The organism is Streptomyces sp. ADI96-02 (assembly GCF_003846185.1).
Taxonomy (GTDB): domain Bacteria; phylum Actinomycetota; class Actinomycetes; order Streptomycetales; family Streptomycetaceae; genus Streptomyces.
The window spans coordinates 203,170-260,840 of the sequence record NZ_ML123034.1 but is presented as its reverse complement, the minus strand read 5'-3'; the positions used below and the strand labels follow the sequence as shown (position 1 = coordinate 260,840).

Below are 57,671 nucleotides of genomic sequence, written 5' to 3'. Positions count from 1 at the left end.
TGCTTACCGTCCTGACCCACGACAACGCGCCCCGGCTCGCCGAAGCCGACGACCCGATCCTCGCCGTGCTCCAGGACGACCGCGTCCCGCACCACGGCTGGCCGGTCGCCCTGGTCGTCGCCGACACCGCCGAGGCCGCGCGCGAGGGCGCCGGGAACGTCTTCGTGGAGTACGAACGCGATCCGCACGACGTGACGCTGACCGAGGACCATCCGGGCCTCTACACCCCCGAACAGGCCAACGGCGGCCACCCGGCCGTGCGCGAGCGCGGCGACTTCGCCCGCGCGTTCTCCGCCGCCCCGGTGCAGATCGACGCGACCTACCGCCTCGGGCCGCTGCACAACCACCCCATGGAGCCGCACGCCGCCACCGCCCGGTGGACGGACGGCCACCTCACCGTCCACGACTCCAGCCAGGGCTCGACCGCGGTGCGCGACTCCCTCGCCCGCGCCTTCGCGCTCGACCCCGCGCACATCACCGTCGTCTCCGAACACGTCGGAGGCGGCTTCGGCTCCAAGGGCACCACCCGGCCCCAGGCCGTGCTCGCCGCCATGGCGGCGCGGCGCACCGGCCGCCCGGTGAAGATGGTCTTCCCCCGAGGCCAGTTGGCCGAGGTCGTCGGCCACCGCGCGCCCACGGTGCAGCGGGTGCGGCTCGGGTCCGATCTCGACGGCGTCCTGGCGGCCGTCTCCCACGAGGTCGTCACGCACACCTCCACCGTGAAGGAGTTCGTCGAGCAGGCGGCCGTGCCCGCCCGTGTGATGTACGGCTCCGCGCACAGCAGCACCGTGCACCGGGTGGCCGCCCTGGACGTCCCCAGTCCTTCCTGGATGCGTGCCCCGGGCGAGGCCCCCGGCATGTACGCGCTGGAGTCCGCCATGGACGAACTCGCCTCCGCCCTGGGCCTCGACCCGGTCGAACTGCGGCTGCGCAACGACCCGGCGACCGAACCGGACAGCGGACGGCCCTTCAGCAGCCGCGGCCTCGCCGCCTGCCTGCGCGAGGGCGCCCGGCGCTTCGGCTGGGCCGGGCGGGACCCGCGCCCGGCCGCCCGCCAGGAGGGCCGCCTGCTGCTCGGTACGGGCGTCGCCTCGGCGACCTACCCCGTGCTCGTCTCGCCGTGCCGCGCCACCGCCCACGCGGCGGCGGACGGGTCCTTCCGGATCGAGGTGAACGCCACCGACATCGGCACCGGAGCCCGCACCGTCCTCGCCCGGATCGCCGCCGCGGCGCTCGACACCGCGGCGGAGAGGGTCGAGGCCGTGATCGGCAGCAGCGACCTGCCCGCCGCCCCGATCGCCGGGGGCTCCTCCGGCACCGCCTCCTGGGGCTGGGCGGTGCACAAGGCCGCGACCGAGCTGGCCCGCCGCGTCGCCGCACACCGCGGCCCGCTGCCCGCCGAAGGGCTCACCGTCACCGCCGACACCGAGGAGGAGTCGCCCGGCGACTCCCCGTACGCGCGGCACGCCTTCGGCGCGCACTTCGCCGAGACGGCCGTCGACGCCGTCACCGGGGAGGTCCGGGTGCGCCGGCTCCTGGGCGTGTACGCCGCCGGACGCATCCTCAACGCCCGCACCGCACGCTCCCAGTTCACCGGCGGCATGGTCATGGGCATCGGCATGGCGCTGACCGAGGGCAGCGCCCTCGATCGGGTCTTCGGCGACTTCACGGCCAAGGACCTCGCCGCCTACCACGTGCCGGCCTGCGCCGACGTGCCCGACATCCAGGCGCACTGGATCGACGAGGACGACCGCCACCTGAACCCGATGGGCAGCAAGGGCATCGGCGAGATCGGCATCGTCGGCACCGCCGCCGCCATCGGCAACGCGGTCCGCCACGCCACCGGAGCCCGGCTGCGCGAGCTCCCCCTCACCCCCGACCGCATCCTTCCCTATCTGCTGTGACCACCTGCTGTGACCACCTGCTGTGACCGCCGCGCCCGAGCCCCCGGACGCGGCCGACCAGCGCCGATACCTCATCTGTTGCGGATCCACCGCATGGGGGTCACCCTGATGAGTGACCCAGAAGTGACAGACGCTCACGCTTCGTGCTCGGGGGTCGTTGGTACGACGGGGTGAAGTCCGTGGGCCTCGCGATGGAGGAGCCTCGACGATGACCGTTCCACTCGACCGGCACCGCCTGGTCGAACTGCAGGTGTCGGCAGAGCGCGCGTCCCAGCTGCGGCGCGTCGTCGCCGCACAACTGCTCCGCTGGAGCCTCGAACTCCATACCCGGCCGGTGTGCCGGGCCCTGGACGAACTCCTGACCAATGTCCACCGCCACGCCGGCGGCGACGACAGATGCGTCGTCGAACTCCGCTGGACCGGACGGCGGGTCACCGTCTCCGTCGCCGACCACAGCGCCCGGATGCCGCGGCTGCTGCCCGCCGGCGGCGGCCTGAGCCGGGTGATGGCCCTCAGCGACAGCTGGGGCACCTGCCGGACCGCGAGCGGCAAGGTGGTCTGGTTCACCCGCTACGCGCAGGCCCCGCGCACCGCGGGGCTGCGGCCGGACGTCCCGCTTCCCGGCGCCCGCGCCTACCGCCGCACGCCGCTCGCTGCCTCCGTGTAGACCGCCCCTCCGACCGGCCGACCCGGAACCGTGCCGCTCCGGCACGCATGATCCGCGTCGGCCGGGTACGTGCGGGAGGGAGCCGCACCCCGCGCCGCGACGCGCGCGGCACCGTCGACGTACCGATGCAAGGAGGCCACGCCCATGCCCATCGCGACGGTCAACCCCGCGACCGGCGAACTCGTCACGTCCTACGACCCCTTCGGCCAGGACCGGATCGAGCGCCTGCTCGCCGAGGCCGACACAGCCTTCCGCACGTACCGCACCACCCCGTTCTCCCGGCGCGCGGAATGGCTGCTGCGCGCCGCCGACCTCCTCGACGAGGACCGCGACACCATCGCCCGCACCATGACCGTCGAGATGGGCAAGCCGGTCACGGCCGCCCGCGCCGAGGCGGCCAAGTGCGCCAAGGCGATGCGCTGGTACGCCCGGAACGCCGAACGGCTGCTGGCCGACGAGCACCCGGACCCCGACGACGTACACGACTCCGGCGCGTCCCGCGCCCTGGTGCGCTACCGGCCGCTGGGCGTCGTCCTCGCCGTGATGCCGTGGAACTTCCCGCTCTGGCAGGTGGTGCGCTTCGCCGCACCCGCCCTGATGGCCGGCAACGTCGGACTCCTCAAGCACGCCTCGAACGTGCCGCAGACGGCGCTCTACCTGGAGGACCTGTTCCTGCGGGCCGGATTCCCCGAGGGCTGCTTCCGCACGCTGCTGATCGGCTCCGGAGCCGTCGAGGCGGTCCTGCGCGATCCGCGCGTCGCGGCGGCCACCCTGACCGGCAGCGAACCGGCCGGCCGCTCCGTCGCCTCCATCGCGGGCGACGAGGTGAAGAAGACCGTGCTGGAGCTGGGCGGCAGCGATCCCTACCTGGTCCTGCCCTCCGCCGACGTGGCGAAGGCCGCCGCCACCGCCGTCACCGCACGCGTCCAGAACAACGGCCAGTCCTGCATCGCCGCCAAGCGGTTCATCGTCCACGCCGACGTGTACGACGCGTTCGCCGAGCGGTTCACCGCCGGCATGCGCGAGCTGAACGTGGGCGACCCGCTCCAGGAGGCGACCGACGTCGGGCCGCTCTCCAGCGAACAGGGCCGCGCCGACCTGGAGGAGCTGGTGGACGACGCCGTCCGGCGCGGCGCCGCCGTCCTCTGCGGCGGCGGCCGGCCCGGCTCGCTCGGCGGCGGCCTGGAGAACGGCTGGTTCTACGACCCCACCGTCCTGGCCGGGATCACCCCGGACATGCGCGTCCACCGTGAGGAGACCTTCGGCCCCGTCGCCACGCTCTACCGGGTCGCCGACCTGGACGAGGCGATCCGCGTCGCGAACGACACCCCGTTCGGCCTCAGCTCCAACGCCTGGACCCGGGACCCCGCCGAGAAGGAGCGCTGCGCACGGGACCTGGAGGCCGGCGGCGTCTTCTTCAACGGCATGACCGCCTCGCACCCCGCCCTCCCGTTCGGCGGCGTCAAGCGCTCCGGCTACGGCCGCGAGCTCGCCGGCCACGGCATCCGCGAGTTCTGCAACGCCACCACCCTCTGGTACGGCCCCGAGGAGTGACGGGGTACCCCGGCCCGCCTCCGCGTCCGACCCCTTCGAGGAGACCTCTTCCGTGAGCAACGCCGCAGCACCGACCGCAGCACCGACCGCCCCCGGGGCGACGACCTGTTCCGACGAGGAGCTGGCCGCGCTCGACGCGCACTGGCGCGCCGCCAACTACCTCGCCGTGGGCCAGATCTACCTCATGGACAACCCGCTGCTGAACAGGCCGCTCGTCCCCGAGGACATCAAACCGAGGCTGCTGGGCCACTGGGGCACCTCGCCGGGCCTCAACCTCGTCCACACCCACCTCAACCGCGTCGTCAAGGCCCGCGACCTGCGGGCGCTGTGCGTCTGGGGACCCGGCCACGGCGGTCCGGCCGTCCTCGCCAACGCCTGGCTGGAGGGCAGCTACACGGCGGTCTACCCGAACGTGACCCGGGACGCCGAAGGCATGGGGCGGCTCTTCAAGCAGTTCTCCTTCCCCGGCGGCGTGCCCAGCCACGTGGCCCCGGAGACGCCCGGATCCATCCACGAGGGCGGCGAGCTCGGCTACGCGCTGGCCCACGCCTACGGGGCCGCATTCGACCACCCGGACCTCCTCGTCGCCTGTGTGATCGGCGACGGCGAGGCGGAGACCGGGCCGCTCGCCGCGTCCTGGCACTCCGACAAGTTCCTCGACCCGGTCCACGACGGGGCCGTGCTGCCGATCCTCCACCTCAACGGCTACAAGATCGCCAACCCGGCGGTCCTGGCCCGGCTGCCCGAGGACGAACTGGACGACCTGCTGCGCGGTTACGGGCACGACCCGCTCCACGTCGGCGGCGACGACCCCGCCGCCGTCCACCGCGAGCTCGCCGCCGCGATGGACACCGCCCTGGACCGCATCCGCGCCCACCAGCGGGCCGCCCGCGAGGACGGCGCCACCGGCCGCCCCCGCTGGCCCGTGATCGTGCTGCGCACGCCCAAGGGCTGGACCGGTCCCCGTGAGGTCGACGGTCTGCCCGTCGAGAACACCTGGCGCGCCCACCAGGTCCCGCTGCCCGGCGTCCGGGAGAACGAGGACCACCTGCGGCAATTGGAGGCGTGGCTGCGCTCCTACCGCCCCGAAGAGCTCTTCGACTCCGCCGGGCGGCCCACCGAGCAGGTGCTCGCCTGCGTGCCCGAGGGCGACGCCCGCCTGGGCTCGACCCCGTACGCCAACGGCGGCCTGCTCCTGCGCGATCTGCCGCTGCCCGCCCTGGAGGAGCACGCCGTCCGCGTCGACCGGCCCGGCTCCGGCCTCCACTCCCCGACGCAGGTGCTCGGCGGGCTGCTGGAGAGCGTGATGGCCGCGACGAGCGAGCGCCGCGACTTCCGGGTGGTGGGCCCCGACGAGACCGCCTCCAACCGGCTGGACGACCTCTACCGCGCCACCGGCAAGGCGTGGCAGGCCCGGACGCTGCCCACCGACGAACACCTCGCCCGCGACGGACGGGTCATGGAGGTGCTCTCCGAACACCTCTGCCAGGGCTGGCTGGAGGGCTACCTGCTCACCGGCCGGCACGGTCTCTTCTCCTGCTACGAGGCGTTCGCGCACATCGTCGACTCGATGGTCAACCAGCACATCAAGTGGCTGCGCACCTCGCGGCGGCTGCCCTGGCGGCGGCCCGTCGCCTCGCTGAACTACCTGCTCACCTCGCACGTCTGGCGCCAGGACCACAACGGCTTCTCGCACCAGGACCCCGGGTTCGTCGACCACGTCCTCAACAAGAGCCCCGAGGTCGTCCGCGTCTACCTGCCGCCGGACGCCAACACCCTGCTCTCCGTCGCCGACCACGTCCTGCGCAGCCGGGACTACGTCAACGTCGTCGTGGCCGGGAAGCAGCCCGGCTTCGACTGGCTCACCCTCGACCAGGCCCGCGCCCACTGCGCCCGCGGGGCCGGCGCCTGGGAGTGGGCCGGGACCGAGGACGGCAGCCGCGAACCGGACGTGGTGCTCGGCTGCGCCGGCGACGTGCCCACACTGGAGACGATGGCCGCCGCGGACCTGCTCCGCCGCCACCTGCCCGAGCTCCACGTCCGCGTGGTCAACGTGGTCGACCTCGCCCGGCTGCTGCCGAAGGGCGACCACCCGCACGGCATGCCGGACTCCGAGTACGACGCGCTGTTCACCCGCGACAAGCCGGTGATCTTCGCCTACCACGGCTATCCATGGCTGATCCACCGCCTCGCCTACCGCCGGGCGGGCCACGCCGACCTGCATGTGCGCGGCTACCGGGAGGAGGGCACCACGACCACCCCGTTCGACATGGTGGTCCGCAACGACCTCGACCGCTACCGGCTGGTCATGGACGTCATCGACCGGGTGCCCGGTCTCGGCGTCCGCGCCCTCGCCGTGCGCCAGGCGATGGCGGACGTGCGCACCCGCCACCACGCCTGGATCCGCGAACACGGCGTCGACCTGCCGGAGGTCACCGACTGGAAGTGGAGCGGCTGATCCCGCGCCTTCCCGGCCGTGGCGTCCGGCCGGGCCCGTGACCGGGGCGGCCCGATGGGCGATCATGGGCGTCGACCGCCCGCCCCGCCGGAGGGAGCCCCCGTGAAGCCGCGCTGCGCCGTGCTCGACGATTTCCAGTCCGTCGCCACCACCGTCGTCGACTGGTCGCCCGTCGCCGCGGACGTGGACGTCGTCACCTTCGCCGACCATCCCGCCACACGGGAGGAACTGGCCGCCCGTCTCGCGGACTTCGAGATCGTGGTCACCCTGCGCGAACGGGTCCCGTTCCCGGCGGAACTGTTCGACGCGCTGCCCCGGCTGCGGCTGCTGGTCGCCTCCGGCATGCGCAACTCGGTGATCGACTTCGCCGCCGCCGAGCGGCGCGGCGTCACCGTCTGCGGTACCGCCAGCTCCTCCGCCCCGCCCGTGGAGCTGACCTGGGCGCTCCTGCTCGGCCTGGCGCGCGGGATCGTGCCGGAGGCCAACGCCCTGCGGGCGGGCGGGCGGGCCCTGGCAGTCGACGCTGGGCGCTGATCTGTACGGCCGCCGGCTCGGTCTGCTGGGCCTCGGCCGGATCGGCGGCCGGGTGGCGCGGGTGGCGGCGGCCTTCGGGATGGACGTGGCCGCCTGGAGCCGGAACCTCACCGAGGAGCGCGCCCGGGAGGCCGGCGCGGTGCGGGCCGCGTCCAAGGAGGAGCTGCTGGCCTCCAGCGACTTCGTCTCCGTCCATCTGGCGCTGAGCGAACGCACCCGGGGGCTCGTCGGCGCGGCCGAGCTCGCCCTGATGCGCCCGACCGCCTACCTGGTCAACACCTCGCGGGCCGCGATCGTCGACCAGGACGCCCTGCTCGCGGCCCTGCACGCGGGGACGATCGCCGGGGCCGGGGTCGACGTGTTCGACGCCGAGCCCCTGCCGGCCGGCCACCCGATGCGCACCGCCCCGCGCCTGCTGGCCACCCCGCACCTGGGCTACGTCTCGCGCGCCAACTACGAGACGTACTACGGCCAGGCGGTCGAGGACATCCGGGCCTACCTCGACGGACGGCCCGTCCGCCGCCTCGGCTGACCGCGGCGCGGTCCCCGGGGCCGCCGGCGTCAGTAGCGCAGCGCCGCCGCGATCCGGCCGTGCCCGGCCAGCGAGTCGTCCGCGACGAACGCCACGTCGGCCCCGCTGTCCAGCGCCGCCTCGACGAGTTCGTCGACGATGTCCTCGCGGACACGGTCGTCCGGCTGCCGCGCCTCGTCCCCGGCCACCGGCTCCAGGTGTCCGCCGGTGACCCGGACAGTGGTCTGGAAGTGCTCCTCGACCGCGACCAGCCCCGCCCGGCCCTCCCGGACGGCGGCCCACACCTCGTCGAGCCCGCCGGCGAAGGAGCGCCTGCCCCGGGCGTGGTCGAGGCGGCGGTCGATCTCCGCGGCGGCCTGCCGGGCGCCTTCCGCGAGAGCGGGCCGCACCTCGGCGAGGACGTCGGCGGCCGGGAGGTCGGCCGGGGCGCCCTTGGCCACCCGACCGGCCGCCGTGGCGGAGCCCTGGCCGACCTCGTCCAGCAGGGCGAGGGCGGGTGCCAGGCCCAGCAGGTACAGGGGGCGCGGGTCCGCGGCGAGCACGGCGCGCAGTCGTTCGTCGACCGTGCGGAAGAAGTTCCGCGTCTCCTCGTCGGTGAAGGTGCTGGGCGTGTCGCCGATCCGCTCCTCGCGCTGCGGGTTCGGCGGCTCCTTCGGCGCGCTCAGCGGGAAGCCGCCGGTCTCCTCCACCCGGACGGCGTCGGCCGTGCCGCTCCACAGGGTGGCGTGGTCGCCGGCGACGGTCAGCACGCGGAAGGAGCGGGCCCGGGCCTTCGCCGCGACCAGGTTGCGGGTGAGGTAGGTGTCGCCGAGGACCACCCGTTCGGGCGTGGTGCGCGGCAGCTGCCAGATCCGGTACTCGTCGGCCGAGGCGAGGACGACCAGCGAGTCCAGGGCCCGGCGCGGATCCACGTCGGCCGCGGCCCGTTCGAGCTGGGCCCTGATCGCGGCGGCGGTGTCCCGCCCGGCCCGCGGATCGGCGTCCAGCCGGCGGCCCGCCTCCGCCACGAGATTGCGCAGGCGGACCGGGTCCTGGGCGTTGTCGGGGGCCTGCCGGTGGGTCGGCATGGTCAGGGACACGGCCGGATAGGGGCGGGGCGCCCGCAGCTCCCGCAACAGGTCGGCGGTCAGCGCGTCCGTGTCCATGGTTGCCTCCCGGGCTGGGGCCCGCTCCCGTGGGAAGCGGATGCTTCGACGAGTCAATTCATACCTTTTGATCCTAATATGGGCGAGTTGGTGATCATCGAGCGGTCGGTCGAGCGCGGGAGGAGTGCGTGATGTCCCCGTGCGCGGTATGTCCCCGTGCGCGGTGCGGACGTGGCGGGGCGACCGTCCGGCCCCACCGCGCCCGCCGCCCGACCGGCCGCGCCCGACGAACCCCCTCCTCCCGATTGGACGGACCGTCCGTGAAAGCGAACCCTCCCGCTCGCCGGATGCGCGGCAGTCGCCGTACCGCCCGCGCCCTGGGCCCCGCCGTGGCCGCCGCGCTCCTCGTCGCCTCGACCGCCGCCTGCGACTCCGGCTCCGGCGGCGAGGGCGCCGACGCCGGCGTGCGCACGCTCACCCCCGCGCCCGCGGAGTCACCGCCCGCCAGTCCGGGCCCCCGCACCGGCAGGAGCTTCGCCGCCTCCGCCTCGGCCGAGTCAGAGCGCCTGCGCAGGATCGCGGTCGAACGCCTCGAAGGCGTCCGGGGCGAGGGGAACGCGGTCGAGGACGTCTCGGTGACCGGGCTGCCGGCCGGACCCTCCGCCGAGGTCCGCAGCGCGCTGGTCCGCGTCACCAACGACACGGAGGAGCCCGCGTTCTACGCCGTGAAGGTCGAGTTCGTCGACGCGCGGGACCAGGTCCTGGACACGGTCGTCGTGGGCGTGGAGAACGTCCCGCCGGACGACACGGTCAGCGTCCAGGCCAACAGCCGCGAGGCCGCCGGGGTCACGACCTTCCCGCGCGTCGCCCAGGCCGAGCGCGGACCGGGGTGAGCGCCGCCGACGCGGTGACCGACGCGCTGCGCGGACTGCACGCCGAGTTCGGCCCCGTACGCGGGGGGCGGCCCGCCGACTACATCCCGCAGCTGGCCCTCGCCGACCCCGACGCCTTCGGGCTGGCCCTGGTCAGCATGGACGGCCACCGCTACAGCGCGGGCGACGCCGAGACGCCGTTCACCCTCCAGTCGGTCTCCAAACCGTTCGTCTACGCCCTCGCCCTGTCCGCGCTCGGCCTCGACGAGGTCGGCCGATGGGTGGGCGCGGAGCCGAGCGGCGACGCGTTCAACGCCATCAGCCTGGAACCGGGGACCGGCCGCCCGGCCAACGCCATGGTCAACGCGGGGGCCATCGTCACGACCGCGCTCGTCCCGGACACCGCCGAGGAGCCTGCCTTCGACCGGATCCTGCGCTGCCTGAGCCGGTTCGCCGGGCGTGAGCTGGACGTGGACGACGAGGTGTTCGCCTCCGAGTCCGCGACCGGCGACCGCAACCGCGCGCTCGCCTACCTGATCCGCAGCGCCGGCACGATGCCCGTCGACCCCGTGACCGCCGTCGACCTGTACTTCCGGCAGTGCGCGGTGCGCGTCACCGCGGTCGACCTCGCCACGATGGCCGCGACACTCGCCTACGGCGGCGTCAACCCGGTCACCCGCGAGACCGTCGTCCCCGCCGGGGTCGCGGCGCAGGTCCTCGCCGTCATGGCCACCTGCGGTATGTACGACGGCTCGGGGGACTGGCTGCTGCGGGTCGGACTGCCTGCCAAGAGCGGCGTCTCCGGCGGCCTGATCGCGGTGGGACCGGCCCGCTTCGGCCTCGCCTCCTACAGCCCGCCGCTGGACACCACCGGCACCTCGGTGCGCGGCCACGCCGCACTGGGGGTGCTCTCGGAGCGCTACGGGCTCCACCTCATGCGCAACCCGGCGCTGCCCGGCTCCACCGTCACGCTCGTCACCACGGCCGACGACCTGCCCTCCGCGCCGCCGGCCGAACACGAACGGGCCCTGCGCGAACGCGTCGGCGTCGCCGTCGCGCAGGGAGCCATCGACTTCACCGCGGCCGAACGCGTGCTGTACGCGCTGGACGAGACCGGTTTCGAGCAGAGCGGCTCCGTCGTCCTCGATCTGCGCGACGTCGTGTCCGTCGACCCGGTGGCCCTGGCGATGCTGCACCGCGGGCTCGCCCGGCTCGCGCAGGACGGGCGGCGCGCGGCGGTCGTCGATCCGCGCGACGTGCTGGGCCCGCCGGACGTCGTCCGGGAGGGCACCGGCCAGGACCTGCCGCGCTACGCCACCCGCGAGGATGCCGTCGAAGGCTGCGCGCGGGCCCTGGCCGAGGAGGGGTGACCCGGACTGCTACCAGATCTCGCCGACCCACTCGGGGTGGTCGACGAACGGGTTCCGGTTGTGCTGGAACTGCTCGAATATGACGTCGTTGCGGCGCTTCTCGAAAGCGTCCGGCGGGTCCTCCTGGCTCCACTGCTTCAGCACGGAGAGCTTGCCCATGTTCGGCGCGGAGCCGTTGTCGACCTGCTCGTTGGGTTCGAGGTCGGCGAAGGAGTCGTTGCCCTCGTAGCGGACCGCCATGTAGAGGATCATGCGCGCCACGTCGCCCTTGACCGCGTCGCGGGGCTCGAAGGAGTCGCCGTCGGTGTAGTTGCCCGGCGCTTCGCCGAGTTCGCCGCCGCCGTTGTCGAAGTCCTTGTTGCCGCGGGCGGAGTTGACCGAGACGTCCTCCGGCCGCAGGTGGTGGATGTCGGTGCCCGGACCGGTCGAGGTGCCGAAGTCGCCGTGCGACTTGGCCCAGACGTGCTCGCGGTTCCACTGGTCGGCGTCGCCGCCGTTGTCGCTCTTGGACTGGGAGCGGCCGGTGTAGAGCAGGATCACGTTGGACGGGTTGTCCGGGTCCTCGTCGGTGACCTTGAGAGCGTCCCAGACCTGGCTGTAGGAGAGCGTGGTCTGGTCGCTGATGATCGTGTGCAGGGCGTCCTTCAGTTCGGCGCCGGTCTTGCCGACGGCGTCCTGGTAGTACGTGTCGTCGAGGGCGGCGGCAGTGGTCGCCGGCCGGTCGGGCGGTGTGTCGGCGGGCGCCGCGGAGGCGGTGCCCGCGAGCACGGTGACGGCAGCCGCTGTGGCGAGCAGTGGACGCGCGTAGAACAGATGGCGACGGGACATGTGGGGTGTCCTCTCGGGACGCGGGCGTCACGGGGCCGGCCCTGGGTGGGGGCGGAGCCGCGACGGCCGTGCGATGTGTGGTCAGCCGGGAGCCTTCCACACGCGCCGCGGCCCGCGTGTGAACGCTGCGTACCTATCATGTGCAGGTCAAGTGAGGGTGCCCGGCCGGTGCTCGCGGCGGGCCGGGCGACCGGGAGGCGCCCTGCGGCGCGCGGCGGCTTCGGATGCGGCCGGGTCCGCCCGGCGTCAGAATTACCGGAAGGACTGTCGCGAGGACACCAGGAGGCGGCATGAGCGAAGAGCCGGAATCCGTATCCGCCGAAGCGTCCGGCCAGGAGGGCGTCACCCCCGACCGGCTGCTGCACACCGGGGCCGTCGAGCGGCCCACCGCCGAGGACCTGGTGCTCGCCTCCGGGCGGGACCTGAACCCGCGGAACCTGGAATGGGCCCGGCGCAGGCTGGCCGAGGACGGCCGGTCGGCCGTCGACCGACTGCTGCCCTGACCCGGGCGCCGACCCGCCCCGCGCCCGTGGGGCGTGCCCGGCGGGGAGCCCCGCGGGGGCCGGCGGACGGGGGCCCGGGGAGCGTGTGGGGCGCCCCCGGGCCCCTCGGCTAGCCTGAGTGCCACGATGAACCGTTTGACGACGTCACAGGGCGCCTTCCAGCTCACCCGATTCCCCGAGCACCCACGCGATCCGTTCCGGGCGTGGGACGCCGCCGACGAATACCTGCTGCGGCGGCTCACGGACCCCGAGGCGGGGCCGGTGGACCTCTCCGGGGCGGTGGCCGTCGTGGGGGACCGGTGGGGAGCGCTGACCACCGCGCTCGCCGCGCACCGGCCCGTGCAGATCAGCGACTCCTACCTGGCCCGCCGCGCCACCCAGGCCAACCTGGAGCGCAACGGGGCCGACCCGGCCGCGGCGCGCCTGCTGACCTCGCGCGAGACGCCGCCCGACCGGGTCGACGTCCTGCTGATCAGGGTGCCGAAGTCCCTGGCCTACCTGGAGGACCAGCTCCACCGGATCGCGCCGGCCGTCCACGCGGGCACGGTGGTCGTCGCCGCCGGCATGGTGAAGGAGATCCACACCTCCACGCTCAAGCTCTTCGAGCGGATCATCGGCCCGACGCGGACCTCCCTCGCGGTGCGCAAGGCCCGGCTGATCTTCTGCACCCCGGACCCCGCTCTGCCGCGTACGCCGAGCCCGTGGCCCCACCGCTACGCCCTGCCCGCCGACGTGGGCCCCGTCTCCGGCCGTACGGTCGTCAACCACGCCGGGATCTTCTGCGCCGAACGCCTCGACATCGGCACCCGCTTCTTCCTCGGCCACCTGCCCGCGCGCACCGGAGCGGACCGGGTCGTCGACCTGGGCTGCGGCAACGGTGTCCTCGGCCTCGCCGCGGCGCTCGGCAACCCGCAGGCGCACCTCACGTTCACCGACGAGTCCTACGCGGCCGTCGCCTCGGCCGAGGAGACCTTCCGGGCCAGCGCCCCGGACGGCGCACGGGCCGACTTCCTGGTCGGCGACGGGATCGCCGACCTGGCCCCGGGCAGTGCGGACCTGGTGCTCAACAACCCGCCGTTCCACTCGCACCAGGCCACCACCGACGCCACCGCCCGCACGATGTTCCTCGGCGCGCGCGCCGCCCTGCGGCAGGGCGGCGAGCTGTGGGTGGTGGGGAACCGCCACCTCGCCCACCACACCCGGCTGCGCCGGATCTTCGGGAACTGCACGACGGTCGCGGGCGACCCCAAGTTCGTCGTGCTGCGCGCCGTGAAGCGCTGACGGCACGGACCGGGCACGGCCCTTCCGAATTCTTGCAACGCGTTCTACTGTGTGCGCCGCCGCACACGGGCGACGCGAACGCGAGACTCTGGAGGGGCCGTGCACCTCGAATACACGCCTGAGCAGCAGCGGTTGCGCACCGAACTGCGCACGTACTTCGCCGCCCTGGTACCCGACGACGCCTCCACGCGCTACGCCGAGCCCGCCGCCCAGAAGCGCTTCTACCGGGAGACCGTGCGCCGCCTCGGGGCGGACGGCTGGCTGGGGGTCGGCTGGCCGAAGGAGTACGGGGGCCGGGGGCTGACGCCGATGGAGCAGTTCATCTTCTTCGACGAGGCGGCCCAGGCGGGCGTGCCGCTGCCGCTGATGGCCCTGAACACCGTCGGGCCGACGATCATGCGGTTCGGCACCGACGAGCAGAAGACCTACTTCCTGCCGAAGATCCTCTCCGGCGAGATCGACTTCGCGATCGGCTACAGCGAACCGGACGCCGGAACCGACCTCGCCGCCCTGCGCACGCGCGCCGTCCGCGACGGCGACGAGACGACCGGCCACTACACCGTCGACGGCCAGAAGATCTGGACGACCAACGGCGACACCGCCGACTGGGTCTGGCTCGCCGTGCGCACCGACCCCGACGCACCCCCGCACAAGGGCATCACGATGCTCCTGGTCCCCACGAGCGACCCGGGCTACTCCTGCACCCTGATCAACACCCTCGCCTCGCACGACACCACCGCCAGCTACTACGAGAACGTCCGGGTCCCCGCCTCCCGCCGCGTCGGCCAGGAGAACAAGGGCTGGCGGCTCATCACCAACCAGCTCAACCACGAGCGCGTCACCCTCGCCGCCCACGGCACGATGGCGGTACGCGCCCTGCACGACGTCCAGCGCTGGGCCGCCGGCGCCAAGCTCGCCGACGGCCGCCGGGTCATCGACCTCGGCTGGGTCCGGTCCCTCCTCGCCCGCACGCACACCCGTCTCGACGCGATGAAACTCCTCAACTGGCAGATGGTCGCCGCCCTCCAGGACGGCACACTCACCCCGCAGGACGCCTCGGCGGTCAAGGTCTACGGCTCCGAGGCCCGCCGGGACGCCTACGCGTGGCTGATGGAGATCGCCGGTTCGGCCGGCCCGCTGAAGGAGGGTTCGGCCGGCGCGGTGCTCCACGGCGAACTCGAACGCGGCTACCGCTCCGCGGTGATCTTCACCTTCGGCGGCGGCAACAACGAGATCCAGCGCGAGATCATCTCCTGGATCGGCCTGGGCATGCCGCGGGTCCGGCGCTGAGGACGCGAACCGGCCGGCCGGTCCCCACGCCCGGCCGCCCCGCCCCGTACAGGCTCCGCGAGGAGCCCGCCATACTGGACGGGCCGGGGAGGGCGCGGCGGCAGCGGGCGGAGCAACGAGGGCGTGAACCAGCAGATGGCGCGGACGAGTCTGATCCAGGGCCGGTACCGGCTGCTCGAAGTGATCGGGCGCGGCGGCATGGGCGAGGTGTGGCGGGCCCGCGACGAGTCGCTGGGCCGCCAGGTGGCCGTCAAGTGCCTCAAGCCCATGGGCCCGCAGCACGACCAGTCCTTCACCCGGATCCTGCGCGAACGCTTCCGCCGCGAGGCGCGGGTCGCCGCCTCCCTCCAGCACCGGGGCATCACCGTCGTCCACGACTTCGGCGAGCACGAGGGCGTCCTCTACCTCGTCATGGAGCTGCTGGAGGGCCACAACCTGAGCCAGCTCCTGGAGGAGAACGCCCGCGACCCGCTGCCGGTCGAGCATGTCGTCGACATCGCCGAACAGGTCGCCGACGCCCTCGGCCACACGCACCGGCAGGGCATCGTCCACCGCGACCTGAAGCCCGCCAACATCATGCGGCTGACCGACGGCACGGTGAAGATCTGCGACTTCGGCATCGCGCGCCTGGGCCGCGACATCGGCTTCACCTCCCGCCTCACCGGCACCGGCATCGCCATGGGCACCCCGCACTACATGTCGCCCGAGCAGATCGGCGGCGGCGAGATCGACCACCGCAGCGACCTCTACTCACTGGGCTGCGTGCTGTACGAGATCGCCACCGGGGCGCCGCCGTTCGACCAGGACGACCCCTGGGCGGTCCTCGTGGGCCACCGCGACACCCCGCCCGAGCCGCCGCGCTCCCGCCGGGCCGAACTGCCCCCGTTCTTCGACCGGGTGGTCCTCGACCTGCTGGCCAAGACCCCCGACGAGCGGCCCGCCGACGCGGGCGACCTGCGCCGCCGCATCGTGTTCGGACGCACCGGTGTGCAGCCCGTCTCCCTCGCGCACCCCGTCCGCTCCCCGGCCGCCCGTGAGAGGGCGCTGCCCGCCTGGACCCGTTCCATGACCGCCGGACCCAAGGCCACCGGCCCCCTCGACCTCGGCGGACTCGCCGACCCGGCCGCCGGGCTGACCGGCCGCTGGACGGTGGCCGCCTCGGCCACCGGCCCCGCCGCCGTACCCCCGCCGCGGCCGACGCCCTCGCCCGAGCTGCTCGCCGCGCTCGCCCGCCGCCACGGCGAGGGAATCCGCCTCGGCCGCCGGGGACGCTGGGTGGAGGCGGGCGAGGCGCACCGCGCGGTGGCCGCCGAGCGGGCGAGCCTGCTCGGCGCCGATCACCCCGACACGCTCGCCAGCCGGTACGAAACGGCGTACGCCCTGGGCCGGCTCGGTCGCTGGGCGGAGGCCCTGGAGGCGTACCAGGAGATCGCCCGCGCCCGCGCGAGCGTCCTCGGCGCCGACCACCCCGGCACCTTCGCCGCCCGTTACGAGGCCGGCATCGGCCTCGGCCGGCTCGGCCGCAGCGCTGAGGCCCTGGAGCTCTACCGGTCCCTGGTGGCCGACCGCACCCGGGCGGCGGGCCCCGACGACCCCGAGACCCTGCGCGCCCGGCACGGACTGGGCGTGAACCTCGGGCGGATGGGCCGCTGGCAGGAGGCGCTGGCCGAGGCCCGCGAGGTCTGCGCGATCCGGGAGCGCACCCTCGGCCCCGACCATCCGGACACCGTGACCAGCTGCCGCGAGGTCGCCGTCTCGCTCGGCTGGCTCGGCCGCTGGTCCGAGGCCCTGACGGTCTACCGCACGGTCGCCGGGGCGCTGGACCGGGTCCTCGGGCCCGACCACACGGACGCCCTGGCCGCCCGGCAGGACGTGGCGCACTGCCTGGATCGGCTGGGCCGGGCCGAGGAGGCCGCCGAACTGCACCGCGGCCTCGCCGAACAGCGGGCCCGGAACACCGCCCCGCCGCACTGACCCGCCCCGCCCGGCCAAAGGACCGACCCCGGTTCGTCGCGGCGCTTCACAGAAGGCGCCGGCGGTCGACCGCGTCGGCGAGCGCTTTGTGACCCGAAGGGCCGGGGTGCAGACCGTCGCCGCTGTCGTACGCGGGCAGCATCCGCGAGGGGCGGCCCGGATCGCGCAGGGCCGCGTCGAAGTCGGCCACCGCGTCGAAGATCCCGCCGGTGAGCACGGCGCGGTTGATCCGCCGCCGCACCGAGTCCAGCTCCGGCGACCAGCGGGTCCAGCCCTCGAACGGGGTGATCGTGGCGCCCACGACCCGCAGCCCCGCGCCCCGGGCGCGCAGCGCCAGCTGCCGGTAGCCGGCCAGGACCGGCGCGGGTTCGCTCTGGCCGGGCGGGTGCTGGAGGTCGTTGACTCCCAGGTGCACGAGCGCCGTCCGCAGCCCCGGCAGCCCGAGCACGTCGCGGTCGAAACGGGCCTGGCCGCTCGGGCCGAACCGCGGGTCGTCGCGGAGCAGCCGGTTGCCGCTGATCCCGAGGTTGGCCACGGCCGAGCCGCCGAGCCGCCGGGCCAACTGGTCCGGCCAGCGCATGTCGGCGTCGTCCGGCGTCCCGACGCCCTCCGCGATGGAGTCTCCCAGCACGGCGAGCACCGGGCCCCGCGCTCCGGTGGTCTCCACCCCGGTCAGCAGGAGGACGGAGCGGGTGCGCACCCCGTCGACCGTGTGCCAGGCGTGGGTGTTGCGGTGGAAGGAGAGCGGTCCGGTCGGACCGGGCAGCCGCGTCCGGACGCTCAGCCGCGCCCCGTCCGCCACCCGCAGCCCCTCCACGGCGTCGCTCGTCAGAGTGGCCCCCGCGGCCAGCCACTCCTGGTCGCGCCCGGCGAAGGTCACCGGCCGGCCGTCCGCGGTCACCGGACCGACCAGGACGGGCGCGGTTCCGAAGGCGTTCGCGTAGCGCAGCCGGACCCGGCCGCCGGCCGACAGCCGCAGGAACGAGGTGCACACCCCGTCGGTGAGACCGGCGGCGGCCACCCGGTCGGAGGCGGTCGGGGCGGTCTGCGCCGTGGCCCAGGAGGCCGTCCAGAGCGGGCCGGCGGATCCGGTGCCCTGCGCCGCCCGCGCGTTCGGCGCGCCGACCGCGACCGCCGCCACTCCCGCGGCCGTCGCGTACAGGACCCCGCGTCTCGCGGGGCGTCGCCCGTTCACGGGCGAACCGCGCGGGTGAGTTGGCTCATGGGGCGGACTCCCTGGATCGATGACGGGCGGGACGGGCGGTGACGGACGGGACGGGCAGGGGCGGACAGCGCGCTCCTGTTCAGCCGCAGCCGCAGCCGCAGCCGCAGCCGTCGCCGCCGAGCGAGAGGAGCGGGAGACGGGAGCGGAGGCACGTGCCGCCAGTAGACGACAGCTTCGGCGCGTGAAACGCCCCCGGGCACGGGGCGGGGCTCCGTGCGGTGACAGGACTTCGCCCGTTCGGTCCACTCCCGCCCGGCTGCCGGGCGGGAGCGGACCGGACGGACCGCGGTTCAGTCGGCCGACAGCGCCCAGCCCACCGCCTCGATCCGTCCGGCGTCCCGTGGCCGGGACGCGTCGAAGAGCGTCCGGCCGCCGTCCCGCACCCGCAGGTCGTCGACGTACACCCCGCGTCCCGTGTACAGCCGGTCCGTGGTGCACCGCCACCGCAGCTCGACGTCCCGGCCGCGCCAGGCCGACAGGTCCGCCTCCAGCCGGTGCCAGACCCGGCCCGACCAGCCGGAGACCGAACCCGTCGGGTGCGGCTGCGGTTCGGCCGTGCGGTCGGGGCCGGTGCGCACCGTGGTGAACGGCACGGGCTGCCACGCCCCGCCGGCCGAGGACGCCTCCAGGACGAGCCGGTCCGCACCGGGCTCGGTGTCCCACCACAGCGCGCAGTCCAGCCGGGCGCGCGCGGAGCCGACGCGCAGCGCGGGCAGCCTCAGCGTGGTGCTCGACGCGCTCGCCGTACCGGAGAACCACGCGCCGCGCCCCCGCAGCGGCCGGACCGCGACGGCCCGCGCCAGTTGATCGGCCGCCGCCACCCGGGGCGCGCTGCCCGAGCGCCAGCCGCGCACCGGGTGCACCGAGTTGCCGAGTACGACGAGGAAGGTGTCGGTCGACGGGTCGAGCACCAGGCTGGTGCCGGTGAACCCCGTGTGGCCCGCCGTCCGCGGAGTGGCCATCGCCCCCATGTACCAGTGCTGGTACAGCTCGAAGCCCAGGCCGTGCTCGTCGCCCGGGAACGCGGTGTTGAAGTCGGTGAACATCAGCTCGACCGACGCGGCCGACAGGATGCGGGAGCGCCCGTAGACACCGCCGTTGAGCAGGGTCCGGGCGAGCACGGCCAGGTCCCACGCGCAGGAGAACACCCCCGCGTGGCCCGCCACCCCGCCCATCGCGTACGCGTTCTCGTCGTGCACCTCGCCCCACACCAGTCCGCGTTCCAGCCCGGACCACGGCAGCCGGGCGTCCTCGGTGGCCGCGATCTTCGGCCGCCACGAGGCCGGCGGGTTGTAGCGGGTGCGGTGCATCCCGAGCGGAGCGGTGATCTCCTCGCGGAGCAGGACGTCCAGCGTGCTGCCGGTGACGCGCTCCAGGACCAGTTGCAGCGAGATCAGGTTGAGGTCGGAGTACAGGTACGCGGTGCCGGGCGGGCTCGCCGGCACCTCGTTCCAGAGCATCCGGAGCCGGCCCTCCCGCGTGGGCTCCCGGTAGAGCGGGATCCAGGACCGGAACCCCGAGGTGTGCGTGAGCAGCTGACGGATCGTGACGTCCTGCTTGCCGCCGCCCGCGAAGTCCGGCAGGTACGAGGCGACGGCGGCCTCCAGCTCCAGTTCGCCCCGCTCGATCTGCTGCACCGCCAGGAGCGAGGTGAACAGCTTGGAGACGGAGGCCAGGTCGAAGACGGTGTCCTCGGCCATCGGGATCTGCCGGTCGGCCGGGAACTCCACCCCGGTGTCCGTCGCCTCGTCGTACGCGGCGTAGCGCACCGCCATGCCGATCGGCCGGTGCAGCGCCACCGTGCCGCCGCGTCCGGCGAGCAGGACCGCGCCCGCGTACCAGGGGTGCTTCGGGGAGTCGGCCAGGAAGGACTCCGCCTCGCGTACGAGCCGGTCCAGCGGCTCCCGCAGCAGACCGGCGCGCGCCGCGTCGCCCCGCCGCAGCGTGGGCCGGGGCCCGCCTGATCCCATGCCCTCTCCCGCGTCCGTCGCCTCCGGCCCGGCGCCCCGGCCGGCCGCCCCCGCGAACGGGACCGGCCCCAGGGCGAGCGCACCGCCCAGCGCCAGTATCCCGCCGCCCACCCCGCGGCGGCCGATGCCACTCCCCGTCGCGTTCCCGGTCATCCGCAACTCCAGCCCTCGACAGCTCTCGGCGTGGAAGCTCCCACCGCCGCAGAGATTACTTTCACTCAACGCGGTCCCGTACGCGTACGACACCGCAAAGAATCTGACACTGCATCAGAAAATCTCTTCCCTCGGTCGTCCGGCTGCGGCATCCTGCCGCCCATGGAGACCGAGCTGAGCCAACAACTGGGGATCGAACACGCCCTCTTCGGCTTCACACCGTTCCCCGCGGTCGCCGCGGCCATCAGCAGAGCCGGCGGTTTCGGCGTGCTCGGGGCCGTGCGCTACACCGCGCCCGACGAGCTGGCACGCGATCTCGACCTGCTGGAGAGACACGCCGGGGGCAAGCCCTTCGGGCTGGACGTCGTCATGCCGGCCAGAAAGGTCGAAGGCGTCACCGAGGCGGACGTCGAGGCGATGATCCCCGCGGCGCACCGGGGCTTCGTCCAGGACGTCCTGGCCCGGTACGGCGTGCCGGAACTCGCCGAGGGAGAGGCGTCCGGCTGGCGCATCACCGGCTGGATGGAGGAGGTCGCCCGCAACCAGCTCGACGTCGCCTTCGAGCACCCGATCAAGCTCCTCGCCAACGCCCTCGGCTCCCCGCCCGCCGACATCGTGGCCCGCGCCCACGACCGCGGAGTCCTCGTCGCGGCTCTCGCGGGCAGCGCCGAGCACGCGCGGCGGCACGCCGCGGCGGGCATCGACGTCGTCGTCGCCCAGGGGTACGAGGCGGGCGGCCACACCGGCGAGATCGGCTCCATGGTGCTCGTCCCCGAGGTCGTCGAGGCCGTCGCGCCGCTGCCCGTCCTGGCGGCCGGCGGCATCGGCAGCGGGGAGCAGGTCGCCGCCGGACTCGCCCTGGGCGCCCAGGGCGTCTGGCTCGGCTCCCTCTGGCTCACCACCGAGGAGGCCGACCTGCACTCCCCGGCCCTCACCCGCAAACTCCTCGCCGCCGGCTCCGGCGACACCGTCCGCTCCCGCGCCCTCACCGGCAAGCCCGCACGCCAGCTCCGTACCGAGTGGACCGACGCCTGGGACGACCCGGCCGCCCCCGGCACCCTGCCCATGCCGCTCCAGGGCCTGCTCGTCGCCGACGCCGTCTCACGGATCCAGAAGTACGAGGTCGGGGCGCTGCTCGGCACACCCGTCGGGCAGATCGTCGGCCGGATGACCTCCGAACGCAGCGTACGCGCGGTCGTCGACGACCTGACCCGCGGCTTCGAGCGCGCCGTCACCCGCATCAACCGCATCGCCGGAAGGAGCGCCCCGTGAACCAGCCGCCCAACGGCTTCTGGGCCCAGGCCACCGCCGACCCCGACCGCACCGTCCTCATCGACCCCGGCGGGCGGCCGTGGACGGCGGGACGGCTGCACGCCGACGCCAACCGCATGGTCCACGGCCTGCGCGCGGCGGGTCTGCGCCGCGGTGACGCCTTCGCCGTCGTGCTGCCCAACGGCGTCGAACTCCTCACCGCCCACCTCGCCGCCTCCCAGGCCGGTTTCTACCTGGTGCCGGTCAACCACCACCTCATGAGCCCCGAGATCGCCTGGATCGTCTCCGACTCCGGAGCGCGCGTGCTGATCTGCCACGAACGCTTCGGCGCCGCCGCGACCACCGCCGCCGACGAGGCCGGTCTGCCCGCCACCCACCGCTACGCCGTCGGCGAGGTCGCCGGCAGCCGCCCCTACGCCGAACTGCTCGACGGGCATCCGGGCACCCCGCCCGAGGACCGCACGCTCGGCTGGGTCATGAACTACACCTCCGGCACCACCGGCCGTCCGCGCGGCATCCGCAGACCGCTGCCCGGGAAGCTCCCGGAGGAGACCTACCTCGGCGGCTTCCTCGGCATCTTCGGCATCAAGCCGTTCGACGGCAACGTCCACCTGGTCTGCTCGCCGCTCTACCACACCGCCGTGCTCCAGTTCGCGGGCGCGGCCCTGCACATCGGCCATCCGCTCGTCCTGATGGACGGCTGGGCCCCCGAGGAGATGCTCCGCCTCATCGACGCCCACCGGTGTACCCACACCCACATGGTGCCGACCCAGTTCCACCGGCTGCTCGCGCTGCCCGACGAGGTGAGGGCCCGCTACGACGTCTCGTCCATGCGGCACGCCATCCACGGCGCCGCGCCCTGCCCCGACCACGTCAAACGGGCCATGATCGACTGGTGGGGGAGCTGCGTGGAGGAGTACTACGCGGCCAGCGAGGGCGGCGGGGCGTTCGCCACCGCCGAGGACTGGCTGAAGAAGCCCGGAACCGTCGGCCGGGCCTGGCCGATCAGCGAGCTGGCCGTCTTCGACGACGACGGAAACCGGCTGGCCGCGGGCGAACTGGGCACCGTCTACATGAAGATGAGCACCGGCGGCTTCAGCTACCACAAGGACGAGGCCAAGACCCGCACCAACCGCATCGGCGACTTCTTCACCGTCGGCGACCTCGGCGTCCTGGACGAGGACGGCTACCTCTTCCTCCGCGACCGCAAGATCGACATGATCATCTCCGGCGGCGTCAACATCTACCCCGCCGAGATCGAGTCCGTCCTGCTCACCCACCCGGCCGTCGCGGACGCCGCCGCCTTCGGCATCCCGCACGCCGACCGGGGCGAGGAGGTCAAGGCCGTCGTCGAACCGGCCGAGGGCCACCAGCCCGGCGACGCGCTCGCCGAGCACATCCTCGCCCACTGCGCGGAGCGGCTCGCCGGGTACAAGCGCCCCCGGAGCGTCGACTTCGTCGCCGCGATGCCCCGCGACCCCAACGGCAAGCTCTACAAGCGCCGGCTGCGCGAGCCGTACTGGGAAGGCCGCGAACGGCCCCTGTAGAGCTGCGGGGCTGTGCGGGGCCTGTGGAGCGGGCCCCGCGTCCGCGGGAGAGGCGCACCCTGCGCACCCTCTCGCGGACGCGGCACGGCCCGTGGGCAGGCCCGCCGGCACGTACGACGACCCGACCGCTCCGCCTCTTGACCGGCCGCGCGCCGCCGCACAGGATCACGCCATGACCGGTGTACGCAGCAGCACAGTCGACGGCGTCCTCACCCGCAGCGCCCGGCGCGGCCCCGAGCGGACCGCCGTCCGGTACGGGGAGCGGACCTGGACCTACCGGGCCCTGGACGAGGCGGTGTCCACCGCCGCCGCCGTACTGACCGGCGAGCACATGCTGCGCCCGGGCGACAGGGTGGCGTCCTACGCGCACAACTCGGACGTGTACCTGATCGCCTTCCTGGCCTGCGCGCGGGCCGGTCTCGTCCACGTACCGGTCAACCAGAACCTCACCGGCGACGACCTCGCCCACCTCCTCGACCAGTCCGGCTCCGCACTCGTCCTCACCGACCCGGACCTGGCCGACCGGGTGCCGGGCGGACGCCCGGTGCGCGCGCTGCGCGACGCCCCCGGATCGCTCCTCGACGCCCTGGCGCCGCCCCGGCCCTTCACCCCCGAGCGCGCCGTCCGCGCCGAGGACCTGGTGCAGCTGCTCTACACCTCCGGCACCACCGCGCTGCCCAAGGGCGCGATGATGACGCACGGCGCGCTGGTCCACGCGTACGTCAGCGCGATCACCGCCCTCGGCCTGGCAGCCGCCGACCGGCCCGTCCACTCGCTGCCGCTCTACCACTCCGCCCAGATGCACGTGTTCCTGCTGCCGTACCTGGCGGTCGGCGCGGACAGCACCATCCTGGACGCGCCGGACGCCGGGCGGATCTTCGATCTGGTCGAGGCGGGGAGAGCCGACAGCCTGTTCGCCCCGCCCACCGTCTGGATCGGCCTGTCCAACCACCCGGACTTCGCCGTCCGCGACCTCAGCGGTTTGCGCAAGGCGTACTACGGGGCGTCGGTCATGCCCGTACCGGTCCTGGAGCGCCTGCGCGAGCGCCTGCCCGGCCTGGCCTTCCACAACTGCTTCGGGCAGAGCGAGATCGGTCCACTGGCCACCGTCCTCGGCCCCGACGAGCACGAGGGCCGGATGGAGTCCTGCGGGCGGCCGGTCCTCTTCGTCGAGGCCCGCGTGGTCGACGAGAGGGGCCAGGAGGTCCCGGACGGCACGCCGGGCGAGATCGTCTACCGCTCGCCGCAGCTCTGCTCCGGCTACTGGGACAAGCCCGAGGAGACCGCCGAGGCGTTCCGCGACGGCTGGTTCCACTCCGGCGACCTGGCCGTCCGGGACGGCGAGGGCTTCCTCACGGTTGTCGACCGGGTCAAGGACGTCATCAACTCCGGCGGCGTCCTCGTCGCCTCCCGCCAGGTCGAGGACGCGCTCCACACCCATCCGGCCGTCGCCGAGGCGGCCGTCGTCGGCCTGCCCGACGAACGCTGGATCGAGGCCGTCACCGCCGTCGTGGTCCTGCGCGCCGAGGCGAGCGAGACCGAGCTGATCGACCACGCCCGCGAGAGGCTGCCGCACTTCAAGGCGCCCAAGCGCGTCCTGTTCGTGGACGCCCTCCCGCGCAACGCCAGCGGCAAGATCCTCAAGCGGCGACTGCGCGACCGGTTCGCCTGACGCGCGGGCCGGGCGGGCACGGCACCGGGCCGCCGCAGGCCGCCCCCTGGCTTCCGCGTGTGATTCCACTGTGCCTCTCAGGTGACGTCACGGTCCGGTCAGGTGATGTCACGGTCCGGTCAGCGGAAAATCTGCTCAAAGGTGGTGACACTCAGTGCGCGGACGGCCGTCCGCGGCACCGACACCCCCGGAGCACGCATGGACCGCCGTACCCTCCTTCCGATCCGGCACGACGCGCCGATCGCGCCCCTCGGCCGCGCCCCTCGGCGCAGACGCCCCGGGAGGACGGCATGACCACGATCGGCACCGACCGGGCCGTCGAACACCGCCCCCGGGCCGCCGCCGCGCCGACCGCGGTACTCCCGCTGCCGCCGTCGGACACGGAGAAGTACGGCTACGTCCGGCGCAGACTGCCGGTGCTCGTCGGCAGCTCGATCGTCGGAGTCGGCTGCCTGACAGTGAGTCAGGTCGGTATGACCCTCTCCAGCCCGCTGCTGTGGCTGCTCGCCCCGTTCCTGGCGTTCACCCTGATCTACTACGTGATGTCGTTGCGCGTGAACGTCTTCACCCGCGACTTCGACGTCGACGCGCACCGGGCGCTGGTGGCGGCCTGGCAGCCCGCGAACCCTCCCTCCGTCGACGTCTTCCTGCCGGTGTGCGGAGAGCCCGTCGAGGTCCTGCGCAACACCTGGACCCATGTCCGGGCGCTCGCCGACCGCTATCCCGGCGAGTGCCGGCCCTTCGTCCTGGACGACTCGGCCGATCCCGAACTCCGCGCGATGGCCGAGGACTTCGGGTTCCGGTACGACAGCCGGGCCAATCGCGGCTGGTTCAAGAAGGCGGGCAACCTCCACTTCGGCTTCGAGCGGACGTCGGGCACGTACATCCTGATCCTCGACGCCGACTTCGCCCCGCGTCCGGACATGCTCCACGAGCTGCTTCCCTACCTCGACGCGAACGAGCGGCTGGCCGTCGTCCAGTCCCCGCAGTACTTCCGGGTGCTGCGGACGCAGAACTGGATCGAGCGCGGGGCGGGGGCGGTCCAAGAGCTGTTCTACCGGGTCGTGCAGGTCTCCCGGCAGAGCCTGGACGGGGCGATCTGCGTCGGAAGCTGCGCGGTCTACCGGCGCTCGGCGCTCCAGGAGAACGGCGGCACCACCCTCATCGAGCACTCCGAGGACGTTCACACCGGATTCGACCTCCGGCGCCTCGGCTGGGATCTGCGCTACGTGCCGATCGCGCTGGCGACCGGGGTGTGCCCGGACAACGCGGCGGCGTTCCACAGCCAGCAGTACCGCTGGTGCTCCGGCTCGATGAGCCTGCTGGCCAGCGCCAAGTTCTGGCAGGCCGGAATGCGACCCGCCACCCGGCTGTGCTACCTCTCCGGCTTCCTCTACTACCTGCACACCGCGCTCTTCACCTTCGTCGCGCCGCTGGTCCCCATCACCCTGCTCCTGGCGTTCCCGGACAAGATGCGGTTCGAGAACCTCTGGCTGGTGCTGCCGGCTCTGGTGCACGCCACGATCGTGTTCCCGCTGTGGCACCGGGTCTCCTACCGCACGGAGGCGTGGGCCGTGCGCCTGATGTACGGATGGGCGCACGTCTTCGCCGTCTGGGACGCCGTGCGGGGCCGCTCCCTGGGCTGGCAGGCCACCGGCTCCGCCGCCGTGCGCGGACGGCGCGGCCGGGGACGCCACGCCTGGCTGCTGCTGTGGGGGCTGGCCACCAGCCTGCTCTGGGTCGGGGCGGCTGCCTGGCGTTCGCTCACCATGGACCCCGCCGACTTCTTCCTGCTGCTGATCTCCGGGATCTTCTACGCGTCGATCGTCGGACGCCTGCTGGTACAACCGCGTGTGATGGGAGCCCTGTGATGTCCGTTCTCCGACGTTCCGCCCTCGTGGCGTCGCTCGCCCTCGCCGTCCTCGGACCGCTCTGCGCCGGGCCCGCGGCGGCCCGGACGCCCGACGCCGCCCCGGCCCCGCGGCCGGCCGCGACCGCCGCCGCTCCGGCCGCCGACGCGCCCTACGACGTACGGCACCTGCTCCGCCCGGCGAAGAAGTACCTCGGCGTCTCCCGGCCGCAGGCGCCGAACTCCATGGAGCCGGTCAGGGATTTCGGCCGGATGGTGGGCAAGCAGCCCAACCTCGTCGTCTACTACGCCGGCTGGGGACACGGCTTCGACGCCACGGGTGTGCGCAACGCGTGGCGGGAGGGCGCGCTGACCATCGTCTCCTGGGAGCCGCGGGGGACCACGCTCGCCGCCGTCGCGGCCGGACGCACGGACGACTACGTCAGGAAGTACGCCGAGTCCGTGCGCCGGCTGAACCTCCCCATCGCGATCAGCTTCGCCGACGAGATGAACGGCGACTGGGAGGAGTGGGGCACAAAGTTCGCCACGCCCCGGGAGTACGTCGCCGCGTGGAAGCGCCTGCGCGCGATCTTCGACGAGGTCGGCGCCACCAACGTGATCTGGACCTGGTCGCCGAACATCGTCCGCCCGGTCGACCGGGCGCGGATCGCCCTGAAGCCCTTCTACCCCGGAGACGACCAGGTCGACTGGGTGGGAATCGTCGGGTACTTCACCGACTGGGACCCGCACACTTTCCAGGGGCTGTTCGGGCCGACGCTGGACGAGCTGCGGCCCTTCACCCGCAAGCCGATGGTCATCCTGGAGACGGCTTCCATGCCCGGCGATCGCCGGGCCGGGCACGTGAAGGAGCTGTGCGACGGCGTGACGGCCTCCCCGGACATCGTCGGATTCAGCTGGTTCGACTACGACGCCCGCGCCGACTGGCGGCTGGCGGGCGACCGGCCGGGGACCGAGGCGTTCCGCCGGTGCGCGGCGAGGGACGTCTTCGGATTCGACGTGCGCGACGCCCGCGCGCCCCGGCGCGGGTGAGCGCCTGGCCGGATCGCCTCCGGCCGGCGGCGCCCACCGGCGTCAGGCGGTGGCGTCCCGCAGGTCCACGATCCGCCGGATCTTGCCCACCGAGCGCTCCAGCGACTCCGGGTCGACGATCTCGACGCCGACGGACACGCCCACCTCGTCCTTCACCGCCGCCGTGATCGCCAGGACCGCCTTCTCGCGCTCGGCGGCCGTGGCGTCGGGCCGCGCCTCCGCGCGGACCGTCAGCGCGTCCATCCGCCCCTGCCGGGTGAGGACGAGCTGGAAGTGCGGGGCGACGGCGGGCGTGCGCAGGACGATCTCCTCGATCTGCGTGGGGAAGAGGTTCACGCCGCGCAGGATCACCAGGTCGTCGCTGCGCCCGGTGATCTTCTCCATCCGGCGGAACACCCGCGCCGTGCCCGGGAGCAACCGCGTCAGGTCCCGGGTGCGGTAGCGGACCACGGGCATGGCCTCCTTCGTCAGCGAGGTGAAGACCAGCTCGCCCTCCTCGCCGTCGGGCAGCACCTCCCCGGTGAACGGATCGACGATCTCCGGGTAGAAGTGGTCCTCCCAGATGTGCAGCCCGTCCTTCGTCTCGACGCACTCCTGGGCCACGCCGGGGCCCATCACCTCCGACAGTCCGTAGATGTCCACGGCGTCGATGGCGAAGCGCTCCTCGATCTCCCGGCGCATCTCCTCGGTCCACGGCTCCGCGCCGAAGATGCCGACCTTGAGCGAGGTCGAGCGCGGGTCCACGCCCTGCCGCTCGAACTCGTCGAGGAGCGTCAGCATGTACGAGGGCGTGATCATGATGATCTCGGGGCGGAAGTCCTGGATGAGCCGCACCTGCCGGGACGTCATGCCGCCGGAGGCCGGGATGACCGTGCAGCCGAGACGCTCCGCTCCGTAGTGCGCGCCGAGCCCGCCGGTGAACAGGCCGTATCCGTAGCTCACGTGCACCTTGTCGCCGGGCCGCCCGCCGGCGGCGCGGATCGACCGGGCGACCACGTCGGCCCAGACGTCCAGGTCCCGTTCGGTGTACCCGACGACGGTCGGCCGGCCGGTCGTGCCGCTGGAGGCGTGGATCCGCCGTACGTCGCGCTCCGGCACGGCGAACATCCCGAACGGGTAGTTGTCGCGCAGGTCGGCCTTGGCCGTGAAGGGGAAGCGCGCCAGATCGGCGAGTGTGCGGCAGTCCTCGGGCCGCAGCCCGGCGCTGTCGAAGGCCGTCCGGTAGAAGGGCACGTTCTCGTACGCGTGGTGCAGTGTGGCCCGGAGCCGTTCCAGCTGGAGAGCTTCCAGCTCGTCCCGCCCGAGTCGTTCCGCAGCGTCCAGCATCGCCGTCATTCGGTCCTTCCTCTCCCGAAACAGACGACCGATCATTCGGTCGATCTTCCTGGGAGCAGTAACGCAGGGATGCCGGGGTGCTGGCAAGGGGGGTGAGCGTTCCTTGATCCGGCGGGCCGCCGGGGAGGGCGGCGGCGGGCGGCCCGCGGCTCTCTGTTTGGATGGCGGTCATGCCGATGTTCTCCGCGTACGACACGACACCGCTCGCCTACCGCCTGGTGGGGGAGGGGGAGGGGGAGCCGCTGATCTGCCTGCCCGGCGGGCCGATGCGGGCGAGCGCGTACCTGGGAGATCTCGGCGGGCTCTCGGCCCGGCGGCGGCTCGTCCTGCTCGACCTGCGGGGCACCGGGGGCTCCGGGGCGCCCGCGGACCCCGCGACGTACGCCTGCGACCGTCTCGTCGACGACGTGGAGGCGCTCCGCGCCCACCTCGGCCGGGACCGGATCGACCTGCTGGCGCACTCGGCCGCCGCGGACCTCGCCCTGCTCTACGCCGCCCGCCGCCCCGAGCGGGTGCGTACGCTCACCCTCGTCACGCCCGGCGGCCGGGCCGTCGGCGTCGAGGCCACCGAGCAGGACCTGCGCGCGGCGGCGGAACTGCGCAGCGGGGAGCCCTGGTACCGGGAGGCGCGGGCCGCACAGGAGGCGTTGTTCGCCGGCGGCCCGTTCGCGGAGCTCTGGCCCGCCGTCCGGCCGCTGACCTACGGCCGCTGGGACGACGCGGCCCGCGCGCACGCCGCCGCCTCTGCGGAGCAGGTCAACCCGCGGGCCCGCGCACGCTACGCCGACTGGTCGCCCGATCCCGCCGCCACCGTCGCCGCCCTGCGCGGGCTGGCCGCTCCGGCGCTGGTCCTGGCCGGGGAGCTGGACGGCCACCCGCGACCGGAGCGGGCCGCCGAGCTGGCAGCGCTGCTGCCGCACGGCCGGTGCGCCGTCCAGCCCGGAGCCGGGCACTTTCCGTGGCTCGACGACCCCGGAGCGTTCACCGCCGCCGTGACGGACTTCCTCGCCGGCGCCGACCAGCGCTGACGGGCCGACCAGCGCTGACGGGCCGGCCGGGCGGGCCGCCGGCGCGGCTCAGCCGTCGGTCGCGCCGGCGGCGACCGTCTTCGCCCACCGGTAGTCCGCCTTGCCGCTCGGCGAGCGCTGGATGCGCTCGGTGAGCACCAGGGCCCGGGGGATCTTGTATCCGGCGAGCCGGGCCCGGCAGTGCGCCTGCACCGCCGACAGGTCCAACTCCGGTGCTCCCTCGCGTAATTGGAGGACGGCGGCGACCCGGTTGCCCCACCGCTCGTCGGGGACGCCCGCGACGAGCGCGTCGTAGACGTCCGGGTGGGCCTTCAGCGCCTGCTCGACCTCCTCCGGATAGACCTTCTCGCCACCGGTGTTGATGCACTGCGAGCCCCGGCCGAGCACGGTGACGATGCCGTCGGCGTCCACCGTCGCCATGTCTCCGAGCAGCACCCACCGCTCCTCGCCCTTGCGGAAGAAGGTGGCCTCGGTCTTGGCCGCGTCGTTGTAGTAGCCGAGCGGCACATGGCCGCGCTGCGCGATCCGGCCGGGCTCGCCCGGTGCCACCGGCTCGTACGTCGCCGGATCGACCACGGCCGTACGGGCGTTGACCCGGAGCCGGAACCCGCGCTCGGGTCCCGAGTCGGCGGTCGCGGTGCCGTTGAAGCCCGATTCGGACGAACCGAAGTTGTTCAGCAGCGTCACGTTCGGCACGAGCGCCTGGAACTCCGCCCGGACCGAGTCCGACATGATCGCCCCGGAGCTGGACACCGAGAACAGCGACGAGCAGTCCGTCGAGCGCAGCGGACCCTTCAGGCACTCGATCAGCGGGCGCAGCATCGCGTCGCCGACCAGCGACACGCTGGTGACCTTCTCCCTCTCGATCGTCCGCAGCACCTCGGCGGGCACGAACTTGCGGTGGATGACGACGCGTTGGCCGAAGTTGAAGCCGATGAAGGCCGTCAGGGTGGAGGTGCCGTGCATCAGCGGCGGCGTCGGGAAGAACGTGATGCCCGCGCCGCCCGCCGCGACGCGTTCCGCCAGCTCCTCGGGGGCCTTCACCGGTTCGCCCGTCGGCGCGCCCCCGCCGAGGCCGGAGAAGAACAGGTCCTCCTGGCGCCACATCACGCCCTTCGGCATGCCCGTCGTGCCGCCGGTGTAGATGATGAACTGGTCGTCCCCCGAACGCGGTGCGAAACCGCGCGCGGGCGAGCCCGCCGCCTCCGCCTCGCCGAAGGGCACCGCCGTGAGGGGCGGGCGGGCCGCCGGGGAGCCGCCCACCCGCAGCAGGTGGCGCAGGGCGGGAGCCTGCGGGGCCGCCGCCGCCACCCGTTCGTCGAACTCGCCGTCGAAGACCAGCGCCGCCAGGTCCGCGTCGCGGTAGAGGTAGACCAACTCCTCTTCCACATACCGGTAGTTGACGTTGACCGGGACGAGCCGCGCCTTCAGCGCGCCCAGGACGCTCTGGAGGTATTCGACGCCGTTGTAGAGGTGCAGGCCCAGGTGCTCGCCCGGACGCAGGCCGGCGTCGAGGAGGTGGTGGGCGATGCGGTTGGCCGCGGCGTCCAGCCGCGCGTAGCTGAGCCGCCGCTCCGCCCCGGTGCCGGGATGGTCGACGTACAGAAGTGCCTCCCGCTCCGGCACCGCGTCGACGACCGACTCGAACAGGTCGGCAAGGTTGTACTCCACCGTTCCTCCTGACCCCGGATGGCTGGCGGTCCGGGCGTCATTAGAGCGCCGGGCGGCACAAGTGGGAAGAGGGGAAGCCGAAAGAATCTGACTAGGTGTCAGAAAACTATTGAACTGCGCCCCCGCCTACTGCAACCTGTTCCAGGTCTGGAGACAGGAGTCGGTCATGGGCGGTACGGAACACCTCACCGTGCGGCGCGAGGGCGCCACGCTGGTGCTCACCTTGAACAGGCCACAGGCCAGGAACGCGCTCTCGCTGCCGATGCTCGTCGGGCTGTACGACGGCTGGCTCGCGGCCGACGCGGACGACACGGTCCGCTCCGTCGTCCTGACCGGGGCGGGCGGCGCCTTCTGCGCCGGGATGGACCTCAAGGCCCTGGCGGCCGGCGGCGGGGAGGGCGAGGAGTACCGGGCGAGGCTGACGGCCGACCCGGACCTGCACTGGAAGGCGATGCTGCGCCACCACCGCCCGCGCAAGCCCGTCATCGCCGCGGTGGAGGGCCCGTGCGTCGCGGGCGGCACCGAGATCCTCCAGGGCACCGACATCCGCGTCGCCGCGGCGGGAGCCACCTTCGGGCTCTTCGAGGTGGCCCGGGGACTCTTTCCCCTCGGCGGCTCCACCGCCCGGCTGCCCCGCCAGATACCCCGCACCCACGCCCTCGAAATGCTCCTCACCGGACGCCCGTACACCGCCGAGGAAGCCGCCCGCATCGGGCTCGTCGGCCGGGTCGTGCCCGACGGCGCGGCCCTGGCGGAGGCGCTGGCCGTCGCCGAGCGGATCAACGCCTGCGGGCCGCTCGCCGTGGAGGCCGTCAAGGCGTCCGTCTACGAAGGGGCCGAACTGACCGAGAGCGAGGCCCTGGCCGCCGAACTCAAGCGCGGCTGGCCCGTCTTCGCCACCGAGGACGCCAAGGAGGGCTCCCGCGCCTTCGCCGAGAAGCGCCCGCCCGTCTTCCGCCGGGCCTGAGCCAAGGAGACACCCATGTCCGACGTCCTCAGCGCCCCGCTGGTGGTCGAGTTCCCCTTCACCCGCTCCCTCGGCCCCGTGCAGAGCGCCTTCCTCACCGGACTGCGCGAACGCACCGTGCTCGGCGTCCGCACGGACGACGGCCGGATCCTGGTGCCGCCCGTCGAATACGACCCCGTCACCGCCCGCGAGATCCGCGACCTCGTCGAGGTGGCCCCCGCCGGCACCGTGACCACCTGGGCCTGGAACCCGGCCCCGCGCCGCGGCCAGCCGCTGGACACCCCCTTCGCCTGGGTGCTCGTCAGGCCGGACGGCGCCGACACCGCCCTGCTGCACGCCCTCGACGCCCCCGGCCCCGAAGCCGTGCACACCGGAATGCGGGTACGGATCCGCTGGGCGGCCCGGCGGACCGGCGCGATCACCGACATCGCCTGCTTCGAACCCGACGACGGCGAGGCGTCCACGGCCCATCCGCTCCCGCACAGCGGCGAGTTCGCCGATCCCGTCACCGGCATCGTCACCCCGGCGCGCCTGGACTACGTGCACACCACCGGCCGCGCGCAGAGCGCCTACCTCAAGGCCCTCGAAGGCCACCGCACCGTCGGCGAACGCTGCCCCGCCTGCCGCAAGGTCTACGTCCCGCCGCGCGGCGCCTGCCCCACCTGCGGCGTCGCCACCGACGAGCAGGTGGAGGTCGGCCCGCGCGGGACCGTCACCACCTTCTGCATCGTCAACATCAAGGCGAAGAACCTCGACATCGAAGTCCCCTACGTCTACGCCCACATCGCGCTCGACGGGGCGGACCTCGCCCTGCACGGCCGGATCGCCGGCATCCCCTACGACCAGGTCCGCATGGGCCTGCGCGTCGAGCCCGTCTGGACCGAGGAGGCCCGCCACCCCGACCACTACCGCCCCACCGGAGAGCCCGACGCCGACTACGACACGTACAAGGAGCTGGTGTAGATGCGAGACGTGGCCATCGTCGCCTTCGCCCAGACCGCGCACCGGCGGCGCACCGACGAACTCTCCGAGGTCGACCTCCTGATGCCCGTCCTGCACCAGGTCCTCGACGCCACCGGCCTGAAGGCGAACGAGATCGGGTTCACCTGCTCCGGCTCCGCCGACTACCTCGCCGGACGGCCCTTCTCCTTCACCATGGCGCTCGACGGCGTCGGCGCGCACCCGCCGATCTCCGAGTCCCATGTGGAGATGGACGGCGCCTGGGCGCTGTACGAGGCATGGGTGAAGATCCAGACCGGCGAGGCGGACACCGCGCTCGTCTACGCGTACGGCAAGTCCTCGCCCGGCGAGCTCCGCGACGTCCTGACCCGCCAGCTCGACCCGTACTACCTGGCCCCGCTCTGGCCGGACTCCGTCGCCCTCGCCGCCCTCCAGACGCAGGCGCTCATCGACGCGGGCGTCACCGACGAGCCCGCCCTCGCCCGGGTCGCCGCCCGCAACCGCGCCGCCGCCACGACCAACCCGCACGCCCAGCTCGCCGGAGACGTCCCCGCGGGCGACTACGTCGTGCACCCGCTGCGCACCGGCGACTGCCCGCCCATCGGCGACGGGGCCGCCGCCGTCGTCCTGGCCGCGGGCGACACCGCGCGGGCGCTGTGCCGGCGGCCCGCCTGGATCCGGGGCATCGACCACCGCATCGAGGCCCACGGCCCCGGCGTCCGCGACCTGACCGACTCGCCCTCCGCCCGGCTCGCCGCCCAGCACGCCGGGGCCTTCGAACGCCCCGTGGACACCGCCGAGCTGCACGCGCCCTTCACCTCCCAGGAGGTCGTGCTGCGCCGGTCCCTGAGCCTCGGCGAGGAGACCCGCGTCAACCCCTCCGGAGGCGCGCTCGCCGCCAACCCGGTGATGGCGGCGGGCCTCATCCGCCTCGGCGAGGCCGCGGCCGGTATCCACCGCGGCGAGTCCGACCGGGCCCTCGCCCACGCCACCTCCGGCCCCTGCCTGCAACAGAACCTGGTCGCCGTCCTGGAAGGGGAGAGCGCTCATGCCTAAGGAGCCCGTCGCCGTCGTCGGGATCGGCCAGACCAAGCACGTCGCCGCCCGGCACGACGTCTCGATCGCCGGACTGGTCCGCGAGGCCGCCGCCCGCGCCCTGGAGGACGCCGGCCTGACCTGGAGCGACATCGACGCCGTCGTCATCGGCAAGGCCCCCGACTTCTTCGAGGGCGTCATGATGCCGGAGCTGTACCTCGCCGACGCGCTCGGCGCCGTCGGCAAGCCCATGCTCCGCGTCCACACCGCGGGATCGGTCGGCGGCTCGACGGCACTCGTCGCCGCGGGCCTGGTCGCCGCCCGGGTCCACCGCACCGTCCTGACCCTCGCCTTCGAAAAGCAGTCCGAGTCCAACGCCATGTGGGGCCTGTCGCTGCCCGTGCCCTTCCAGCAGCCGCTGCTGGCCGGGGCCGGCGGCTTCTTCGCCCCGCACGTGCGCGCCTACATGCGCCGCACCGGCGCACCCGGCACGGTCGGCTCCCTCGTCGCCTACAAGGACCGGCGCAACGCCCTCAAGAACCCCTACGCCCACATCCACGACACCGGCATCACCCTGGAGCAGGTCCAGTCCTCGCCCATGCTCTGGGACCCGATCCGCTACTCCGAGACCTGCCCGTCCTCCGACGGCGCCTGCGCCATGGTCCTGACCGGACGCGAGGGCGCGGCCCGCTCGCCCCACCCGCCGGCCTGGGTGCACGGCGGAGCCATGCGCAGCGAACCCACGCTCTTCGCGGGCAAGGACTTCGTCTCCCCGCGCGCGGGCCGCGACTGCGCCGCCGACGTCTACCGCCAGGCCGGGATCACCGACCCGCGCCGCGAGATCGACGCCGTCGAGATGTACGTGCCGTTCTCCTGGTACGAACCGATGTGGCTGGAGAACCTCGGGTTCGCCGCCGAGGGCGAGGGCTGGAAGCTCACCGAGGCGGGCGTCACCGAACTCGACGGCGACCTGCCCGTCAACCCCTCCGGGGGCGTGCTGTCCACCAACCCCATCGGCGCGTCCGGCATGATCCGCTTCGCCGAGGCCGCGCTCCAGGTGCGGGGCCGGGCCGGGGAGCACCAGGTCGACGGAGCGGCGAGAGCGCTCGGCCACGCCTACGGCGGCGGCGCGCAGTTCTTCTCCATGTGGCTCGTCGGATCCGAGCCGCCGCCGGGCTGACCCGGAGCACGCCGCGGGCCGTCCGGGCGGCGGCCCGCGGCCCCTCCGCTCCTCCCGGGCCCGGCTCCGCGACGTGAGCCGGGACACGTAACATGGCAGCATGTCCTTCCTCCGCCGCCGTAGCGCCGCAACACCCGCGGGCCCGGACTTCGACGTCCTGGCCATGGACCCGGGGGACTGGCCCGGCAACCTCGGCGCCGGTCTGCTCCCCGCCCCCGACGGCAGCTGCCAGGGCGTCTTCCTCCGCTACGACCTCTACGGTGGTCGCGGCCCGGCCATGATCATCGGCAACCTCCCGGCCGGTTCGCCCGCCCGGGAGACCGAGGAGGGCCAGGTCCCCTTCGAGGTCGCGCAACTGCTGCTCGCCCTGGAGAACGACGAGCCGGTCGAGATCGTCAGCTCCGAGGACCTTCCGGTGATGCAGGGGGACAACCTGCTGATCGTGCGCCGGATCAAGCTCTCCGAGAGCCGGATCGCCTGCGTCCAGTTCGACCGCAGCGACGGTGTGCTCGTGACCATCGCCAGCTGGGACCGGCCGATCACCGACGACCTGTACACCCTCCTCAAGCCGCTGCCCGCGGAACTGTTCCAGCAGGGGTGAAACGTCCCTGCTGAGGCCGTCCGGAGCGTTCCGGACGGCCTTACGCCGTCCGTCCGTGCGGCCGACGGCCAGCGCCCTCTCCCGTCCCGGCCCCGGCCCTCAGGCGACGACGCCGGGCAGCGCGACCTCGATCTCCAGCCCGCCGTCGGCGGGAGGCTCCGCGCGCAGCGTGCCGCCGTGGGCCCGCACGATGGAAGCGACGATCGCCAGCCCGAGACCGTGCCCGGCCGGGCGGTCCGGCCGGTCCGCCTGCCGGGTGTCGAGACGGTGGAACGGCTCCAGGGCGCGCTCCACGTCCGTCCGGCTCAGCCTGCGCCCGCTGTTGCGCACCACCAGCAGCGCACCGCCGCCCTCGCGCCCGGCCACCCGCACCGCGACCGTGCCGCCCGGACGGTTGTGCCGGATCCCGTTGTCGACCAGGTTGACGACCAACTGCCGCAGCAGGACCGGATCGCCCCGCAGCCGGCCCGCCCGGCCCGACACCGTGAGCGAGACCTCCGCCCGCTCCGCCTGCGCCACCGCTTGGGCGCACACGTCCCGCGCCACGGCGTCCAGCTCGACGTCCTCCTGCGCCACCGCGCCGTGCTCCGCCCGCGCCAGCGTCAGCAGAGCCTCGGTGATCTCGGTCGAGCGCCGGTTCAGCGCGAGCAGTTTTGGCCCCAGATCCTCCAGCCGGTACGCCTGCGGGGCGGCGAGCGCGACCTGGAGCACCGTACGCATGCCCGCCAGCGGCGTACGCAGCTCGTGCGAGGCGTTCGCCGCGAACCGCCGCTGCGCCTGGAACGCCCCGTCCAGGCGTTCCAGCATCGCGTCGAAGGTGTCGGCCAGCTCCCTGATCTCGTCCTTCGGCCCGTCCAGCGCGATGCGTTCGTGGAGGGTGGACCCGGCTATGCCCCGGGCCGTCGTGGTGATGCGCTGGAGCGGGGACAGCATCCGCCCCGCCACGAACCAGCCGAGGATCACCGCGATCACCAGCAGCACGAGGAGCGCCACGGCGCTGAACATCAGCAGGGCGTGGAGGAAGTCCTCCTTGGTGGAGACCTCGAACGACGTCACGCTGCCCGTCGGGGACGTGCACATGGCAGCCGTGGCGGTGTCCCCGGACGACGTGAGCCGGCGGAGGACGCCCTCGGCCGCGTCGAGGAACCCGCCGCTCTCCGGCGGGGCGGAGCAGTCGGGCCGTAGCGTGAGGCTCTCCGGCTCCATCGCGCCGGAGAACGAGGGGCGCAGGACCGGCTCGCCGTTCTTCGTCCCCGGCCCCTCCAGCGTCTCGCCGTAGACCGGGACGTACTTCATGAAGACGTACAGGAGGCCGATCATGGCCGCTCCCGCGCCCGCGAAGAGCCCGGCGTAGGTGAGGGTCAGCCGGGTGCGGATGGTGGCCCGGCGGCGGGCCGCGCCGCTCACGGTGCCGGGGCCAGGTAGTAGCCGACGCCGGTCATGGTGTGCAGCAGGGGAGGCGATCCGAGCTTGCGGCGCAGATTGGAGACGGTGACGCGCACCGCGTTGGTGAACGGGTCCGCGTTCTCGTCCCAGCCCTTCTCCAGCAGGGTCTCCGCGCTGACGACCCCGCCCTGCGCCGCCATCAGCAGATGCAGCACCGCGAACTCCTTGCGGGTCAGCCGCAGGTATCTGCCGTCCCGGTACGCCTCGCGCCGGAACGGGTCCAGGCGCACGTCGGCGCAGTCCAGCACGGGCGGCGGCGGTGTGCCCGCACGGCGGTGCAGCGCGTGCAGCCGGGCCACCAGCTCGGGGAACTCGAAGGGCTTGGGCAGGTAGTCGTCGGCGCCGAGCCGGAGCCCGCCCACCCGGTCGTCCAGCGACGCGGCGGCCGTCAGCATCAGGATCCGCACCGGACTCCGCGCCGACGTCAGCCGGCGGCACACCTCGTCGCCGTGCACGTCCGGCAGATCCCGGTCCAGGACCACCACGTCGTAGTCGTGGCAGCTCAGCCGGTCGAGCGCGGACGCCCCGTCGGTCGCCAGGTCGACCGCCATGGCCTCTCGGCGCAGACCCGCCACCAGGGCCTCCGCCATGTACGGCTCGTCCTCCACGATCAGCACCCGCATGTGTTCCTCTCCTCGCTCCGACTCGTAGCGCCGCCGATCGGGCCCGCACCGTCCGCAGGCCGGACGCAGGCCGGACGCCGGCCGCTTCCCGCCGCGCGGACGGCGGGGAGCGGCCGGCTCCGCGTTCACGCCGCGGCCAGCGCCACGGTCGGCGGTGTGCGGGCGGCCCGCAGAGCGGGGTACAGCCCGGCGAGAGCGCCGATGACCATCGTCGCGGCGACGCCGCCGACCGGGGCCACCAGGGGAATCGCGGTCGGCCATCCCCGGCTGAGAGCGTATCCGGCGGTGACACCGGCCCCGAGCGCGGCTCCGGCCAGCCCGCCCAGCGTGGACAGCAGCAGGGCCTCCACCAGGAACTGGCGGGTGATGTGGCGGCGGGCCGCACCCAGCGCGCGCCGCAGGCCGATCTCCCGGCGGCGTTCGATGACGGTGATGACCATGGTGTTGGCCACCCCGATACCGCCGACGAACAGCGCCACCCCGCCGAGCCCCACGAGCAGGCCGGTGAAGGACTCCTCGGCCGCCTGCCGTGCCTTCAGCGCGTCCGACGGACGGCTGACGACGACGTTCTGCGGATTCTCGGCGTCGACGGCCCGGGGCAGCAGCACCCGTACGCTCTCCACCAGGTGGTCGGCGGACCGCTCGTACACCAGGGTGGGCCGCCCGTCGAAGCCCAGGTACGTCTCGGCCGCCGCCCGGTTGACCAGCACCGCGGTGTCCAGCTCCGGCGCGAGCGGCACCGGCGCGACGACGCCCAGCACGGTGAAGTAGCGGTCGCCGAGCCACACCTGCTCGCCCGCGCCCGTCACACCGAGCCGCTGGGCGGCCCGGTGGCCGAGCACGGTCGTCGGGTAGCCGGCCGGCGCCCGGTCCAGCCAGCCGCCCGCGGCCAGGGTGCCGCGCAGGGTGGCCAGCAGGTTCCCCTCGACGGCGAGGACGGACAGGGCGTTCGACTCGGCCCGGTGCACCCGGGCGTTGCGGTAGGCCCCGACGCCCGTGATCTCGCCCGTCGCGCTGACGGAGTCGACGCCGTCGGCGCGGGCGACCGTCCGCACGGTGGTCGTCGGCAGCGGGACGGGAGCACCGGTATCGGGATCCTCGCCCGGGGCGACGGTCAGCAGGTTGGTGCCGAGCCTCTCCAGTTCGGCGTCGAGATGCGCCTGGCTGGACGCGGAGATGCCGAGCACGGCGATCATCGCGGCGATCCCGATGGCGATGCCCGCGGCGGAGAGCACCGCGCGCAGCGGACGCGTACGCAGCCCGGTCGCGCCCAGCCGCAGCAGATCGCCGGACCGCAGCCGCGAGGCGAGCGGATGGGTGCGGTTCACGTGGCGTCCCCGTTCCTGAGCCGCACGGCCGGTCCGGCGGCGATGTCGTCGACGAGCCGGCCGTCCCGCATGAGCAGCCGGCGCGGCAGGCCGGCGGCCAGCTCGTTGTCATGCGTGATGATCACGACGGTGGTGCCGTCGCGGTGCAGCTCGCGCAGCAACTCCACGACGAGCCCGCCCGCGTGGGTGTCCAGCGCCCCGGTCGGCTCGTCGGCCAGCAGCAGAGCCGGCTCTCCCACCACGGCGCGGGCGATGGCGACGCGCTGCCGCTCGCCGCCGGACATCTGGTGCGAGCGGTGCCCCAGACGGTGGCCGAGGCCCACCCGCCGCAGCGCCGCCTCGGCGCGCTCCCGCCGCCGCCTGCGGGGCATCCCGGTGTACAGCAGCCCGTCCGCGACGTTGTCGAGCGCACGTGTGCCCTCGGCGAGGTGGAAGTGCTGGAAGACGAAGCCGATCCGGTGGGCGCGCAGGGCGGAGAGGCCGCGGTCGTCGAGGCGGGCCACGTCGTGCCCGTCGACGAGGACCTGTCCGTGACTGGGGCGGTCCAGGGTGCCGACGAGATGCAGGAGCGTCGATTTGCCGGATCCGGAGGGGCCGACGACGGCGAGGAGTTCCCCCGGCCCGATGTCGACGGTCACGTCCCGCAGCGCGTGGACCCGGTGCTCCCCGTCGCCGTAGGAGCGGCCCACGCCGGTCAGCCGGACCACCGGCTCGGCCGTGCCGGCGAGGCCGCGGGGCAGAGCCGCGGGGCCGGGAGCGGTGGCGGTCACAGGCGCGGCACCCCCACCCGTACGCCCTCGGTGATGCCCGGACCGCTCACCTCGGCCCTGCCGTCGGCGAACGCGCCGGTCCTCACCTTCACCCGGCGGACCTGGCCGCCCTCGACGATCTGCACCGCGAATCCGCCGTCGGGCAGCGGCAGAAGGGCGGTGACCGGCACCGAGTACACGTTCTTGGCCTCCACCTTGCGCAGCACCACGGTGACGTCGGCGCTCGGGAGCTTCCCGACGTCCCCGGGGGAGTCGAGACGCACGGTGACGGGCACGACCTTCTTGCCCTGTTCGTTCAGCCGCTGCTGACCGACCGAGGCCACGGTCCCGTCGGTCCGGTCGCCGTCCGGCAGCTCGATCTCCACCGACGCGCCTTCGAGGGCGAGTTCCTGCGCCTCCAGGGGCACCTGGGTGCTGACCCGCTGCCGGGAGCCGCCGGCCCGCAGCACCTCGCCGCCGGGCACGGCCGCGTCGCCCGCGCGCACCGCGGACTTCTTGATCCGCAGGTCGCCGGGGGCGAAGACGACCCGGCCCAGTTCGAGCTTTCCGCTCTGCGGCAGACCGTTGTTCTTCTGCCAGCGCTTCAGCGCCGCCTCCGTCTTCCGGGAGAACTCCTCGTCGACGGTGAAGTCGGTGTAGCCGAGGGCCGCCAGGTTCTCCTCCAGCATGCGGACGTCCTTGCCGTCCTTCATCCTGGCCCTGAACTCCCGCCAGGCGGGCAGGTCGCCGCGCATGAGGACCACCGGCCGGTCGTCGACCGCGTACAGCCGCTCGCCGCGTTCGACGACGCTGCTCGCCGCGGGCAGCCAGGTGAAGGTCCCCGCGATCCGGTTGGTGACACGACGGTCGCCGGAGAACTGCAGGGTGCCGAAGGACCGCACCTCGGAGACCAGGTCCCCGCGCACGGCCTTCTCCGTGGCGGGCGGCAACGGCTCGCCCGAGGCGGGCTCCCGTTCCGTCCCCGTCCGCCCGTACAGCAGGCCCGCGCCGACGGCGGCGGCCACCACGGCCACGGCGACGGCCACCAACAGCCCACGACGGCCCCTGCCGCCACCACCGCGCCGCCCGCGTCCGCGCCCGCCCGAACCGTCGGCCCCGGGCGTCCGGCCGACGGTGACGGCGGGATCGTCGCCCGCCCCGTGCTCCTCGGCGCCCTCGACCGGTTCGACGACCTCTCTCACTGGGCGCCGCCCTGCTTCGCGAGCTCCTTGATCTTCTTGCTGAGCGCGTCGTTCTCGGACGTGCACGCCTTCTGGGCCGCCGTGTACTCGGGCGTGATCTGCATGCTCACGTTGCCGTTCGCGTCCGGCTCCGGCTGCTCGTAGCCGTTCTTGCGCATACACGTCAGATACGTCAGCCGCAGCGCCTCGACCTCGGGCGACTTGAGAACGTCGGAACTCAACCCGCCCGTCATCGCGCCGCTGCCGGGAAGCTCGCCGCAGACCTTCTCCAGCTTGTCCAGCACCCGGGGCGGAGTGCCCTCGGGAATCTGCGGCCGCTCGCCCGGCTTCGGGTCGTCGACCTCGACGCCGTTGTCCCGCATGCACGCCGCGTAGACGACACCGGGGTCCTGTCCGGAGTCCGGCGTGGAATCCCCGCCGCCCGTGCCGCCCGCCGTGTCGCCTGCCGCGGGCGCGTCCGCGGCTGGCTTGTCGGGGGCCTCCCCCGAGCACGCCGCCGTTCCGACGGCGAGCAGCACCGCCAGCACGCTCGTGGCGAGACGTTGTCGCGAAGTACGGGCGGACACACGCATGGGGACCTCCGGTGCTGCTGCGGCTCAGGGGCCGGACAGGGAACGAGGACGCCGCCGGGAAGACGAGGAGGACCTCGGTGGCGACGCCTGGTACCGAGCACATCGCACCCGGCTTATCGCCACCGTCTGCGCATTTCCTTACGTTCACGAAACATCCGGTCTGCGCGACCCGGGACCTCCGGTGAGCGGGACCCGGCGCACCGCCGCCGCACGGCACGGGCCCGCCGCGCTGTCCGCACGACGGGCCCCGGCCCCGCTTCACCGGCTCCGCGCCGGCCCGGCTACACCCCGCTGCCCGCCAACTGGGCCATCAGCCGTGTCACCTGGGCCGCGGACGTGCCCAGTCCCGTGGGCCCGCTGATGTGCCACGGTGTGCCGTGCCCGCGCCGCAGGTCCTCCTCGCGGTACCGCCGGCAGCCCCGGTGCCAGATCAGGATGCCCGCGAGCCAGTGCTTGAGCTCCAGCACATAGCCCGCCAGCACCTCCCGCGCCTCGGCGTCCAGATCGAAGTCGTCGTACAGGACGGGCAGTTCGACCTCGGCCACGTGCAGGAACTGCCGCAGCCGCGACTTCATCAGGTCGTGCACGATCGCCACGCCCGTCGGGTAGTCGACCGCGAAGAAGTTCTGCACGACCAGGACGCCGTTGTGCACCTCGCCCTCGTACTCGATCTCCTTCTGGTACGAGAACAGGTCGTTCAGCAGGCAGGCGTAGTCCGCCGCGGCGTTCTCCAGCGACCTCATCGGGCCGCTGCGGTAGACGGCGTCCGGGACCTTCCGTCCGTGCCCGAGCCGGCACAGGCTCATCGTCAGGTCCGAACCGAACGTGGCCCGCCGCATCTCCACGTAGTCCACCGGGTCGGGAATACGATTCTGCGCCTGGTTCGCCAGCTCCCACAGCCAGCTCGCGGTCATCGACTCGACCGCCTCCCGGAACGTGCGCCGCCCGCTCAGGTCCATCGGCGCGGCCGTCCGGCGCCACAGATCGCCCAGTCCCCGCTCCAGCGCGTTGACCGGCTCCGGCGCGCCCCCGCCGTCCAGCGGCATGAACAGCGACAGCCGCTCGTTGGCCAGCCGCGCCCCCGCCAGGTCCCTGGTCCGCCCGTGCACCACCGGGAACCAGTCGTCCCCGTACGTTCCCCAGGCCAGCCAACCCGAGGAGAGGTCCAGTTCGTCCGGCGTCGCGTCCGGATGCAGCCCCGCCGCGCACAGCGGCAGGTCGATCGCGATCAGCCGCTCCTCGTCCCAGATGTGCGACCCCGGCACGCCCGGCTGCGCCTCCAGGATGCCCATCCGCCGAGACCAGTCCACGAGCCGCGACCGCGCCCCCTCCAGATGCGGACTCAGCGTCGTGCCGAACGGCAGCTCGAAGTCGGGCAGGAGCGAGGGGCCCACGTGCTGGTAGGGCACATGGGTGTGGCTGCGCGCCCGCGCCGACTCCGCACGCGTGGTGAACCTGATCGACGCGGCGGACATGCCGAAGCCGGCCACCGCCTCACCCGCGCCGCCCCCGTTCATGTACCGGCTGGAGCGCATGTGCCACTCGTGGCCGCCCGACTGCCAGTCCTGGAGCCCCTTGACGTAGGCGAGGACCGCCGTGCTCTCCGCCGGTCCGAGGCCCTTCTCCGCGCAGAGCGGTCCCAGCTCGGTCAGCGCGGTGTTCTCGAACTGCTGGAGCCGCGAGGTGAGCAGGTCGTTGACGGCCTCGGCGGCCTCCTGCGTGGTGCAGCCGAGGAACCGCTCCAGGACCAGTACCCCGTTGCTGTTCTCGCCCTCGTCCTCCACCTCGCGCTGGTACGAGAAGAGGTCGTTGCGCAGGTGCACCCCGTCCGAGAACGCGTCGCGCAGGACCCGCAGCGGGCGCGCGTCGGCCACGGAGGCGGGCACCTCGGCGCCGGCCGCGTACTCCACCAGCCCCGCCGACCAGGGCGCGCCGCCCACCTTGCGGCGCATCTCGATGTACTCGACGGGGTTGGCGATCCGCCCCTCGTTGATGTTGGAGAGCTCCCACAGCGACTCGTTGAGCAGGTTCTCCGTCGCCTCGGCGAACCGCGCCCGCCAGGCGTCCGACATCGCCGGGACGGTCCGCGCCCACAGGTCGGCGAGGCCCGCCTCGACGGGGTTCCGCGGCTTCGGAGTCGGTGCGCCCCGCTCCATCGGCATGAACGCCGGCAGCCGGTCCAGATACCGCTTGCCGCCCTCGCGGTCGTGCGTGCGCTTGAACAGCTCCAGGAAGTGGTCGTCGAAGAAGAAGACCCACACGTACCAGTCGGTGACCAGCGACAGCGCCTCGGCCGAGCAGTCGGGATGCGTGTAGGCGCACAGCAGCGCGTAGTCGTGCGCCTCCAGGTCCGCCGCCTCCCAGATCCCGGAGCCCTCCAGCATCCCCATGCCTCGCGCCCATTGCCGGGTGTGCGTGCGTGCCGCCTCCACATGAGGGTTGAGCCGCGCCGGATACGGAACGTAGAAGTCCGGCAGTGAGAAGGGCTGTGCCATGTGCGTCATGCCTTTCCAGAAGCCTCCGCGCGGTGTCCGCGCGGACAGGTGGTGTCCGCGCGAGCACTACCCTTCGGCCATCCGGGGCACGCATGATGTTGATTAGTCACATAAGCACACTCGTGGTGTGGCCTACCCGTAACGCATATGACGCACCATCACCTCGGCTCGGAGTGCGCGCCGCCGTCGGCGCGCCGGGCGGCTCAGTAGGCGGAGTCGACGTTGTCGATCGAGCCGTAGCGGTCCGCCGCGTAGTTGGCGGCGGCGGTGATGTTGGCGACCGGGTCGGTGAGCTTCTTCGGCGTACCGCTGACGTGGTAGGCGTCGAAGGTGGGCTGGATCACCTGGAGGAGGCCCTTGGAGGGCACGCCGTTGCGGGCGTTGATGTCCCAGTCGTTCACGGCGTTCGGGTCGCCGCTGGACTCGCGCATGATGTTGCGGTGCAGGCCCTCGTACGAGCCGGGGATGTTCTTCTTCTCCATGATGTCGAGCGACTCGCGTATCCAGCCGTCGAGGTTGTTCTTGTACTGCTTCGGAGCGGCCTTGCGCTCGGTGGACCGGTTGGCGGCCTGCTTCTCCGTGCGGTCCTTCTCCGCCGCGTCCTTCTCGGCGGTCGCCTCGCGGGTGGCTGCGGCCTTCTTCGCCGCGGTCTCCTCGGCCGCCTTCTTCGCCGCGTCCTTCGCGGTGGGGACGCCGGCGGCGGCGACGGGCTGGACCGCGACGGAGGAGCGGGCCTCCACGGGGCGGGCGTCGCTCTGGCCACCGGTGGCGGCGACGGCGGTGACGGAACCGGCCGCGACGAGCACGGCGGCGGCGAGCTTGTGGGAGCGGGTGATGCGGATGGTGGTGAGGCGGGGCATGCGTGAGCTCTTCCTGATGGGGGACGGGCTGCGCGGCCTGCACGCCGCGTGAGCAGGTACCGAAGGGAATCGGCCGCGGACCGCCGGTCGGCGCTCGTCGCTGGCTCGTACTCGGTGCTTGCCGGGATCCATGGTTAGCGGGGCCCGAGAACCGACGCAATGACCCCGTTTACTACCCGCCATCGTGAGATAGGGCTCTATGACCGCTTTAGGGCGACCGTTGCGGCCTCGCGGAGGGACGGCGTCAACGATCGGAGGTCGTAGGTGACGTGGGTCTCGTGGCATGCCTCACCCGCGGCGGCCCCCGACGCGGCGCACAGTCACCGCACGGACACGCTCCGGCCCCCGGCGGAGGACGCGCGAAGGGGCGCGGCGGACCGGGAGCACCGGCCCTGCCACGCCCCTGAACTCCCTTCCCGACCTCCCTCAGCACAACAGCGCGCCGCGGGCCCGGTGTGTCGGCACCGGTCCCGCAGCGCGCTTCCCCCTCACCATGGTCGATCCGCCGGGGGACGATCGATCCCGGGCCGCTCCTCGTCACCCTCCGGGCGCGGCCCCGTTCCCCGGCGTCAGCCCGCTCAGCGCGTGCCGACCGCAGCCCGTACGGCCCGGCGCGCCATCGCGCAGTCGTCGTGCAGCCGGCGCAGCAGCAGCCGCTGCTCCTCGCCGGAGGAGAGCGCGCCCGGCCGCTCCTGACCCGCGCCCGGCGAGGACGCCTCACGCATGCTGCGCTGCACCGCCGTCTCGTAGTTGCGGATCTCGCGCGTCAGAACCAGCATCAGGTTCACCAGGAACGCGTCCCGTGCGGCCGGTCCCCGCGCCTGTGCCAGCTGGCTGATCTGGCGCCGCGCCACCGGGGCGTCGCCGAGCACCGCCCACAGCGTCGCGAGGTCGTAACCCGGCAGGTACCAGCCCGCGTGCTCCCAGTCGACCAGCACCGGTCCGGTGGGCGAGAGCAGGATGTTGGAGAGCAGCGCGTCACCGTGGCAGAACTGCCCCATGCCTCCCCGCCCGCCCGCGTGCGCCAGCCCGTGCAGCAGCTTCTGGAGATCGCCGAGGTCGCGGTCGGTGAACAGCCCGAGCTCGTGATAGCGCGAGATGCGCGAGGCGTAGTCCAGCGGCGCCTCGAACAGGCCGGGCGGCGGACGCCAGGCGTTCACCCGGCTGATCGCGCTCAGCGCCGCCCGCAGGTCGGCCCGCGGCGGAGCCTCGGCCGGATGCCGGGTCAGAGCGGCCACCCGGCCGGGCATCCGCTCGATCACCAGGGTGCAGTTCTCCGGATCCGCCGCGATCAGCCGGGGCACCCGAACCGGGGGGCGGTGCCGGACGAACGCGCGGTACGCCGCTATTTCGTGCCGGAACCGTTCCGTCCAGGCGGGCGAGTGGTCCAGTAAGCACTTCGCCACGGCCGTTGCCCGGCCGGCCGCGCCGACGATCAACACCGACCGGCCGCTGCGCCGCAGCACCTGGACGGGGTTGAACTCGGGGCAGATGCGCTGCACGGAGGCGATGGCCATCCGCACCTGCGCCCCCTGGGGCCCGGACAGGTCGATGCGTCCGCTGAGCGGTCCCGCGCCCGGTCCCGCCGCCCGCCGGGTCCGGCCCAGAGCCTGCGCCGGTGCGCCGGCGTGGGGGGCGAGATACGGTCCGCCGCCCGTCCCCAGAGGACGGAGCGGCCGGGGCGGGGCGGACACGGAGGACGATGCTGTGTACATGGGCGAGACAGATCCCTTCGCGCGCCGACAGGTTGCGTGCGCCAACCCGACCGACGGCCGTTCGGCACCCTGGGGAGTACCGAGGGCTGCCGGGCGGGGTGGCGCTTTCCTACCTGACACCGGACCGCGGGTGGCAGACCATCTGGCGCACCCTGGCGAACCCTGGCGAATAGTCACTCCGCATCTGACAGGGGGTTAGTGTCAAGTCAGCCGAGAACCTGGGGGCTTGACGTGACCGGAGAACCCAACACCCGCCTTTCTGACCTGTTCGGCCTGGCCGGCTGGTCCAAGGGCGAACTCGCGAGAATGGTGAACCGGCAGGCGGCGGCCATGGGCCATCCGCAGCTGGCCACCGACACCTCGCGGGTCAGGCGCTGGATCGACATGGGGGAGTCCCCGCGCGATCCCGTGCCCGGAGTGCTGGCTGCCCTGTTCACCGAGCGGCTCGGCCGTGTCGTGACCATCGAGGACCTCGGGTTCGGCCGACGCGGGCGTGTGGGTAAGCGGCGTGACTCAGGGACGGAACACCACCCCGATCAACTGCCGTGGGCGCCCAAGCGGACGGCAGCGGTCCTCACCGAATTCACGGGAATGGACCTCATGCTCAACCGACGCGGCTTGGTGGAGGCGGGCGCCGCGCTCGCCGCCGGCTCCGCCATCACCGGACCCATGTACGATTGGCTGCACAGCGACCCCGCTGCGACGGCCGGCGCACCACGCGCCAACGACTCCATGAACGCCGATCCCGCCGGCTACGACCGGTACGAGGCCGCACCGGTCGGCTCCGAGGAGATCGAGGCCCTGGAGCACTCGGTCGAGGTGTTCCGCGCCTGGGACGCCTCACGCGGCGGAGGGCTCCAGCGCAAGGCGGTCGTGGGCCAGCTCAACGAGGTGGGCGGCATGCTCGCCTACCACCACCCCGACCACCTCCAGCGCCGTCTGTGGGGCGTGGCCGCCAACCTCGCCGTCCTCGCGGGCTGGATGTCGCACGACGTCGGCCTCGAACCCACCGCCCAGAAGTACTTCGTGATCGCCGCCCACGCGGCCCGCGAGGGCGGCGACCGACCGCGCGCGGGCGAGGCGCTCTCCCGCGCGGCACGCCAGATGGTGCACCTGGGACGGCCCGACGACGCGCTGGACCTGATGAAGCTCGCCAGGTCCGGCTCGGGCGAGGAGAACCTGCCCCGGACGCAGGCGATGCTGCACACCATCGAGGCATGGGCGCAGGCGGCCATGGGCCACGGCCAGGCGATGCGGCGCACGCTCGGCGAGGCCGAGGAGCTGTTCGTGTCGGACCGCGGCGACGGGCCGTCGCCGAGCTGGATGCAGATGTTCGACGAGGCCGACCTGCGCGGGATGCAGGCACTGGCCTTCCGCACCCTGGCCGAGCACGACTCCAGCGCCGCGGTCATCGCCCAGCGCCACGCCAAGGAGGCGCTGGAGCTGCGGGTCAACGGCCGGCAGCGGTCGAAGATCTTCGACTACATCTCGCTCGCCTCGGCCTGCTTCATCGCCGACGATCCCGAACAGGCCGACCGCTACGCCCGCCTGGCGCTGGTGTCGATGGGGGAGACCTCCTCGCACCGCACCTGGGACCGGCTGCGCGAGATGTACCGCCTCACCGGCCGGTTCTCGGGCAACCCCGGCATCCAGGATCTGCGCGAGGAGATCGAACGATCGCTGCCGCAACGGCCGGCCGCGAAGAAGGTCCCGGACCAGCGGACCTGAACCGGCCCCCGATCCGGGCTCGCGCGCACCCCGCGTCGAGGCCTCGCAGCGGGTGCAGCCCGCGCCGTGTCGTGACGCCGTCCGTGCGGCGGGCGGCGAACCCTCCTGTGCGCAGGCGCTTCCGCATGCCCCGAACCGGCTCACCCGCCGAACCGGGCGACCAGCACGCACGCGTCGTCCAGGCGCTCCGACCCGCCGAACTCCTCGACGACGGACCGGACGCACTCCTGTGCCGTACGGGCACGGGCGAAGCGGGGAGCCAGCCCCAGCAGGGCCTCCGGACCCGCGCCCCGGTCGCTGCGCCGCGTCAGGCCGTCGGTGTGGAGCACCAGTACGTCACCGGGGAGCAGGCGTACCTCGTCCTGCTCGAAGGCGACCTCGGAGGCGGCGCCGAGCAGCACCCCGTCCGGCGGGGGAAGGAGCCGACCCGTTCCGTCGCGGAAGAGCAGTGGTGCGGGATGCCCGGCCTGCGACCACGAGAGGATGCCGGTGGCCGGATCGAAGCGGCAGCACAGGGCGCTGCCCAGCGCCGGCTGGATCGACGATTCGAGCAGTTGGTTGAGGTGGCCCATCAGTGCGCCCGGCTCGATCCCGGCGACCGCCATGCCGCGCAGGGCGCCGAGCAGCATGGCCATGGCGGAGGTGGCGGGGATGCCGTGGCCGGCCAGGTCGCCGACGCTCAGCAGCGTGCGGCCGTCCGGCAGTTCCATCGCGTCGTACCAGTCGCCGCCGATCAGACCGCTGGACCGGGAGGGGAGGTAGTGGGCGGCGATGTCCAGCGCGCCGGGGCCCTGGCGCGGCAGGCGCAGCGAACCGCGCCACGGCGGCAGGACGGCCTCCTGGAGTTCCACGGCCATCCGGTGCTCGGTGCGCTCGATGTGCTCCTCGTGGCGCACCGAGTCCTGGCTCCGGCTCACGGCCTCCTCACCGCGGCGCAGCTCGCTGACGTCCCGCAGGACCGCCCACATGGAGGCGGTGCGGCCGTGGGCGTCGAGAACCGGCTCGCCCGTCATGTGCACGGTGCGCAGCCGGCGGTCGGGCCGCACGATCCGGAACTCCCCGTCCATCGGCCGGCCGTCCACGAGGCACCCCGTGACCATGGAGGTGAGCAGCGGCTGGTCCTCGGGCAGCAGGACGGAGGGCATCTCGTCCAGTGACAGCGGCTCCGATTCGCGGGGCCGGCCGAGGATCTCGTAGAGCTCCTTCGACCAGCTGACCTCGTCGGTGAGGAGGTTCCACTCGGCGCTGCCCACCCGGCTCGGCGGCGAGGCATCGAGGGGAGCGGCAGCCCGCCGGCGGTCGGGGGCGGTGCCCGTGGACCGCTGCTCCGGCAGGCCCGCCCTGAGCTGGCTCAGATGCGCGCCGAGGTTGTCCAGGTGGTGGACGGCGAGCTCGCACAGGGCGCGCTGCCAGCGCAGCTGGGCGTTCTCCTCGTCGGTGACGGCGTCCCGCCGCACGGCGTCCACGTCCCCGCGCAGTCGGTGCGCTCGGTGGATCAAGGCGTCGACGGCATCGTGCGCGGGTTGCTGTGGTGCGGGGCGGTCCGCGAACAGATGGGACGGCATCTCGTACTCCGATACAGGCGCGGCTCGGCCGGTTCTGAGGGGGGTGGGCCGCTTCCGACTTTCGCACAGCCTCGCGGAGCCCGTAAGGGATTTGGCGACACTCGATACGTTGTTGCTTCTGGCATATGCCATGGGCTCGATGGTGAGGTGATATCCCGAACAGGCTTGCGGGTGAAGGAGATTGACGGAGTGTCCGAACAGTGAAGGCCCTGACGGGCTGCGGTGCTCCGGCCGGGATGTCCCGGTTCGGCCCTGCGGGCGACGGAGGCGGAAGGTGTGTCCGGGGTCGTGAGCGTTTTCGAAGGATGGGCTTGGGGTGGACGGCCGGAGCGCGCTCGCCGAAGTGTCCCGCTCCCTCGGGCGAGCGGTCGTGGTCGGGCGTCCTGCCGGGGCGTCCGGGCCGGGAATGCCGACGGGGCCGACCGTGTTATCCGACCAGAACGAAAACGAATCCCGTTCCTGTTAAGGGGCCGGGACCCCGGAACAACGGGAGGCGCCCATGGCACGCAGTGAACTCAGGCCGATCGTGACCCTCCGGTCGACCGCCGGAACGGGCCGGAGCTATGTGACCCGCAAGAACCGCCGCAACACCCCCGACCGGCTGGAGCTGCGCAAGTTCGACTCCGCCGCCGGACAGCACGTGCTGTTCCGCGAGACCCGCTGAACGAGCCGTTTCCGCGAGATGGCCGACCGGGCCGCTCTGCCCGGCGCCCGCGAACGCCACCGCCGCACGGCGATGAGGAAGGAACGCATCCATGAAGCCCCGTATCCACCCCGAATCGCGTCCCGTCGTCTTCCGTGACCGGGTCGCGGGCACGTCCTTCCTGACCCGTTCGACCGCTGATTCCGGCGAGCGGGTGACGTGGGAGGACGGCAACACCTACCCCGTCATCGACGTGGAGACCTCGTCCGCGAGCCATCCGTTTTACACGGGTGGTCGCCAGGTGCTCGACACGGCCGGACGCGTCGAGAAGTTCCGCCGCCGCTACGGCGACGGTGGGACGCCGGAGAGCTGACCGGAGGTCGGGGCGGACGCCGAGTGGGTCCACCGGAAGGGGAGGGCGGGATTCCGTGCCGTGGATCACATCGGCGGCCCGCCGTCGCCGGGAACACCGACCAGTGGTTTATCGTTCATCTATACGTGGACGTGAAGGGAACAGTGTCCCCGGGCCTCACCTCTCGCCCATGGGGAAGATCGTTCGGCTGAAGCCCCATGGAGCCCTTCGCCAGGAGGCGACCGCCCTTCACGGCCACCCTTGAGCCGCCCCGGCTGGATTCCCCCGATCCGGCCGGGGCTTCCCCGTGTCCCGCCGCGGCCGACGGCGGCCCGCCTCTTCGAGAGCCAGCGCGCACGCCGCCAGGACCACCGGACCCACCGCGGCGCCCGGACTCCACCACCGCTGCGTCAGCCCGGCCAGCAGCGCCCCGGCGACCACCGCGACCAGCCGGCCCGTCAGCCACCCGTCCCCGGCCCGCAGCTCCCGCTCGGCCACCCGCCGGGCGAGCGAGGTCAGCGTGCCGGTGAAGTAGTTCGTCGGCGTTCCCCCGATACGGGCCTGCACCCCCATCGCCACCGACACCAGAGCGAGCAGCCCGATCCGGTCGCCGTACGACGGGACCAGGTCCAGTCCCCACAGGACCGCCGCCGCGCCGAGCAGGACGGTCTCGACGCGCAGCAGCACCCGGAGCCGCAGGCCCAGCCGCCCGGCCAGCACCGCGCCTGCGGCGACCCCGGCGGCGTACGCTCCCAGCGCGGCCACCACCTTCAGCGCCACCCCGTTCTCACCCGCGCCGGCTGCCGAGGCGCCGAGCAGCACCAGATTCCCGGTCATCACCCCCGCGAAGACCTCACCCACGCACAGGAAGACGAACGCGTCCGCCGCGCCCGAGGCCGCCGACAACAACAGCGGCCCCCACTCACCGCGCCGCCGGACACCGTGGTCCCGGGGAGCGGGCGAGGAGGGACCGGTGGGGGAGGAGGGCGCGGAGGGGGAGTGCACGGGTGCATTGTCGGCGCGGGCCGCCCCGTACGTGCGCGCGACCGGCCGCACGGCGCGCCGCGCCCCGCCGTCAGGCGGTGGCGCGCAGATCCTTCGCGTAGTGGGCGATCGCCTGCCGGTACCGCCGCACATGCTCGTCGTCGCTGGTCGCCGCCACCAGCTCCAGCAGCAGCCGCATGGACTCGTCGTGCTCACCGATGTTGAACAGTGCCATCGACAGGAACGTCCGCAGAGCGCCGTCGTCCGGAAACTCCTCCACCCCGCGGCGCAGCGTCTCCACCGACTGCCCGTAACGCCCCAGCACCCGGTACGTACTGCCCAGGCCGAGCAGTGCGCCGCGCCGGTCCTCCGCGCCGAGACCGGCGCCCGCCAGGCTGCGTTCGTAGTACGGCACGGCCTCCGTCTCCAGGCCCAGGACGTCATGGACGCATGCGGTCCGGTACGCGACTTCGGCGTCGTCGGGGAACCGGGTGGTCAGCGCCAGCAGCCGCTCGCGCGCCTCCTCGGGCCGCCCTCCGGTGCGCAGCCGCTCCGCCTCGGCCAGCCGGTCCTTCTTCTCACGTGCGTTCATGCGCCCATCGTCGCAGGCGGCGGCGGAAGGCCGGACGTATTCCCGCCGGGCGTCCCGCACGGGTGTGTTCCGGTCCGTCGGGGGCATTCGACCGCCATGACTGCAGAGGCTGACTCCCGCCAGGGACAGGGAACATGGGCGCGGCTGCTGATGCGCGTCGCGGTGCTGACGGTGGTGCTGCTGGGACTGGTGGCGTTCTCCGTCTTTCTGGCCAGGGTGACGCTCACGCCGTCACCGGCCTCCGAGGACCTCGTGACATCGAACCTGCAACCCGGCCGTTCGCTGCGCGAGTACGCCGAGGACTACACCTTCCTCGCCGCGTGCAAGCAGGCGGGCGGCAACCTCCTGCTCGGTGTCCCGTTCGGGCTCCTGCTGCCCTTCATCGTGTCGCGGCGCCTGCGGATGATCCGTCTGACGCTGCTGACGGCGGTCGTCATGATCGTCGTCGAGCTGATCCAGGGCGCCCTGGTCGTGGGGCGCGCCTTCGACGTGGACGACGTCATCCTCAACACGTCGGGCGCGCTCCTCGGCTACCTGCTGCTGGGCCGCCGGATCAGCCACCGCTACTACGTGTACGCCGACGCGCCGCGGCCGGAGCCCGTGCCCACGGCCGCGCCGGAGGCCGAACCGAAGCCGGAAACGAAGCCGGAAACGAAGCCGGAACCGGCGCGCGGGAACGGAGCGAAGACACTCACCGGGAAGCAGGCGGCCGGAACGAGTACCGGGCCCGCCCCCGGCCGCGCACACACCGTGCTCGACCGCTTCCGCAGGCGCTGAAGGACGCCTCAGCAGTGCTGAGGACGCCCCCGGGGCTGACGCCTCGCGCCGGCTCCGCGGCCCGAACGGGTGACCCGAACTCCTGGGCACCCGTTCGGGCCGCGGCCGTTTGCGGGGGCGGCGGCCCGGCCGCAGCGTGAGGGGACGTCCTGCGCGCGGACGCCGCACGGACCCTGCCGAGGAGGTGCGACATGGCCGAAGGCCAGTGGAGCCCGGGCCGCGAGGAGAGGGACGCGGACGAGTTCAGACCGGTTCTGGACATCGTCGAGCCGGACCGTCAACGACGGCTGACGGTCCTGGTACGGCTGCTCCTGCTGATCCCGCAGTTCGTCGTGCTCTTCTTCCTGCACATCGCGGCGCTGGTCACCGTCGTCGTCGGCTGGTTCGCCGCGCTGGTGCTGGGCCGGCTGCCCGGTTTTGTCTTCCGGTTCCTCACCGGGTTCCTCGGCTACGACATGCGCGTGTCCGCGAGCGAGATGCTGCTGATCGACCGCTACCCGCCCTTCGCGCTCACCCCGTCGCCCGACTTCCCGGTCCAGGCCGAGACGCGGGCCACCGCGCTCAACCGGCTCGCCGTCCTGTTCCGCGTCTTCCTGATGATCCCGGCGGCGGTCGTGCAGAGCCTGGCGCTGTACGGGTGGTGGGTCCTCGCCTTCGTGTGGTGGCTGATCACGCTGGCCCTGGGCCGGATGCCGCGGCCCCTGTTCGAGGCGACGGCGGCCACCCTGCGCTACCGGATGCGGTTCTCCGCGTACGCGATGATGCTCACCCCCGCCTATCCCAAGGGGCTCTTCGGGGACGACGACGCGGTCGCGGCCACCGGGGACCGGCCCCGCTCTGCCACCCGCCCCCTGGTCATGAGCAGCGCCGCGAAGTGGCTCGTGGTCCTGTTCCTCGTGCTCGGCCTGGCCGCGAACCTCACCACCTCGGTGACCACCTCGTCGCACGACGACACGGTCGAGACCTCGGGCTCCGGAGCGCGCTGAACAGCGCGACCCGGCCCGCGCGACGGCCCGAGCCCAGCCGAACCGGCTTGTTTTCCGGGGGAGATGGACTGAAAACGCGTCGGCGGGTCACACGCTGGTCATGACGTCCAGCGACGTAACCACGGAAACAGCCCCGCACAGCGGCGGCAAGCGCGAAACCCGTCCCGGACGGGGCCTGCTGAAGGCCGTCGGCATCGGCGCGGCCGTACTGGCCCTGCTGTTCGCCGGCAGCCGCCTCAGCCTGCTTCCGGGCCTGGACGACTTCTTCGGGGAGGAGACGCACGACCGGTCGGGCCCCGCCGTCCTCAAGTCGATCCAGGACATGAGCACGTACGAGGCCGCGTCGGGCAACTTCCAGGTCGTCGTCGACCTGGAGAAGGACGCGAAGTTCCTGCCCGACGCCGTGCGCGGAACCCGCACGCTGTTCGTCGGCGCCGGCACCGTCGGGGCCTCCGTCGACCTGGGGAAGGTCGGCGAGAAGGGGGTCGTGGTGAACGACGACCGCACGGCCGCCGAGATCCGGCTGCCGCACGCGGCCCTCGGCAAGCCCGCCCTGGACCCGGACCGTTCGTACGCCGTCTCCAAGCAGCGCGGCCTCCTCGACCGCCTCGGCGACCTCTTCTCCGACAACCCGAGCAGCGAGCAGGCCGTCAACCAGCTCGCCGTCCGGCACATCGGCGAGGCGGCGAAGGAGAGCGGGCTGACGGCCCGCGCCGAGAAGAACACGGCCGACATGCTCAAGGGCCTGCTTAGCTCCCTCGGCTTCGAACGCGTCACGGTCCGCTACGGCGACGACCGGGGCTGAGGCCGTTCCGCGAGAGGCGCCGTCGAGCCGTCAGCCGCCGCCCGAACGGCCGGGCCCGGCGAGGCGGACGCGTGGACGGCCGGCGCCCTCGACGCGCACCCGCTGCCCCTGCCCGCCGTGTCCGTCGCCCACATCTTCGAGGGGTGGGCGAAGCTGGGGGAATGAACAGCGCAGACATCCTGGTCGAGGCGTTCGGCCGGATCAAGGAAACGGTGCACGCGGCGGTGGAAGGGCTCTCGGCCGACGACCTCAGCGCCCGGCTCGACGCCGGGGCGAACTCGATCGCCTGGCTGGTCTGGCACCTCACCCGCATCCAGGACGACCACATCGCCGACGTCGCCGGAAGAGACCAGATCTGGCTCACCGAGGGCTGGGCGGACCGCTTCGGCCTTCCCTTCGAGGACGCCGACACCGGATACGGGCATGGCGACGACGACGTGGCCGCGGTGCGCGTGGACTCCGCCGAACCGCTCCTCGGCTACTACGACGCCGTCCACGACCAGACCCTCGGCTACCTGGGCCGCCTCGGCGGCCTCGCGCTCGACCGGATCGTGGACGACAGGTGGTCGCCGCCGGTCACCCTCGGTGCCCGGCTGATCAGCGTCCTCGCCGAAGACCTCCAGCACGCGGGCCAGGCGGCCTTCGTCCGCGGGGCGCTGGAGCGCCGCTGACGCCCTCACCAGGGCCGTCCCGAGCGCACACCGGTCCATCCGTGCATCACCCTATCGGCGGTGCCATACTCGAAAGTGGGCCGCTAGAGCGACTTGTCCTTGTCCGAAAGGCCACATCTCATGAGCTGGGCATCGTGGACGACCAGAGGTGTCTTCGCGGGAACCGGCGGAGTCCGGAGCGTTGAAGCGGGCATCCTGAGCGGTGACCTCACCGTGCACACCACGTGGATCGAGGGGCAGGCGTCGGTGGCCGTCCAGTACAGCGGCTCCACCGACTGGTTCACGCTGGAGGGCAGCCCTGTGCCGTGCGCGTCCGAGGAGGAGAGCCGGTCCTTCCACCAGATGGTGGTCGAAGCGGTGCGCTCCGGAGCGGGCGCCACGGTACCTCTCGCCGACGCCCACCGGGCGGCTCCGCCGGCCCCCGCCGAATAACGGGCGCTGGGTCTGCCGGCCCATGGCGGCGAGGTACACGCAGCATGCAGGTCAGCGGGTGCGATGCGCGCGTGGAATTCATCCCGGAACCGGGGCGGCTTTAGGGATCGTCCCCAGGGGGACCCGTGGTGGCGCGTGAGAGCGTGAAGTCGGACCAAGCCAGCGCCCGCGCGCTCCGACCGCGAAAGGTTCTCCCCCCATGAAGACAGGTGCCATCCTCATTCTGGCCTCCGCTGTGGCCGCCTCTGTCGTGGCGCTGCCAGGGACGCAGGCCCAGGCAAGCGACAACGAAGAAAACCTGGAACGGATTCAGCTCGAAGTGCAGAACCAGACGTCCGAGAAGATGCACATCGATTTCGGATACTCGGCCGACAGGGAAAAAGGGCGCACGGATTCCAAGGAAGTGAACGGTGTCCCCAAGGCCCCCGACGGCGGCTTCGACGTTGATGGGGGTGGCCTCTCCGGCGGCTACGGCATTTCTTACGTTCCGTCGGTGGATGCGCAAAACGGATCGAACGCTCGGTACATTTTCGAAAACTACTTCAATATTCAGGCATCGTCGGTCGACGCCAGGCACCGAAAGGGCCAAGCGACACTGGAGCACGACGGCGAATTCAAGTACAGCTGGGGAAGTTCGTCCAAGCAGTTCCCCACGAAGCTGGCCAGGGAGTCCGGAGATCCGTACAAGCTCTCGCTCACGGATGTCGGCAACCCGGCGAAGGGTTTCGACAAGAAGTACCGAGTCACCGTGTCCGCCGACAACGTCTACGAGGGAAACG

At 73.2% G+C, this 57,671-nt stretch carries 47 protein-coding genes and 2 pseudogenes (1 of these 49 running past the window's edge); 31 read left to right on the top strand and 18 right to left on the bottom strand.

From position 1 onward, the window contains the following. From EES43_RS01095 to EES43_RS01075, 5 genes and pseudogenes are all read left to right on the top strand, one after another. Positions 1-1,904: the 3' portion of a xanthine dehydrogenase family protein molybdopterin-binding subunit gene (locus EES43_RS01095; protein WP_124266888.1), read on the top strand. Its footprint begins 193 nt before the window's first position; the window shows 1,904 of its 2,097 coding nt (coding positions 194-2,097); the start codon falls outside the window, past its left edge; the stop codon is at positions 1,902-1,904. Positions 1,905-2,112: 208 nt separating this feature from the next. Beyond that, on the top strand, positions 2,113-2,571 hold the full coding sequence (locus EES43_RS01090) for an ATP-binding protein (protein ID WP_124266887.1): 459 nt from the start codon (positions 2,113-2,115) through the stop codon (positions 2,569-2,571). A 144-nt stretch (positions 2,572-2,715) separates the two neighbouring features. Beyond that, positions 2,716-4,125, top strand: a complete 1,410-nt coding sequence (locus tag EES43_RS01085; protein WP_124266886.1) for an NADP-dependent succinic semialdehyde dehydrogenase — start codon at positions 2,716-2,718, stop codon at positions 4,123-4,125. Positions 4,126-4,177: 52 nt separating this feature from the next. Continuing rightward, positions 4,178-6,583, top strand: a complete 2,406-nt coding sequence (locus EES43_RS01080; RefSeq protein ID WP_124266885.1) for a phosphoketolase family protein — start codon at positions 4,178-4,180, stop codon at positions 6,581-6,583. A gap of 102 nt (positions 6,584-6,685) precedes the next feature. Then, positions 6,686-7,649, top strand: a pseudogene (locus tag EES43_RS01075) (D-2-hydroxyacid dehydrogenase family protein). Between the two features lie 29 nt (positions 7,650-7,678). On the opposite strand, the gene EES43_RS01070 reads toward EES43_RS01075, so the two are convergent. Further along, on the bottom strand, positions 7,679-8,794 hold the full coding sequence (locus EES43_RS01070) for a baeRF3 domain-containing protein (RefSeq protein ID WP_124266884.1): 1,116 nt from the start codon (positions 8,792-8,794) through the stop codon (positions 7,679-7,681). 287 nt (positions 8,795-9,081) lie between these two features. Between EES43_RS01070 and EES43_RS01065 the strand changes: the two genes are divergently transcribed. Together EES43_RS01065 and glsA are read left to right on the top strand one after the other, a co-directional pair. Then, on the top strand, positions 9,082-9,627 hold the full coding sequence (locus EES43_RS01065) for a hypothetical protein (protein ID WP_124266883.1): 546 nt from the start codon (positions 9,082-9,084) through the stop codon (positions 9,625-9,627). Next, on the top strand, positions 9,624-10,976 hold the full coding sequence (gene glsA / locus EES43_RS01060) for a glutaminase A (RefSeq protein WP_124266882.1): 1,353 nt from the start codon (positions 9,624-9,626) through the stop codon (positions 10,974-10,976). The genes EES43_RS01065 and glsA overlap by 4 nt, the downstream gene beginning before the upstream one ends. Positions 10,977-10,985: 9 nt before the next feature. On the opposite strand, the gene EES43_RS01055 is transcribed toward glsA, so the two are convergent. Further along, entirely contained in the window at positions 10,986-11,804 is an 819-nt protein-coding gene (locus EES43_RS01055) for an endonuclease I family protein (protein WP_124266881.1), read from the bottom strand. A gap of 290 nt (positions 11,805-12,094) precedes the next feature. On the opposite strand from EES43_RS01055, the gene EES43_RS01050 reads away from it, so the two are divergent. From EES43_RS01050 to EES43_RS01035, 4 genes are all read left to right on the top strand, one after another. Then, positions 12,095-12,307 (top strand): hypothetical protein, encoded by a 213-nt coding sequence (locus EES43_RS01050; RefSeq protein ID WP_124266880.1) that lies wholly within the window; start codon positions 12,095-12,097, stop codon positions 12,305-12,307. Positions 12,308-12,433: 126 nt separating this feature from the next. Beyond that, on the top strand, positions 12,434-13,588 hold the full coding sequence (locus tag EES43_RS01045) for a methyltransferase (protein WP_124266879.1): 1,155 nt from the start codon (positions 12,434-12,436) through the stop codon (positions 13,586-13,588). Between the two features lie 99 nt (positions 13,589-13,687). Continuing rightward, the gene (locus EES43_RS01040) at positions 13,688-14,878 is read left to right on the top strand and encodes an acyl-CoA dehydrogenase family protein (RefSeq protein ID WP_124266878.1); all 1,191 of its coding nucleotides are present in this window, start codon (positions 13,688-13,690) and stop codon (positions 14,876-14,878) included. A 135-nt stretch (positions 14,879-15,013) separates the two neighbouring features. Beyond that, positions 15,014-16,852, top strand: a complete 1,839-nt coding sequence (locus tag EES43_RS01035; RefSeq protein ID WP_124271731.1) for a serine/threonine-protein kinase — start codon at positions 15,014-15,016, stop codon at positions 16,850-16,852. A 46-nt stretch (positions 16,853-16,898) separates the two neighbouring features. On the opposite strand, the gene EES43_RS01030 is transcribed toward EES43_RS01035, so the two are convergent. Both EES43_RS01030 and EES43_RS01025 read right to left on the bottom strand, forming a co-directional pair. Beyond that, a complete protein-coding gene (locus EES43_RS01030; protein ID WP_124266877.1) occupies positions 16,899-18,047 on the bottom strand; it encodes an SGNH/GDSL hydrolase family protein in 1,149 nt (382 codons plus the stop codon). 320 nt (positions 18,048-18,367) lie between these two features. After that, positions 18,368-20,200: a serine hydrolase domain-containing protein gene (locus EES43_RS01025; protein ID WP_124266876.1), complete on the bottom strand. Its 1,833-nt coding sequence runs from the start codon at positions 20,198-20,200 to the stop codon at positions 18,368-18,370. A gap of 162 nt (positions 20,201-20,362) precedes the next feature. Between EES43_RS01025 and EES43_RS01020 the strand changes: the two genes are divergently transcribed. From EES43_RS01020 to EES43_RS01000, 5 genes are all read left to right on the top strand, one after another. Then, positions 20,363-21,472 carry an NAD(P)H-dependent flavin oxidoreductase gene (locus EES43_RS01020; RefSeq protein ID WP_124266875.1) on the top strand — a complete coding sequence of 370 codons (1,110 nt, stop codon included), beginning with the start codon at positions 20,363-20,365 and terminating at the stop codon, positions 21,470-21,472. After that, positions 21,469-23,019: an acyl-CoA synthetase gene (locus EES43_RS01015; RefSeq protein ID WP_124266874.1), complete on the top strand. Its 1,551-nt coding sequence runs from the start codon at positions 21,469-21,471 to the stop codon at positions 23,017-23,019. The genes EES43_RS01020 and EES43_RS01015 overlap by 4 nt, the downstream gene beginning before the upstream one ends. Before the next feature lie 172 nt (positions 23,020-23,191). After that, positions 23,192-24,691, top strand: a complete 1,500-nt coding sequence (locus EES43_RS01010; protein WP_124266873.1) for an acyl-CoA synthetase — start codon at positions 23,192-23,194, stop codon at positions 24,689-24,691. A 290-nt stretch (positions 24,692-24,981) separates the two neighbouring features. After that, positions 24,982-26,562, top strand: a complete 1,581-nt coding sequence (locus tag EES43_RS01005) for a glycosyltransferase family 2 protein (protein ID WP_124266872.1) — start codon at positions 24,982-24,984, stop codon at positions 26,560-26,562. Then, positions 26,562-27,590, top strand: a complete 1,029-nt coding sequence (locus tag EES43_RS01000; protein WP_124266871.1) for a glycoside hydrolase family 26 protein — start codon at positions 26,562-26,564, stop codon at positions 27,588-27,590. Before EES43_RS01005 ends, EES43_RS01000 begins: the two co-directional genes overlap by 1 nt. A 42-nt stretch (positions 27,591-27,632) precedes the next feature. Here the strand turns inward: EES43_RS01000 and paaK are convergent, their stop codons facing one another. Continuing rightward, complete coding sequence (paaK, locus tag EES43_RS00995) at positions 27,633-28,925, bottom strand: phenylacetate--CoA ligase PaaK (protein ID WP_124266870.1); 1,293 nt, start codon at positions 28,923-28,925, stop codon at positions 27,633-27,635. 170 nt (positions 28,926-29,095) lie between these two features. On the opposite strand from paaK, the pseudogene EES43_RS00990 reads away from it, so the two are divergent. Further along, positions 29,096-29,908: pseudogene (locus tag EES43_RS00990) on the top strand (alpha/beta hydrolase); the annotation flags it as partial. Positions 29,909-30,001: 93 nt separating this feature from the next. Here the strand turns inward: EES43_RS00990 and EES43_RS00985 are convergent. Continuing rightward, positions 30,002-31,624 (bottom strand): acyl-CoA synthetase, encoded by a 1,623-nt coding sequence (locus EES43_RS00985; RefSeq protein ID WP_124266868.1) that lies wholly within the window; start codon positions 31,622-31,624, stop codon positions 30,002-30,004. A gap of 166 nt (positions 31,625-31,790) precedes the next feature. Between EES43_RS00985 and EES43_RS00980 the strand changes: the two genes are divergently transcribed. The 5 genes from EES43_RS00980 (at position 31,791) to EES43_RS00960 (ending at position 36,367) form a co-directional block, all read left to right on the top strand. Continuing rightward, complete coding sequence (locus EES43_RS00980; protein WP_124266867.1) at positions 31,791-32,591, top strand: crotonase/enoyl-CoA hydratase family protein; 801 nt, start codon at positions 31,791-31,793, stop codon at positions 32,589-32,591. Positions 32,592-32,606: 15 nt separating this feature from the next. Next, positions 32,607-33,554 (top strand): Zn-ribbon domain-containing OB-fold protein, encoded by a 948-nt coding sequence (locus EES43_RS00975; protein WP_124266866.1) that lies wholly within the window; start codon positions 32,607-32,609, stop codon positions 33,552-33,554. Beyond that, positions 33,555-34,607, top strand: coding sequence for a thiolase domain-containing protein (locus EES43_RS00970; RefSeq protein ID WP_124266865.1), 1,053 nt, complete (start codon positions 33,555-33,557; stop codon positions 34,605-34,607). It begins immediately after the preceding gene. After that, positions 34,600-35,766 carry a thiolase domain-containing protein gene (locus tag EES43_RS00965; protein WP_124266864.1) on the top strand — a complete coding sequence of 389 codons (1,167 nt, stop codon included), beginning with the start codon at positions 34,600-34,602 and terminating at the stop codon, positions 35,764-35,766. Before EES43_RS00970 ends, EES43_RS00965 begins: the two co-directional genes overlap by 8 nt. Positions 35,767-35,866: 100 nt before the next feature. Further along, entirely contained in the window at positions 35,867-36,367 is a 501-nt protein-coding gene (locus tag EES43_RS00960) for a hypothetical protein (RefSeq protein ID WP_124266863.1), read from the top strand. Between the two features lie 99 nt (positions 36,368-36,466). Here the strand turns inward: EES43_RS00960 and EES43_RS00955 are convergent, their stop codons facing one another. The 9 genes from EES43_RS00955 to EES43_RS00915 all read right to left on the bottom strand — a co-directional run bounded on the left by EES43_RS00955 (position 36,467) and on the right by EES43_RS00915 (position 47,357). Beyond that, complete coding sequence (locus EES43_RS00955; protein WP_124266862.1) at positions 36,467-37,774, bottom strand: sensor histidine kinase; 1,308 nt, start codon at positions 37,772-37,774, stop codon at positions 36,467-36,469. Then, positions 37,771-38,436 (bottom strand): response regulator transcription factor, encoded by a 666-nt coding sequence (locus EES43_RS00950; RefSeq protein WP_124266861.1) that lies wholly within the window; start codon positions 38,434-38,436, stop codon positions 37,771-37,773. Before EES43_RS00950 ends, EES43_RS00955 begins: the two co-directional genes overlap by 4 nt. A 125-nt stretch (positions 38,437-38,561) precedes the next feature. Further along, positions 38,562-39,764: an ABC transporter permease gene (locus EES43_RS00945; RefSeq protein ID WP_124266860.1), complete on the bottom strand. Its 1,203-nt coding sequence runs from the start codon at positions 39,762-39,764 to the stop codon at positions 38,562-38,564. After that, on the bottom strand, positions 39,761-40,471 hold the full coding sequence (locus tag EES43_RS00940) for an ABC transporter ATP-binding protein (protein ID WP_206430155.1): 711 nt from the start codon (positions 40,469-40,471) through the stop codon (positions 39,761-39,763). Before EES43_RS00940 ends, EES43_RS00945 begins: the two co-directional genes overlap by 4 nt. 59 nt (positions 40,472-40,530) lie before the next feature. Next, a complete protein-coding gene (locus tag EES43_RS00935) occupies positions 40,531-41,715 on the bottom strand; it encodes a peptidoglycan-binding protein (RefSeq protein WP_124266858.1) in 1,185 nt (394 codons plus the stop codon). Beyond that, a complete protein-coding gene (locus tag EES43_RS00930; RefSeq protein ID WP_206429974.1) occupies positions 41,712-42,287 on the bottom strand; it encodes a hypothetical protein in 576 nt (191 codons plus the stop codon). Before EES43_RS00930 ends, EES43_RS00935 begins: the two co-directional genes overlap by 4 nt. 281 nt (positions 42,288-42,568) lie before the next feature. Then, positions 42,569-44,782 carry a terpene synthase family protein gene (locus EES43_RS00925; protein WP_124266856.1) on the bottom strand — a complete coding sequence of 738 codons (2,214 nt, stop codon included), beginning with the start codon at positions 44,780-44,782 and terminating at the stop codon, positions 42,569-42,571. Positions 44,783-44,985: 203 nt separating this feature from the next. Beyond that, complete coding sequence (locus tag EES43_RS00920; RefSeq protein ID WP_124266855.1) at positions 44,986-45,642, bottom strand: transglycosylase SLT domain-containing protein; 657 nt, start codon at positions 45,640-45,642, stop codon at positions 44,986-44,988. Positions 45,643-46,220: 578 nt separating this feature from the next. Then, positions 46,221-47,357, bottom strand: coding sequence for an aminoglycoside phosphotransferase family protein (locus tag EES43_RS00915; RefSeq protein WP_124266854.1), 1,137 nt, complete (start codon positions 47,355-47,357; stop codon positions 46,221-46,223). 231 nt (positions 47,358-47,588) lie between these two features. Between EES43_RS00915 and EES43_RS00910 the strand changes: the two genes are divergently transcribed. After that, positions 47,589-49,085: a DNA-binding protein NsdB gene (locus tag EES43_RS00910; RefSeq protein ID WP_124266853.1), complete on the top strand. Its 1,497-nt coding sequence runs from the start codon at positions 47,589-47,591 to the stop codon at positions 49,083-49,085. A gap of 140 nt (positions 49,086-49,225) precedes the next feature. On the opposite strand, the gene EES43_RS00905 is transcribed toward EES43_RS00910, so the two are convergent. After that, a complete protein-coding gene (locus EES43_RS00905; protein WP_124266852.1) occupies positions 49,226-50,650 on the bottom strand; it encodes a PP2C family protein-serine/threonine phosphatase in 1,425 nt (474 codons plus the stop codon). Between the two features lie 499 nt (positions 50,651-51,149). Between EES43_RS00905 and rpmG the strand changes: the two genes are divergently transcribed. Together rpmG and EES43_RS00895 are read left to right on the top strand one after the other, a co-directional pair. Continuing rightward, positions 51,150-51,314 carry a 50S ribosomal protein L33 gene (gene rpmG / locus EES43_RS00900; RefSeq protein WP_124266851.1) on the top strand — a complete coding sequence of 55 codons (165 nt, stop codon included), beginning with the start codon at positions 51,150-51,152 and terminating at the stop codon, positions 51,312-51,314. A 91-nt stretch (positions 51,315-51,405) separates the two neighbouring features. Then, positions 51,406-51,666, top strand: a complete 261-nt coding sequence (locus EES43_RS00895) for a type B 50S ribosomal protein L31 (RefSeq protein ID WP_124266850.1) — start codon at positions 51,406-51,408, stop codon at positions 51,664-51,666. Between the two features lie 228 nt (positions 51,667-51,894). Here EES43_RS00895 and EES43_RS00890 read toward each other — a convergent pair whose 3' ends face one another. Both EES43_RS00890 and EES43_RS00885 read right to left on the bottom strand, forming a co-directional pair. Beyond that, complete coding sequence (locus EES43_RS00890; RefSeq protein ID WP_164493321.1) at positions 51,895-52,557, bottom strand: YoaK family protein; 663 nt, start codon at positions 52,555-52,557, stop codon at positions 51,895-51,897. A 163-nt stretch (positions 52,558-52,720) separates the two neighbouring features. Next, on the bottom strand, positions 52,721-53,221 hold the full coding sequence (locus tag EES43_RS00885) for a tetratricopeptide repeat protein (RefSeq protein ID WP_124266848.1): 501 nt from the start codon (positions 53,219-53,221) through the stop codon (positions 52,721-52,723). Positions 53,222-53,317: 96 nt separating this feature from the next. Between EES43_RS00885 and EES43_RS00880 the strand changes: the two genes are divergently transcribed. The 6 genes from EES43_RS00880 to EES43_RS30455 form a co-directional block, all read left to right on the top strand. Continuing rightward, positions 53,318-53,998: a VanZ family protein gene (locus tag EES43_RS00880; RefSeq protein ID WP_124266847.1), complete on the top strand. Its 681-nt coding sequence runs from the start codon at positions 53,318-53,320 to the stop codon at positions 53,996-53,998. A 191-nt stretch (positions 53,999-54,189) separates the two neighbouring features. Continuing rightward, positions 54,190-54,984: a DUF4389 domain-containing protein gene (locus EES43_RS00875; RefSeq protein WP_124266846.1), complete on the top strand. Its 795-nt coding sequence runs from the start codon at positions 54,190-54,192 to the stop codon at positions 54,982-54,984. A gap of 100 nt (positions 54,985-55,084) precedes the next feature. Beyond that, entirely contained in the window at positions 55,085-55,789 is a 705-nt protein-coding gene (locus EES43_RS00870) for a DUF4230 domain-containing protein (RefSeq protein WP_124266845.1), read from the top strand. 161 nt (positions 55,790-55,950) lie between these two features. Beyond that, positions 55,951-56,460: a mycothiol transferase gene (locus EES43_RS00865; protein ID WP_124266844.1), complete on the top strand. Its 510-nt coding sequence runs from the start codon at positions 55,951-55,953 to the stop codon at positions 56,458-56,460. 120 nt (positions 56,461-56,580) lie between these two features. Beyond that, positions 56,581-56,892, top strand: a complete 312-nt coding sequence (locus tag EES43_RS00860; RefSeq protein ID WP_124266843.1) for a hypothetical protein — start codon at positions 56,581-56,583, stop codon at positions 56,890-56,892. 199 nt (positions 56,893-57,091) lie between these two features. Continuing rightward, positions 57,092-57,671: hypothetical protein (locus tag EES43_RS30455; RefSeq protein WP_164493093.1), on the top strand; the 580-nt coding region annotated here is incomplete at its 3' end.

Excerpts from the sequence above, each read along its gene's own strand:
- EES43_RS01090 (WP_124266887.1), top strand. The coding sequence starts at position 2,113 with ATGACCGTTCCACTCGACCGGCACCGCCTGGTCGAACTGCAGGTGTCG.
- EES43_RS01085 (WP_124266886.1), top strand. The coding sequence starts at position 2,716 with ATGCCCATCGCGACGGTCAACCCCGCGACCGGCGAACTCGTCACGTCC.
- EES43_RS01070 (WP_124266884.1), bottom strand. The coding sequence starts at position 8,794 with ATGGACACGGACGCGCTGACCGCCGACCTGTTGCGGGAGCTGCGGGCG.
- EES43_RS01065 (WP_124266883.1), top strand. The coding sequence starts at position 9,082 with ATGCGCGGCAGTCGCCGTACCGCCCGCGCCCTGGGCCCCGCCGTGGCC.
- EES43_RS01055 (WP_124266881.1), bottom strand. The coding sequence starts at position 11,804 with ATGTCCCGTCGCCATCTGTTCTACGCGCGTCCACTGCTCGCCACAGCG.
- EES43_RS01050 (WP_124266880.1), top strand. The coding sequence starts at position 12,095 with ATGAGCGAAGAGCCGGAATCCGTATCCGCCGAAGCGTCCGGCCAGGAG.
- EES43_RS01045 (WP_124266879.1), top strand. The coding sequence starts at position 12,434 with ATGAACCGTTTGACGACGTCACAGGGCGCCTTCCAGCTCACCCGATTC.
- EES43_RS01035 (WP_124271731.1), top strand. The coding sequence starts at position 15,014 with ATGGCGCGGACGAGTCTGATCCAGGGCCGGTACCGGCTGCTCGAAGTG.
- EES43_RS01025 (WP_124266876.1), bottom strand. The coding sequence starts at position 20,200 with ATGACCGGGAACGCGACGGGGAGTGGCATCGGCCGCCGCGGGGTGGGC.
- EES43_RS01020 (WP_124266875.1), top strand. The coding sequence starts at position 20,363 with ATGGAGACCGAGCTGAGCCAACAACTGGGGATCGAACACGCCCTCTTC.
- EES43_RS01010 (WP_124266873.1), top strand. The coding sequence starts at position 23,192 with ATGACCGGTGTACGCAGCAGCACAGTCGACGGCGTCCTCACCCGCAGC.
- EES43_RS01005 (WP_124266872.1), top strand. The coding sequence starts at position 24,982 with ATGACCACGATCGGCACCGACCGGGCCGTCGAACACCGCCCCCGGGCC.
- EES43_RS01000 (WP_124266871.1), top strand. The coding sequence starts at position 26,562 with ATGTCCGTTCTCCGACGTTCCGCCCTCGTGGCGTCGCTCGCCCTCGCC.
- paaK (WP_124266870.1), bottom strand. The coding sequence starts at position 28,925 with ATGACGGCGATGCTGGACGCTGCGGAACGACTCGGGCGGGACGAGCTG.
- EES43_RS00980 (WP_124266867.1), top strand. The coding sequence starts at position 31,791 with ATGGGCGGTACGGAACACCTCACCGTGCGGCGCGAGGGCGCCACGCTG.
- EES43_RS00975 (WP_124266866.1), top strand. The coding sequence starts at position 32,607 with ATGTCCGACGTCCTCAGCGCCCCGCTGGTGGTCGAGTTCCCCTTCACC.
- EES43_RS00970 (WP_124266865.1), top strand. The coding sequence starts at position 33,555 with ATGCGAGACGTGGCCATCGTCGCCTTCGCCCAGACCGCGCACCGGCGG.
- EES43_RS00965 (WP_124266864.1), top strand. The coding sequence starts at position 34,600 with ATGCCTAAGGAGCCCGTCGCCGTCGTCGGGATCGGCCAGACCAAGCAC.
- EES43_RS00960 (WP_124266863.1), top strand. The coding sequence starts at position 35,867 with ATGTCCTTCCTCCGCCGCCGTAGCGCCGCAACACCCGCGGGCCCGGAC.
- EES43_RS00950 (WP_124266861.1), bottom strand. The coding sequence starts at position 38,436 with ATGCGGGTGCTGATCGTGGAGGACGAGCCGTACATGGCGGAGGCCCTG.
- EES43_RS00930 (WP_206429974.1), bottom strand. The coding sequence starts at position 42,287 with ATGCGTGTGTCCGCCCGTACTTCGCGACAACGTCTCGCCACGAGCGTG.
- EES43_RS00925 (WP_124266856.1), bottom strand. The coding sequence starts at position 44,782 with ATGGCACAGCCCTTCTCACTGCCGGACTTCTACGTTCCGTATCCGGCG.
- EES43_RS00920 (WP_124266855.1), bottom strand. The coding sequence starts at position 45,642 with ATGCCCCGCCTCACCACCATCCGCATCACCCGCTCCCACAAGCTCGCC.
- EES43_RS00915 (WP_124266854.1), bottom strand. The coding sequence starts at position 47,357 with ATGTACACAGCATCGTCCTCCGTGTCCGCCCCGCCCCGGCCGCTCCGT.
- EES43_RS00905 (WP_124266852.1), bottom strand. The coding sequence starts at position 50,650 with ATGCCGTCCCATCTGTTCGCGGACCGCCCCGCACCACAGCAACCCGCG.
- rpmG (WP_124266851.1), top strand. The coding sequence starts at position 51,150 with ATGGCACGCAGTGAACTCAGGCCGATCGTGACCCTCCGGTCGACCGCC.
- EES43_RS00895 (WP_124266850.1), top strand. The coding sequence starts at position 51,406 with ATGAAGCCCCGTATCCACCCCGAATCGCGTCCCGTCGTCTTCCGTGAC.
- EES43_RS00885 (WP_124266848.1), bottom strand. The coding sequence starts at position 53,221 with ATGAACGCACGTGAGAAGAAGGACCGGCTGGCCGAGGCGGAGCGGCTG.
- EES43_RS00880 (WP_124266847.1), top strand. The coding sequence starts at position 53,318 with ATGACTGCAGAGGCTGACTCCCGCCAGGGACAGGGAACATGGGCGCGG.
- EES43_RS00875 (WP_124266846.1), top strand. The coding sequence starts at position 54,190 with ATGGCCGAAGGCCAGTGGAGCCCGGGCCGCGAGGAGAGGGACGCGGAC.
- EES43_RS00870 (WP_124266845.1), top strand. The coding sequence starts at position 55,085 with ATGACGTCCAGCGACGTAACCACGGAAACAGCCCCGCACAGCGGCGGC.
- EES43_RS00865 (WP_124266844.1), top strand. The coding sequence starts at position 55,951 with ATGAACAGCGCAGACATCCTGGTCGAGGCGTTCGGCCGGATCAAGGAA.
- EES43_RS00860 (WP_124266843.1), top strand. The coding sequence starts at position 56,581 with ATGAGCTGGGCATCGTGGACGACCAGAGGTGTCTTCGCGGGAACCGGC.